Annotated in this window: 53 protein-coding genes and 1 riboswitch (1 of these 54 running past the window's edge); of the genes, 46 read left to right on the top strand and 7 right to left on the bottom strand. The window is 67.4% G+C overall.

What is annotated here, in order from left to right; genetic code table 11:
- Both ACWDPV_RS17825 and clpX read left to right on the top strand, forming a co-directional pair.
- On the top strand, positions 1-532 hold the 3' portion of the coding sequence (locus tag ACWDPV_RS17825; protein ID WP_449744048.1) for an ATP-dependent Clp protease proteolytic subunit. 158 nt of this gene lie to the left of the window's left edge; 532 of the gene's 690 nt are visible here — the last part of the coding sequence; the start codon falls outside the window, past its left edge; the stop codon is at positions 530-532.
- 245 nt (positions 533-777) lie between these two features.
- The gene (clpX, locus tag ACWDPV_RS17820; protein WP_449744047.1) at positions 778-2058 is read left to right on the top strand and encodes an ATP-dependent Clp protease ATP-binding subunit ClpX; all 1281 of its coding nucleotides are present in this window, start codon (positions 778-780) and stop codon (positions 2056-2058) included.
- Positions 2059-2138: 80 nt separating this feature from the next.
- Here the strand turns inward: clpX and ACWDPV_RS17815 are convergent, their stop codons facing one another.
- Entirely contained in the window at positions 2139-4454 is a 2316-nt protein-coding gene (locus ACWDPV_RS17815; RefSeq protein ID WP_449744046.1) for an FdhF/YdeP family oxidoreductase, read from the bottom strand.
- 49 nt (positions 4455-4503) lie between these two features.
- Between ACWDPV_RS17815 and mobA the strand changes: the two genes are divergently transcribed.
- The 11 genes from mobA to proB all read left to right on the top strand — a co-directional run bounded on the left by mobA (position 4504) and on the right by proB (position 18451).
- Positions 4504-5124, top strand: coding sequence for a molybdenum cofactor guanylyltransferase (gene mobA / locus ACWDPV_RS17810; protein WP_449744045.1), 621 nt, complete (start codon positions 4504-4506; stop codon positions 5122-5124).
- 28 nt (positions 5125-5152) lie between these two features.
- Positions 5153-7798 (top strand): valine--tRNA ligase, encoded by a 2646-nt coding sequence (locus ACWDPV_RS17805; RefSeq protein ID WP_449744044.1) that lies wholly within the window; start codon positions 5153-5155, stop codon positions 7796-7798.
- Between the two features lie 56 nt (positions 7799-7854).
- Positions 7855-9399: a bifunctional tetrahydrofolate synthase/dihydrofolate synthase gene (gene folC / locus ACWDPV_RS17800; RefSeq protein WP_449744125.1), complete on the top strand. Its 1545-nt coding sequence runs from the start codon at positions 7855-7857 to the stop codon at positions 9397-9399.
- Between the two features lie 68 nt (positions 9400-9467).
- On the top strand, positions 9468-9809 hold the full coding sequence (locus ACWDPV_RS17795; protein ID WP_449744124.1) for a DUF4233 domain-containing protein: 342 nt from the start codon (positions 9468-9470) through the stop codon (positions 9807-9809).
- A 180-nt stretch (positions 9810-9989) separates the two neighbouring features.
- Positions 9990-10460 (top strand): hypothetical protein, encoded by a 471-nt coding sequence (locus ACWDPV_RS17790; protein ID WP_449744043.1) that lies wholly within the window; start codon positions 9990-9992, stop codon positions 10458-10460.
- 48 nt (positions 10461-10508) lie between these two features.
- The gene (gene ndk, locus ACWDPV_RS17785; protein WP_348803362.1) at positions 10509-10925 is read left to right on the top strand and encodes a nucleoside-diphosphate kinase; all 417 of its coding nucleotides are present in this window, start codon (positions 10509-10511) and stop codon (positions 10923-10925) included.
- 412 nt (positions 10926-11337) lie between these two features.
- Positions 11338-14748, top strand: a complete 3411-nt coding sequence (locus ACWDPV_RS17780; protein WP_449744042.1) for a translation initiation factor IF-2 N-terminal domain-containing protein — start codon at positions 11338-11340, stop codon at positions 14746-14748.
- Between the two features lie 315 nt (positions 14749-15063).
- Positions 15064-15375 (top strand): 50S ribosomal protein L21, encoded by a 312-nt coding sequence (gene rplU / locus ACWDPV_RS17775; protein WP_348803364.1) that lies wholly within the window; start codon positions 15064-15066, stop codon positions 15373-15375.
- Between the two features lie 17 nt (positions 15376-15392).
- Positions 15393-15656: a 50S ribosomal protein L27 gene (gene rpmA / locus ACWDPV_RS17770; RefSeq protein ID WP_208790864.1), complete on the top strand. Its 264-nt coding sequence runs from the start codon at positions 15393-15395 to the stop codon at positions 15654-15656.
- 162 nt (positions 15657-15818) lie between these two features.
- Positions 15819-17279, top strand: a complete 1461-nt coding sequence (gene obgE / locus ACWDPV_RS17765) for a GTPase ObgE (protein ID WP_449744041.1) — start codon at positions 15819-15821, stop codon at positions 17277-17279.
- A gap of 56 nt (positions 17280-17335) precedes the next feature.
- A complete protein-coding gene (proB, locus tag ACWDPV_RS17760; protein ID WP_449744040.1) occupies positions 17336-18451 on the top strand; it encodes a glutamate 5-kinase in 1116 nt (371 codons plus the stop codon).
- Positions 18452-18464: 13 nt separating this feature from the next.
- Here proB and ACWDPV_RS17755 read toward each other — a convergent pair whose 3' ends face one another.
- The 4 genes from ACWDPV_RS17755 to ectA all read right to left on the bottom strand — a co-directional run bounded on the left by ACWDPV_RS17755 (position 18465) and on the right by ectA (position 21917).
- Entirely contained in the window at positions 18465-19370 is a 906-nt protein-coding gene (locus ACWDPV_RS17755; RefSeq protein WP_348803368.1) for a Sir2 family NAD-dependent protein deacetylase, read from the bottom strand.
- Between the two features lie 45 nt (positions 19371-19415).
- Complete coding sequence (locus ACWDPV_RS17750) at positions 19416-19850, bottom strand: ectoine synthase (protein WP_348803369.1); 435 nt, start codon at positions 19848-19850, stop codon at positions 19416-19418.
- Complete coding sequence (gene ectB / locus ACWDPV_RS17745) at positions 19847-21118, bottom strand: diaminobutyrate--2-oxoglutarate transaminase (RefSeq protein ID WP_348803371.1); 1272 nt, start codon at positions 21116-21118, stop codon at positions 19847-19849. The genes ACWDPV_RS17750 and ectB overlap by 4 nt, the downstream gene beginning before the upstream one ends.
- 271 nt (positions 21119-21389) lie before the next feature.
- Positions 21390-21917, bottom strand: coding sequence for a diaminobutyrate acetyltransferase (ectA, locus tag ACWDPV_RS17740; RefSeq protein WP_449744039.1), 528 nt, complete (start codon positions 21915-21917; stop codon positions 21390-21392).
- Positions 21918-22115: 198 nt separating this feature from the next.
- Here ectA and rsmD point away from each other — a divergent pair, with 198 nt between their 5' ends.
- The 6 genes from rsmD to ACWDPV_RS17710 all read left to right on the top strand — a co-directional run bounded on the left by rsmD (position 22116) and on the right by ACWDPV_RS17710 (position 27345).
- A complete protein-coding gene (gene rsmD / locus ACWDPV_RS17735) occupies positions 22116-22685 on the top strand; it encodes a 16S rRNA (guanine(966)-N(2))-methyltransferase RsmD (RefSeq protein ID WP_348803374.1) in 570 nt (189 codons plus the stop codon).
- An 11-nt stretch (positions 22686-22696) separates the two neighbouring features.
- On the top strand, positions 22697-23185 hold the full coding sequence (gene coaD, locus ACWDPV_RS17730) for a pantetheine-phosphate adenylyltransferase (protein ID WP_348803375.1): 489 nt from the start codon (positions 22697-22699) through the stop codon (positions 23183-23185).
- Positions 23186-23289: 104 nt separating this feature from the next.
- Positions 23290-23398: riboswitch (SAM riboswitch) on the top strand.
- Between the two features lie 46 nt (positions 23399-23444).
- Entirely contained in the window at positions 23445-24503 is a 1059-nt protein-coding gene (locus ACWDPV_RS17725) for an amino acid ABC transporter permease (RefSeq protein ID WP_348803376.1), read from the top strand.
- The gene (locus tag ACWDPV_RS17720) at positions 24500-25321 is read left to right on the top strand and encodes an amino acid ABC transporter ATP-binding protein (RefSeq protein WP_348803377.1); all 822 of its coding nucleotides are present in this window, start codon (positions 24500-24502) and stop codon (positions 25319-25321) included. The genes ACWDPV_RS17725 and ACWDPV_RS17720 overlap by 4 nt, the downstream gene beginning before the upstream one ends.
- A 136-nt stretch (positions 25322-25457) precedes the next feature.
- Entirely contained in the window at positions 25458-26465 is a 1008-nt protein-coding gene (locus tag ACWDPV_RS17715; protein ID WP_348803378.1) for an ABC transporter substrate-binding protein, read from the top strand.
- 160 nt (positions 26466-26625) lie between these two features.
- Positions 26626-27345, top strand: a complete 720-nt coding sequence (locus ACWDPV_RS17710; protein ID WP_348803901.1) for a GNAT family N-acetyltransferase — start codon at positions 26626-26628, stop codon at positions 27343-27345.
- A gap of 90 nt (positions 27346-27435) precedes the next feature.
- Here the strand turns inward: ACWDPV_RS17710 and ACWDPV_RS17705 are convergent, their stop codons facing one another.
- Positions 27436-29697: a DUF222 domain-containing protein gene (locus tag ACWDPV_RS17705; RefSeq protein ID WP_449744038.1), complete on the bottom strand. Its 2262-nt coding sequence runs from the start codon at positions 29695-29697 to the stop codon at positions 27436-27438.
- Between the two features lie 575 nt (positions 29698-30272).
- On the opposite strand from ACWDPV_RS17705, the gene ACWDPV_RS17700 reads away from it, so the two are divergent.
- The 13 genes from ACWDPV_RS17700 (at position 30273) to ACWDPV_RS17640 (ending at position 46992) form a co-directional block, all read left to right on the top strand.
- A complete protein-coding gene (locus ACWDPV_RS17700) occupies positions 30273-31088 on the top strand; it encodes a DivIVA domain-containing protein (protein WP_348803381.1) in 816 nt (271 codons plus the stop codon).
- Between the two features lie 72 nt (positions 31089-31160).
- Entirely contained in the window at positions 31161-31811 is a 651-nt protein-coding gene (locus ACWDPV_RS17695; protein ID WP_449744037.1) for a YceD family protein, read from the top strand.
- The gene (gene rnc, locus ACWDPV_RS17690) at positions 31808-32539 is read left to right on the top strand and encodes a ribonuclease III (RefSeq protein ID WP_348808176.1); all 732 of its coding nucleotides are present in this window, start codon (positions 31808-31810) and stop codon (positions 32537-32539) included. The genes ACWDPV_RS17695 and rnc overlap by 4 nt, the downstream gene beginning before the upstream one ends.
- A gap of 15 nt (positions 32540-32554) precedes the next feature.
- Positions 32555-33430: a bifunctional DNA-formamidopyrimidine glycosylase/DNA-(apurinic or apyrimidinic site) lyase gene (mutM, locus tag ACWDPV_RS17685; protein ID WP_348803383.1), complete on the top strand. Its 876-nt coding sequence runs from the start codon at positions 32555-32557 to the stop codon at positions 33428-33430.
- A 116-nt stretch (positions 33431-33546) separates the two neighbouring features.
- Positions 33547-34023, top strand: a complete 477-nt coding sequence (locus tag ACWDPV_RS17680) for an OsmC family protein (protein WP_348803384.1) — start codon at positions 33547-33549, stop codon at positions 34021-34023.
- A gap of 7 nt (positions 34024-34030) precedes the next feature.
- The gene (locus ACWDPV_RS17675; RefSeq protein WP_348803385.1) at positions 34031-34327 is read left to right on the top strand and encodes an acylphosphatase; all 297 of its coding nucleotides are present in this window, start codon (positions 34031-34033) and stop codon (positions 34325-34327) included.
- Positions 34328-34441: 114 nt separating this feature from the next.
- On the top strand, positions 34442-38092 hold the full coding sequence (gene smc, locus ACWDPV_RS17670; RefSeq protein ID WP_449744036.1) for a chromosome segregation protein SMC: 3651 nt from the start codon (positions 34442-34444) through the stop codon (positions 38090-38092).
- Between the two features lie 21 nt (positions 38093-38113).
- Complete coding sequence (ftsY, locus tag ACWDPV_RS17665) at positions 38114-39685, top strand: signal recognition particle-docking protein FtsY (protein ID WP_449744035.1); 1572 nt, start codon at positions 38114-38116, stop codon at positions 39683-39685.
- A gap of 213 nt (positions 39686-39898) precedes the next feature.
- Positions 39899-41245 (top strand): ammonium transporter, encoded by a 1347-nt coding sequence (locus ACWDPV_RS17660; RefSeq protein WP_348803390.1) that lies wholly within the window; start codon positions 39899-39901, stop codon positions 41243-41245.
- A 60-nt stretch (positions 41246-41305) separates the two neighbouring features.
- Positions 41306-41644, top strand: a complete 339-nt coding sequence (locus ACWDPV_RS17655; protein WP_348803391.1) for a P-II family nitrogen regulator — start codon at positions 41306-41308, stop codon at positions 41642-41644.
- A 9-nt stretch (positions 41645-41653) separates the two neighbouring features.
- Positions 41654-44239 (top strand): [protein-PII] uridylyltransferase, encoded by a 2586-nt coding sequence (locus ACWDPV_RS17650; RefSeq protein WP_449744034.1) that lies wholly within the window; start codon positions 41654-41656, stop codon positions 44237-44239.
- Positions 44240-44324: 85 nt separating this feature from the next.
- Entirely contained in the window at positions 44325-45890 is a 1566-nt protein-coding gene (gene ffh, locus ACWDPV_RS17645) for a signal recognition particle protein (RefSeq protein WP_348803394.1), read from the top strand.
- Between the two features lie 4 nt (positions 45891-45894).
- A complete protein-coding gene (locus ACWDPV_RS17640) occupies positions 45895-46992 on the top strand; it encodes an amidohydrolase family protein (protein ID WP_348803395.1) in 1098 nt (365 codons plus the stop codon).
- A gap of 326 nt (positions 46993-47318) precedes the next feature.
- On the opposite strand, the gene ACWDPV_RS17635 is transcribed toward ACWDPV_RS17640, so the two are convergent.
- Positions 47319-47978 carry a GAP family protein gene (locus ACWDPV_RS17635; RefSeq protein WP_348803396.1) on the bottom strand — a complete coding sequence of 220 codons (660 nt, stop codon included), beginning with the start codon at positions 47976-47978 and terminating at the stop codon, positions 47319-47321.
- A gap of 351 nt (positions 47979-48329) precedes the next feature.
- Here ACWDPV_RS17635 and rpsP point away from each other — a divergent pair, with 351 nt between their 5' ends.
- The 14 genes from rpsP to dprA all read left to right on the top strand — a co-directional run.
- Positions 48330-48800: a 30S ribosomal protein S16 gene (rpsP, locus tag ACWDPV_RS17630; protein ID WP_449744033.1), complete on the top strand. Its 471-nt coding sequence runs from the start codon at positions 48330-48332 to the stop codon at positions 48798-48800.
- Positions 48797-49039, top strand: coding sequence for an RNA-binding protein (locus tag ACWDPV_RS17625; RefSeq protein ID WP_348803399.1), 243 nt, complete (start codon positions 48797-48799; stop codon positions 49037-49039). The genes rpsP and ACWDPV_RS17625 overlap by 4 nt, the downstream gene beginning before the upstream one ends.
- Positions 49040-49050: 11 nt before the next feature.
- The gene (rimM, locus tag ACWDPV_RS17620; protein ID WP_449744032.1) at positions 49051-49599 is read left to right on the top strand and encodes a ribosome maturation factor RimM; all 549 of its coding nucleotides are present in this window, start codon (positions 49051-49053) and stop codon (positions 49597-49599) included.
- An 11-nt stretch (positions 49600-49610) separates the two neighbouring features.
- The gene (gene trmD, locus ACWDPV_RS17615; RefSeq protein WP_449744123.1) at positions 49611-50306 is read left to right on the top strand and encodes a tRNA (guanosine(37)-N1)-methyltransferase TrmD; all 696 of its coding nucleotides are present in this window, start codon (positions 49611-49613) and stop codon (positions 50304-50306) included.
- 191 nt (positions 50307-50497) lie between these two features.
- The gene (locus ACWDPV_RS17610; protein WP_449744031.1) at positions 50498-50878 is read left to right on the top strand and encodes a YbaB/EbfC family nucleoid-associated protein; all 381 of its coding nucleotides are present in this window, start codon (positions 50498-50500) and stop codon (positions 50876-50878) included.
- Positions 50875-51207: a WXG100 family type VII secretion target gene (locus ACWDPV_RS17605; RefSeq protein WP_449744030.1), complete on the top strand. Its 333-nt coding sequence runs from the start codon at positions 50875-50877 to the stop codon at positions 51205-51207. The genes ACWDPV_RS17610 and ACWDPV_RS17605 overlap by 4 nt, the downstream gene beginning before the upstream one ends.
- Positions 51204-52229, top strand: coding sequence for a hypothetical protein (locus tag ACWDPV_RS17600; RefSeq protein ID WP_449744029.1), 1026 nt, complete (start codon positions 51204-51206; stop codon positions 52227-52229). Before ACWDPV_RS17605 ends, ACWDPV_RS17600 begins: the two co-directional genes overlap by 4 nt.
- 219 nt (positions 52230-52448) lie before the next feature.
- A complete protein-coding gene (gene rplS, locus ACWDPV_RS17595) occupies positions 52449-52790 on the top strand; it encodes a 50S ribosomal protein L19 (RefSeq protein WP_348803404.1) in 342 nt (113 codons plus the stop codon).
- Between the two features lie 18 nt (positions 52791-52808).
- Entirely contained in the window at positions 52809-53666 is an 858-nt protein-coding gene (gene lepB / locus ACWDPV_RS17590) for a signal peptidase I (RefSeq protein ID WP_449744028.1), read from the top strand.
- Positions 53667-53704: 38 nt separating this feature from the next.
- Positions 53705-54403, top strand: a complete 699-nt coding sequence (locus ACWDPV_RS17585) for a ribonuclease HII (protein WP_449744027.1) — start codon at positions 53705-53707, stop codon at positions 54401-54403.
- A complete protein-coding gene (locus tag ACWDPV_RS17580; protein ID WP_348803407.1) occupies positions 54400-54711 on the top strand; it encodes a DUF2469 domain-containing protein in 312 nt (103 codons plus the stop codon). The genes ACWDPV_RS17585 and ACWDPV_RS17580 overlap by 4 nt, the downstream gene beginning before the upstream one ends.
- A 204-nt stretch (positions 54712-54915) precedes the next feature.
- Positions 54916-55329: a YraN family protein gene (locus tag ACWDPV_RS17575; protein ID WP_449744026.1), complete on the top strand. Its 414-nt coding sequence runs from the start codon at positions 54916-54918 to the stop codon at positions 55327-55329.
- Complete coding sequence (locus ACWDPV_RS17570; protein ID WP_449744025.1) at positions 55310-56881, top strand: YifB family Mg chelatase-like AAA ATPase; 1572 nt, start codon at positions 55310-55312, stop codon at positions 56879-56881. Before ACWDPV_RS17575 ends, ACWDPV_RS17570 begins: the two co-directional genes overlap by 20 nt.
- Positions 56878-57671: DNA-processing protein DprA (gene dprA, locus ACWDPV_RS17565; RefSeq protein ID WP_449744024.1), on the top strand; the 794-nt coding region annotated here is incomplete at its 3' end. The genes ACWDPV_RS17570 and dprA, both read left to right, overlap by 4 nt.

The raw sequence follows: 57671 nt of genomic DNA, 5'->3' as shown, positions 1-57671 counted from the left end.
CGAGGAGCGCATCGTCTTCGTCGGTACGCCGATCGACCAGACCGTCGCCAATGACGTGATGGCGCAGCTGCTGGTGCTCGAGTCGCAGGATCCCGACCGCGACATCACCATGTACATCAACTCGCCGGGCGGCAGCGTGCCCGACATGCTGGCCATCTACGACACCATGCAGTACGTCCACTGCGACATCGTCACCGTCTGCCTCGGTGAGGCGGCATCGGCCGCGGCGATCCTGCTGGCCGGTGGCACCCCCGGCAAACGTGCCGCGCTGCCCAACGCGACGATCCTCATCCACCAGCCCCGCACCGGCGGCGCCTACCAGGGACAGGTCTCCGACCTGGAGATCCAGGCCGCCGAGATCGAGCGGATCCGCAACCGGCTCGACGAGATCCTGGCGGGCCACACCGGACAGGATCCGGCGAAGATCCGCAAGGACACCGACCGCGACAACATCCTCACCGCCGCTGCCGCCAAGGAGTACGGCATCGTGGACGAGGTGTTCGAATACCGCAAGAAGTCGCTGAAGAAGTGAGGGTGAGCGGTGGTCGCGGCACCGCGACCACCGGCTCTTTCCGGCAATCTGCGCGACATTTGGCCCAAGCGGTCGAAGTCACGCGCGACCGCGGGTACCGTCGGGTGAACGAGCCTTTCGTGACGCCCGTCGAGCCTGCCCGCGGGCAGCTCACGACCGACCGCACCGCCGGTGGCGTCGTCGCCGATCCGGTGGCGATCCACGCAGGTGGTGCGGACACATCGAGGAAGTAGGTACAGCACAAGATGGCACGTATCGGAGATGGTGGCGATCTGCTGAAGTGCTCCTTCTGCGGAAAGAGTCAGAAGCAGGTCAAGAAGCTCATCGCCGGTCCCGGTGTGTACATCTGCGACGAGTGCATCGATCTCTGCAACGAGATCATCGAAGAGGAACTCGCCGAGAACGGTGACGTGAAGCTCGACGAGCTGCCCAAGCCCGCCGAGATCAAGGACTTCCTGGAGAACTACGTCATCGGCCAGGACACCGCCAAGCGGACCCTCGCGGTGGCAGTCTACAACCACTACAAGCGGATCCAGGCGGGCGAGAAGAAGGAAGCGCGCGGCGGTGAGAGCGTCGAGCTGATGAAGTCGAACATCCTGATGCTCGGCCCCACCGGCTGCGGAAAGACCTATCTCGCGCAGACCCTCGCGAAGATGCTCAACGTGCCGTTCGCCATCGCCGACGCGACCGCCCTGACCGAGGCCGGCTACGTCGGCGAGGACGTCGAGAACATCCTCCTGAAGCTCATCCAGGCCGCCGACTACGACGTCAAGCGTGCCGAGACCGGCATCATCTACATCGACGAGGTCGACAAGATCGCCCGCAAGAGCGAGAACCCGTCGATCACCCGCGACGTGTCCGGTGAGGGTGTGCAGCAGGCGCTGCTGAAGATCCTCGAGGGGACCCAGGCGTCGGTGCCCCCGCAGGGTGGCCGTAAGCATCCGCATCAGGAATTCATCCAGATCGACACCACCAACGTGCTGTTCATCGTGGCGGGTGCCTTCGCCGGCCTGGAGAAGGTGATCTCCGAACGAATCGGTAAGCGCGGCATCGGTTTCGGCAATGAGGTGGCCTCCAAGAACGAGGTGGACACCACCGATCACTTCGCCGAGGTCATGCCGGAGGATCTGATCAAGTTCGGTTTGATCCCGGAGTTCATCGGCCGTCTGCCGATCATCGCCTCGGTGACCAACCTGGACAAGGAATCACTCGTATCCATCCTGTCGGAGCCGAAGAACGCGCTGGTCAAGCAGTACACCAGGCTCTTCGAGATGGACAACGTGGAACTCGAGTTCACCACCGATGCGCTCGAGGCGATCGCCGATCAGGCGATCCATCGTGGCACCGGCGCCCGTGGGCTCCGCGCCATCATGGAGGAGGTGCTGCTGCCGGTGATGTATGACATCCCGAGCCGCGACGATGTGGAGAAGGTCGTCGTCACGGGCGAGACCGTGAACGACAACGTGCTCCCGACGATCGTCCCGCGTAGCGACAACGACGACGAGCGGCGCGACAAGAGCGCCTGACACGCACCCCACGCACGGACACGACGAGGGCCGCTCCACGATCAGATCGTGGAGCGGCCCTCGTCGTTGTGCTGCCCGAATCAGTCCGGGCTGTTCGCGGCGCGCTCGAGCCGGATGACGACGGCCTTGGACACCGGAGTGTTGGATTCCTCGGCCACCAGGTGGAGGGGGACGAGGGGATTGGTCTCCGGGTAGTAGCCGGCGGCATTGCCGCGCGGGGTGTCGTAGGCGACGACCTCGAAGTCGGTGACGCGTCGTTCCTCCGGCCCGTCGGGCCCGGCGAACTCCGACACGATGTCGACGTGATCACCCGCGGTCAGGCCGTGTGCGGCGATGTCGTCGGGATGGACCATGATCACCCGGCGATTGCCCTTGATGCCGCGGTAACGATCGTCGTGGCCGTACACCGTGGTGTTGTACTGGTCGTGGCTGCGCAGCGTCTGCAGGATCAGCCGTCCGTCGGGGACCGGCACCCACCGCAGGGGATGGGCGGCGAGGTTGGCCCGACCGGTGCTGGTGGCGAACTCCCGCGAATCCCTCGGTGGGTGCGGGAGCACGAATCCATCCTTGGCGCGCACGCGGGTGTTGAAGTCGGTGAAGCCGGGGATGACCCGGGAGATGTGGTCGCGGATGACGTCGTGGTCGCGGGCCATGGCGGTCCAGTCGACGGGGTGATCCGGGCCGAAGGTCGTCGTCGCCAGATCGCAGACGATGGCGACCTCGCTGTGCAACAGCGGTGATGACGGTGTCAGCGATCCGCGGGACAGGTGTACCACCGACATCGAGTCCTCGACCGATACCTGTTGTGCCACACCGTCGACGATGTCTTTGTCAGTGCGGCCCAGGCTGGGCAGGATCAGTGCGGCGGTGCCGTTCGCGAGGTGGGACTCGTTGAGTTTGGTACTCACCTGCACGGTCAGTCGGCAGCGACCCAGCGCCTCCTCGGTGATCCGGGTGTCGGGGGCGGCGGCGACGAAGTTGCCGCCCATCGCCATGAACACCCGCACCTCGTCGCGGTGCATGGCGTCGATGGCCGCGACGGTGTCGTATCCGTGCGTCCGGGGACTGGCGATGCCGAACTCCGCGTCGAGTGCGGCCAGGAATGTCTCCGGCATCTTCTCGTAGATGCCCATCGTGCGATCGCCCTGCACATTGGAGTGGCCGCGCACCGGGCAGACGCCGGCGCCGGGCTTGCCGATCATCCCGCGCAACAGCAGCATGTTGACGCCCTCGGCGATGGTCGCCACACCGTGGCGTTGCTGGGTGAGGCCCATCGCCCAGCACAGCACCACTCGCTGTGACCGCGCGACCCGGGTTGCCAGGTCGCGGATCGTGGCATGGTCGAGTCCGGTGGCGGCGAGGATCTCGTCGGTGTCGACTGCGCCGAGCAGATCGAGATAGGGCTGCACCCCCGCACACCTGTCGCGCAGGAAGTCATGGTCGAAGACCGTTCCGGGACTTTCGTTTTCGTCGTCGAGCAGCATTCGGCAGATGCCGCGGAACAGCGCCATGTCACCGCCGATGCGGATCTGCAGGAAATCGTCGGCCAGCCGCACGCCGTCGCCGACGACACCGCTGGGACGCTGCGGATCCTTGAACCGCATCAGTCCGGCCTCCGGCAGCGGATTGATCGCGACGATGCGCGCACCGCCGCGCTTGGCCTTCTCGAGCGTGGAGAGCATGCGCGGGTGATTGGTGCCCGGGTTCTGTCCCGCGACGATGATCAGGTCGGCGGTCTCGAGATCGGGGACCGACACAGAACCCTTGCCGATGCCGATCGCCTCGGTCAGCGCGGTGCCGGACGACTCGTGGCACATGTTGGAGCAGTCGGGCATGTTGTTGGTGCCGAGGCTGCGGGCGAACAACTGATAGACGAAGGCGGCCTCGTTGCTGGTGCGTCCGGAGGTGTAGAAGACGGCCTGATCGGGGTGATCCATCGCGCGCAGTTCGTCGGCGATGATGTGATTGGCCTGGTCCCAGCTCACCGGTCGGTAGTGGGTGTCGCCCGGCGCGAGGTACATCGGGTGGGTCAGCCGGCCCTGCTGGGACAGCCAGTACCCCGAGCGGGTGCGCAGGTCGTCGATCGGATGCGCCGCGAAGAACTCCGGGGTCACCACCCGGCGGGTCGCCTCCTCGGCCACCGCCTTGGCGCCGTTCTCGCAGAACTCGGCGTGCTTACGGTGCCCGGGGGTTTCCGGCCAGGCGCACCCGGGGCAATCGAAACCGTTGCGCTGGTTCAGTTTTGCCAGGGTCCGTGCGGTCCGCACGGTGCCCATCTGCTCGATACCGCGACGCAGTGCCACCGCCACCGCGGGCACGCCCGCCGCATAGGTCTTGATGTGACCGACGTGGACGTCGGCGGGTTCGTCGACCGGCGTCGTTTCCCGATGGTTCATCTGCTCATCTTCGCGTATTTGTGACCCGATATCGATCACACTGTGTGTCATGACGAACACCACACAGCAATCCCGACTCGCCGCCATCGTGCTCGCCGGGGGGCGATCGCGGCGGATGGGAACGGACAAGGCCGCGTTGGACTGGGACGGCGAACCGATGCTGGCGCGCATCGTGCGGATCTCCTCGGAGCGCTGCGAGCCGGTCTTCGTGGTCGCGGCGCAGTCGTCGTCGGCCTATCGGCTGTTGCACGGCACCGGCGGCCCGGAGGCCACCTGGGTCACCGACGAGGCGCCCGAGGCCGGTCCGGTGGGTGGCCTGGCCGTCGGCTTGGCCGCCGCCGCGCAGGCCGGCGCCGATCTGGCCTTCGTCTGCGCCACGGACATGCCACTGATCTCGGCCCGACTGATCGACGAGCTGTCCGGAGCGGTCGTCGACTCCGCCGACGCGGTGATCGCCCACGACACCGAACGTGATCACCCGATGGCCGGGGTGTATCGCACCTCGGCGGTGTCGAGGATCGCCGAGCTGGTGGCGACCGGAGAGAAACGGATGACCGCCGTGCTCGACGCGCTGGCGACACGTCGGGTGACTGTGTCCGATCCGGACTGGCTGACCAACGTGAATGCCCCCGAGGACCTGCACCGGCTGCGCGCGGCCTCCGGGATCTAGCGCCGGAGGCGTTCCCTAAGATTGTGGGGTGAGCACACCCGAATCCTCCCGCGAGCTGCCGAAGTCCTGGGACCCCGCCGAACACGAGGCGAAGCTGTATCAGGGGTGGGTCGACGCCGGCTACTTCACCGCCGACGCGGCAAGTGAGAAGCCCGCATTCTCGATCGTCATCCCGCCGCCCAACGTCAACGGTTCCCTGCACATGGGGCATGCCTACGAGCATGTCCTGATGGATGCGCTGTCGAGGTGGCGGCGCATGCAGGGCTATGAGGTCCTCTGGCTGCCCGGCATGGATCATGCGGCGATCGCGATGCAGACGATGGTCGAACGCAAGCTGGCCGACGAGGGACTCACCCGCGACGACCTGGGGCGCGAGAAGTTCATCGAACGGGTGTGGGCCGAGAAGGTGGAGATCGGCGGCAACATCGGCGAACAGATGCGCCGCCTCGGTGACGGCGTCGACTGGAGCCGCGAACGCTTCACCATGGACGAGGGCCTCTCGCGGGCGGTGGCCACCGTCTTCAAGAAGATGTACGACGACGGGCTGATCTATCAGGCCGAACGCCTGGTCAACTGGTCGCCGGTGCTGCAGACCGCGGTCAGCGACATCGAGGTCAACTACGCCGACGTCGAGGGCGAACTCGTCAGCTTCCGTTACGGTTCGCTCGACGACGCGCAGCCGCACATCGTGGTCGCGACCACCCGACTGGAGACGATGCTCGGTGACACCGCGATCGCGGTGCACCCCGACGACGAGCGCTACGCCCACCTGGTGGGCACCGAACTCGAGCATCCTTTCGTCGACCGCAGGATCCCGATCGTGGCCGACGACTACGTCGACCCTGAGTTCGGTTCCGGCGCGGTCAAGATCACCCCGGCGCACGACCCGAACGACTTCGCGCTCGGGCAGCGTCACAACCTGGCGATGCCCACGATCATGGACACCCAGGCCCGGATCTCGGGCACCGGAACACCGTTCGACGGGATGGACCGCTTTGAAGCGCGTGTGCGGATCCGGGAGGCGCTGGCCGAGCAGGGACGCATCGTCAAGGAGGTGCGGCCGTATCTGCACAGCGTCGGTCATTCCGAACGCACCGGCGAACCGATCGAGCCGCGCCTGTCGATGCAGTGGTGGGTCGATGTGTCCTCGCTGGCCAAGGCCGCCGGCGACGCGGTGCGCGACGGGTCGACCGTCATCCACCCGACGACCATGGAACCGCGGTGGTTCGCCTGGGTCGACGACATGCACGACTGGTGCATCTCGCGGCAGCTGTGGTGGGGTCACCGCATCCCGATCTGGTACGGACCCGACGGCGAGGTGGTGTGCGTGGGTCCCGACGAGACGCCGCCGGCCGGCTACACCCAGGAGACCGACGTCCTCGACACGTGGTTCTCCTCCGGGCTGTGGCCGTTCTCCACGATGGGCTGGCCCGATCAGACCGCCGACCTCGAGAAGTTCTATCCCACATCGGTTCTCGTCACCGGTTACGACATCCTGTTCTTCTGGGTGGCGCGGATGATGATGTTCGGCACCTACGTCGGCAAGGACCTCGGGCCAGGCAACGAGGTTCCCTTCCACAACCTCTTCCTGCACGGATTGGTGCGCGACGAGCACGGCCGGAAGATGAGCAAGTCCAAGGGCAACGGCATCGATCCGCTGGACTGGGTGGAACGCTTCGGCGCCGACGCGCTGCGGTTCACCCTGGCGCGCGGGGCGAATCCGGGCAGCGACATCTCGGTCGGCGAGGACCACGCGTCGTCGTCGCGCAACTTCGCGACCAAGCTGTTCAACGCCACCAAGTTCGCCCTGATGAACGGTGCCACCCTCGGCGAGGTCCCGGCGCCGGAGCAGCTGGCCGTCGCCGATCGCTGGATCCTCACCCGGCTCGACGAGGTGCTCGCACAGGTGCAGGCCGGCCTCGAGTCCTTCGAGTTCTCCAAGGCGTGTGAGGCGCTGTATCACTTCGCCTGGGACGAGTTCTGCGACTGGTATCTCGAACTCGCCAAGGTCCAGTTCGCCGAGGGCGATGAGAGTCGTTCGCAGACAACACGTCTGGTGCTCGGTGCGGTGCTCGACCCACTGTTGCGGGCGCTGAGCCCGGTGATGCCGTTCGTCACCGAGGTGCTGTGGACGGCGTTGACGGGAGGCGAGTCGGTGGTGATCGCGCCGTGGCCGCTGCCGTCGGAACGCCCGGCAGATGCCGCGGCCGCGAGCAGCGTCGAGGATCTGCAGAAGCTGATCACCGAGGTGCGCCGATTCCGCAGCGATCAGGGACTCAAACCCGGTCAGAAGGTGCCGGTGCGTTTCGATCGTCTTGCCGAGTCGGGTCTGGAGCCGTTGACGCCCGCCATCGCCTCGCTGGCGCGACTGGAGGATCCGTCCGACGCGTTCACCGCGACCGCGACGCTGGAGGTGCGCCTGTCGGCCGCCACCGTCGGCGTGCAGATCGACACGTCCGGAACCGTCGACGTGGCCGCCGAACGCAAACGCATCACCAAGGATCTCGCGGCGGCGGAGAAGGAACTGGCGCAGACCACGGCGAAACTGGGCAACGAGCAGTTCCTGTCGAAGGCGCCCGAGCCGGTCGTCTCCAAGATCAAGGCGCGGCAGGAGATCGCCACCGAAGAGGTGGAACGGTTGACCGCCAAACTCGCCTCGCTGGGAGGATCGTGAGCGACCGCAGGGACGACGCCGTCGACGATGACGGTCAGGAGATGGGGGCCGACGAGATGGAGGCCGACGAACCCATCTTCACCGCCGAGGATCTCGCCGGTTTCGAGGATCCGGGTGCGATCGAACCGGACCGGATGGATCTGGCCTCGCTGCTGACCGACGACGCCGAGAGCTCCGACGTCGACGATCCCGACGCGCCGATCTTCCGGGTCGACAGCGCCTCGGATCTCGCCGAACTCGCCGACCTGGAGGCCGAACTCGACACGCGATGGCCGGAGACGAAGATCGATCCGTCCCTCGCCCGGATCTCGACGCTGATGGATCTGCTGGGTTCGCCGCAGCACGCCTACCCGGCGATTCATGTGGCCGGAACCAACGGCAAGACGTCGGTGACCCGGATGATCGACGCGCTGCTGATCGCGCTGCACCGGCGCACCGGCCGCATCACCAGCCCGCATCTGCAGCGGGTCACCGAACGTATCGCCGTTGACGGGCAACCGATCTCGGCGCGCGCCTACATCGACACCTACCGTGATCTCGAGCCCTACATCACGATGGTCGACGATTCGTCGACGGCCGCCGACGGCCCGCGGATGAGCAAGTTCGAGGTGCTCACCGCGATCGCCTACGCCTACTTCGCCGAGGCGCCCATCGACGTGGCGGTGGTCGAGACCGGGATGGGTGGCCGCTGGGATGCGACCAACGTCGTCGACGCGACCGTAGCCGTCATCACGCCCATCGCCATGGATCATGCCGATTACCTCGGCGACACCCTGGCCGCGATCGCGGGGGAGAAGGCCGGAATCATCAAGCGCGGCAAGGACGAGCTGGTTCAGGTCGATCCGGTGACGGTGATCGCGCCGCAGCAACCCGAGGTGATCGACGTCCTGCTGCGCGAGACCGTCGAGAAGGGAACCATTGTCGCCCGCCAGAATTCGGAGTTCGCCGTCCTCGAATCGGTGACCGCCGTTGGCGGCCAACAGCTCCGGATACAGGGCCTCGGGGGCGTGTACGACGAGGTGTTCCTGCCGCTGCACGGTGAACATCAGGCGGCCAACGCGGCGCTCGCGCTCGCGGCGGTGGAGGCGTTCTTCGGGGCCGGGCCCGATCGTCAACTCGACATCGACGCCGTGCGAGCGGGATTCGCGTCGGTGACCTGCCCCGGCCGCCTCGAACGGGTGCGCAGCGCGCCGAGTGTGTTTGTCGACGCCGCCCACAATCCGCACGGGGCACAGGCTTTGGCGCGGGCGCTGACCGACCAGTTCGATTTCCGCCGCCTCGTCGGCGTGATCGGCGTCCTCGGTGACAAGGACGCCGAGGGTCTCCTCGGTGCGCTCGAGCCGATCCTCGATCAGGTGGTGGTGACCAACAACGGTTCGCCCCGCGCCCTCGACGCCGAGGACCTCGCCGAGATCGCCCGCGAGGTGTTCGGTGAGGACCGCGTGGTGGTGGAGCCGTTCCTGCCCGACGCGGTGGCCGCGGCCATCGGCCTCGCCGAGGAATCCGAGGGCCAGCCGGTCTCCGGCGCGGGCGTCATCATCACCGGGTCGGTGGTCACCGCCGGTGCCGGGCGAACCCTCTTCGGGAAGGAACCCTCGTGAATCAGGCCGACGAACACCCGGGTTTCACCGCCCCGGCCACCGACCCGTGGCGCGGTCTGCGTGGCGTGATGGCCGGAACGTTGATCCTCGAGGTCATCGTCATGGCGCTGACGTTCCCGGTGGTCGCAAAGATCGGACCGGGACTGTCCTGGTTCTCCGGCGTCTACCTCGGCGTCGTCACGCTGCTGCTGATCCTCGCCGCCGGCATCCAGAAGCGTCCCCGTGCCCTCGACATCGATCTCGGTCTGCAGGTGCCGGTGATCCTCGGCGGCATCTTCCACTGGTCGATCGCCGTCGTCGGGGTCATCTTCCTGTTCGTGTGGATCTATATCCGCTACGTACGCAACGACGTCGCCCGCCGGATGCGCGAGGGTCGTCTCGCCGGGCAGGAGCCGATCGGCAACGCATGAGGTGTGTACGCACCGCGACCGGATCGTGACCTGTCCGTGGCTCCCCGGGAACGCGACGGTGCCACAATGGCGGCCAGTGTGTCCGGGGACAACTGCGCGTCTGCCGCATGTCCGTGGCACATCGATTCCGATGCCGACACGAGTCGGTATCGCATCTGACGTCAACCCGTGAGGAGCCGCGTGACCGTCGATCGACCCAGCACCCTGCCCACCAGCCGTTTTTCGACACGATTCCGCGCGGCGGCGCTGGCCGTCGGGGTTGGTGCGGCACTGGCATCGGCGCTGTCGGCGGGAATCGCGCACGCGGAGCCCGCCGCACCCACCGAGACGACGCCGGGTGTTTCGGTCCTCGAGATTCCGCAGGCCGGTCCGCCGATGTCGGTGCCGGCTGGATCGTTCGGGTACACCGCCACCCACTCGGTGACCAAGCAACTGTCGACGATGAGCATCCCGGAGGCGATCCTCGCCCTGCCGGTGCCCGCCGACTACCGCCCGGCCAACGCCGCGTTGGCGGCGCGCCTCGATGTGGCGATGAAGGCGGCGCTGGCCGACCCGCGGGGCTGCCTGCAGATCATCGTCGACCCGCAACCCGACAGCGGGAATTTGTTCGACTACGGGGTGTATCCGATTTCCGGCGAGTACTGCCCCTGATCGAGTACTGCTCCTGATCAGAACGGTCCCGATGGATACAGTGTCGGAGTGACTGAACGGACACTGGTACTGATCAAGCCCGATGGCGTCGCCCGATCGCTGGTCGGCGACGTCATCGCCCGCATCGAGCGCAAGGGCCTGACCCTGATCGCCCTCGAGTTGACCCAGGTCAGCGACGAGGTGGCGCGTAAGCATTACGCCGAACACGAAGGCAAACCCTTTTTCCCGTCGTTGCTGGAATTCATCACCTCGGGACCGCTGGTGGCCGCCGTCGTCGAGGGGCCCCGCGCCGTGGCCGCGTGGCGGCAGATCGCCGGTGGCACCGACCCGGTGGAAAAGGCCGTTCCGGGAACAATCCGCGGCGACTTTGCGCTGACCACACAGAACAACCTCGTTCACGGATCGGATTCCATCGAATCCGCGGAACGTGAGATCGCGATCTGGTTCCCCGACCTCGACTCCTGAGGCGTTCGGCGACAGCCGACGACACCGGGCCGACGCGCATTGCGGCACACGTGTGCCGGCGTCGGCCCGTCGTGTGGGATACTTGGGAAGTTATCGCGGACACACTTTGCCCGCGTTGACGCCGATGACGAACGGAAAACGGGTCGGACCAGCACGAAACATCTTGTGCCCGCCCACCCGCCCTCCCCATCGAGGTGGTTCACCAGCGGTGATCCATTCACAGGCCACAGCCCATTCGATGGCGTGGAGGGTGGACCGGAGCTCATCACCCAGCAAGAGCGTCTTGCGGAGCCGGATTCCGGCACCGACGGGACGCGCAGACCACACAACACCGGCCGAAGGCCGGGACACAGGATGAGGCCCTCGCGTGGCCGCGTCGATACGACGCGCCCGGGGGCTCGAGGAGACACGAGTGACCGACAACGGGTCACCGGCTGACGCGAACGCTGCGTCGGATCCGGTGGAAGAATTTCCCAGCAAACTCCGTGTGCACGCGCTGGCGCGCGTACTCGGCGTGACAAGCCGCCAGGTCTTGGCCCACCTGGCAGAACTGGGCTCGCACACGCGCAGCCCACAATCGAGTATCGAACGCGACATGGCCGAGGCCGTCGCCCAGCGGGTGCGCGATCCCGAGGCCGCCGACGGCGCGCCGGAGCCGACTGACAGCACTCAGTCCGACGCTGACAGCGCTCCCGACACCGTTGACGGCGCTCAGTCCGACGCTGACAGCGCTCCCGAGCCCATCGAGAGCGCCCCCGAGCCCATTGACAGCGCCCCCGACACCGTTGACAGCGCCCCCGACACCGTTGACAGCGCTCAGTCCGACGTTGACAGCGCTCCCGACACCGTTGACAGCGCTCAGTCCGACACCGAGAGTGCTGCCGAGCCCGCCGCGATGACGCTGTTCTCGGCGGCCGACGCCGCCAGCCATGAGCCGGTCGTGGTGACCGAGGTGGCCGACGGCCCGCTGTTCCTGCAGCCGAGTGCTCCTGAGGCCACCGGCTCGGGTGGTTCGGGCCGTCGTCGGACCGCGATCGCGCCAACCGAGAGCTCGTCGAAGACCGACACTTCACCGGTGACCGACAGCTCACCGAAGACCGAATCGTCGGCCGATCAGGCCGATACCGATGCCGACTCATCGACCGAGGACTCCGACGATGCCGGCTCAGGGGAGTCGGGTCGTAACCGTCGGCGTCGTCGCGGACGTCGGGGTCGCGGTCGCGGTCGTGGCGACCAGGGCGAACGGTCTGACTCGGGTGACGACTCGGCGAATTCGGAGGATTCCGACGACACCTCGGTCGCGGCGGCGTCCGACGACGACGCGGCCGAGGACAGCGCCGATGCCGCATCCGGCGGCGGCAAGAAGTCCAAGAAGGGCGAGAAGAAGGGCAAGAAGTCCGACGCCAAGAAGGACGAGGCCGCGAAGGACGGGGCCACGAAATCCGCTGCCAAGAAGGACTCGGACGCCAAGAAAGACTCGGACACCGACGCCACCGGGACCGCCGAGGACACCGAGTTCGACGAGGGCGCGGAATCCGATGACGATGATGCCGATGCGTCGGTGCCCACCTCGAAGCGCCGGCGTCGGCGCCGGCGTCGCAAGGGCGGCGTCGAGCCGGATGAGGCGTCGCCGGACGATCCGCCGAACACCGTCGTGCACGAGCGGGAGCCGCGCAGCAAGCGGGTCCGCGACGAGGTGCAGGGCATCTCCGGATCGACACGGCTCGAGGCGAAGCGTCAGCGTCGCCGCGACGGACGTGACGCGGGCCGTCGCCGCCCGCCGATCCTGAGCGAATCGGAGTTCCTCGCCCGGCGCGAATCGGTCGAACGGGTGATGGTGGTGCGTGAGCGCAGCGCCAACAGCGCGCTCACCGGATCCGATCACTCGGACCACTCGGTGATCGAGGACTACACCCAGGTCGCGGTGCTCGAGGACGGCGTCCTCGTCGAACACTTCGTCACCACGGAGACGTCGTCGTCGATGGTCGGCAACATCTACCTCGGCCGCGTGCAGAACGTGTTGCCCGGGATGGAGGCGGCATTCGTCGACATCGGTCGTGGTCGCAACGGTGTGCTCTACGCCGGTGAGGTGAACTGGGATGCCGCCGGACTCGACGGCGGTTCCCGCAAGATCGAACAGGCATTGAAGCCCGGCGACAACGTCGTCGTGCAGGTCAGCAAGGATCCGGTGGGTCACAAGGGAGCCCGGCTGACCACGCAGATCTCCCTCGCCGGTCGCTACCTGGTGTACGTGCCGGGCGGATCGTCGACCGGCATCAGCCGCAAACTGCCCGACGTCGAACGCAAACGCCTCAAGCAGGTCCTGGCCAAGTTGGTGCCCGACGACGCCGGCGTGATCATCCGTACCGCCTCGGAGGGTGTCAGTGCCGAGGACCTCGGCACCGACATCGAGCGGCTGGAATCCAAGTGGAAGTCCATCGACGCCTCGGTGGCCGACGCGAAGAAGGGCAATGGCTCGGCCGGCCCCCGGGCACTGTACGAAGAGCCCGATCTGCTGGTGCGGGTGGTCCGCGACCTGTTCAACGAGGACTTCCGCAAGCTGGTGATCGAGGGCAACAAGGCCTGGAGTCTGGTCGAGGGCTACGTGCAGACCGTCGCGCCGGATCTGCTCGATCGGGTCGAACGGTTCGAACGGACGCACGCCGACGCCCCGGATTCCTTCACCGTGCACCGCATCGACGAGCAACTCGCCAAGGCACTCGACCGTAAGGTGTGGTTGCCGTCGGGCGGCACGCTGATCATCGAGCACACCGAGGCGATGACCGTCATCGACGTCAACACCGGCAAGTTCACCGGCTCCGGCGGCAACCTCGAAGAGACCGTCACCCGCAACAATCTGGAGGCCGCCGAGGAGATCGTGCGGCAGATGCGCCTGCGTGACATCGGCGGCATGATCATCGTCGACTTCATCGACATGGTCCTCGAATCCAACCGCGACCTCGTGCTGCGACGACTCACCGAGTCGCTGGCACGGGACCGCACCCGTCACCAGGTATCCGAGGTGACGTCGCTGGGCCTGGTTCAGATGACCCGCAAGCGGCTGGGAACCGGTCTGCTGGAAGCGTTTTCGACCACCTGCACGTCGTGCGGCGGTCGCGGTGTGATCGTGCATTCGTCGCCGGTCGAGGTGAAGACCGAGGACACCGGACGAGGCGATGCGTCCGGGTCCAAGCGGTCACGCCGCGGCAAGCGCAAGAACGACCAGCCCGCCGAGGCCCCCGCGAAGCCCGCGCACAACCCGGCCGAACACCCGATGTTCCGCGCCATGGCGGCACACGCGCACGACGACGACGTCGAGCCGGTGTCGGTTGAGCAGAACGCTGATGACGGTGGTGCTGATGACGGTGGCGCTGATGACGATCGCACCGCCGCCGCCGAGGGAACCAACGCCGACACCGGCCGGTCGCACAACGACGCGGTCGAGGTCGACGGCGCCGGTTCCGACGGCACTGGTTCCGACGACGCTGGTTCCGACGACGCTGGGGCCGACAACGTGGGAGGGGCATCCGCCGACACCCCGGAGGCTCAGGCAGCCGAGGTGCACCCCAACGGTGCGAACGGTGCCGGATCGGGAAACCAGGCACCTTCCGGGCAGCGACGCTCGCGGCGCCGGGCCGCGCGACGTGCGGCATCGCCGACGACGACGGAGGCACCGACGGTGATCCGCGCCGAGGCCACCGCAGCGCCGCTGACGACGTTCGGTCCGATCTCCACCTCGCCCACCGAGGCGGTCGTCGCGGTACGCCGACGCCCCCGTCGACGGGCCGCCGGACGCCCGGCCGGTCCGCCGGTGGAGGACTGACGCCGAGCACGGGACACGGGGCCGGAGGTCGGGGTCGTCCACGCTCGTCGGAGCGAGTTTGACCTGACGTGACCGGCTCCCGTAACCTTGATTGGTCGCCTCTGGCGAAGGGTTCCAGCTGTGCGCGGTATCCATCCGGATGCACCGCGAACGGTGATCGGAGATCCTTCCCGGCAGGCCCTTCGGAGCGATCTGAGCGAATCCCCACCGCTGTGCGGGGTCTCGCACGGCCCGCACCGGACGCACACACCCACACACTCCGTGGCACGCGAACGCCTGACACGGCCCGAGATGATGAACAAGAGGACAGCTTCGATGGCAACGTACGCGATCGTCAAGACCGGCGGTAAGCAGTACAAGGTCGCTGAGGGCGACATTGTGAAGGTCGAGAAGATCGACAGCGAGCCGGGCAGCACCGTCAGCCTGCCGGTGGCACTGGTCGTCGACGGTTCGACGCTGACCACCGACGCCGACAAGCTCGCCAAGATCTCCGTCACCGGCGAGGTCGTCGAGCACGTCAAGGGCCCGAAGATCCGTATCCACAAGTTCAAGAACAAGACCGGCTACCACAAGCGCCAGGGACACCGTCAGAAGCTGACGGTCCTCAAGGTCACCGGTATCAAGTAAGCCAGGAGGACGAGACAATGGCACATAAGAAGGGCGCGTCCAGCTCGCGCAACGGTCGTGATTCCAACGCCCAGCGCCTCGGCGTGAAGCGCTTCGGTGGTCAGCAGGTCAGCGCGGGCGAGATCCTGATCCGCCAGCGCGGCACCAAGTTCCACCCCGGCGTCAACGTCGGACGCGGTGGCGATGACACCCTGTTCGCCCTCGCGGCGGGTGCGGTCGAGTTCGGCACCAAGCGCGGCCGCAAGACCGTGAACATCGTTCCGGAAACCGCTCAGGCCTGACCGAGCGGTTCACCAGAACCACCAGAGCTCTTTTCGACAGGGCGGGCAGGGGCATACGCACCCGGCCCGCTCTGTTGTCGTTTGTGGGTTGTGCCGATGGCATGGCTGTTTGTTTGAGACGTCCGTCCCGGTAGGGGAGTTCGTCAACGGAAGGAAGTCCTCATGTCGCGGTTCGTCGACCGGGTGACCATTCACGTCGCCGCCGGCAACGGCGGACACGGTTGTTCGTCGGTGCATCGGGAGAAGTTCAAGCCCCTGGGCGGACCGGACGGCGGCAACGGCGGCAACGGGGGATCGGTGCGCCTCGTGGTCGATCCGCAGGTGCACACGCTCCTGGATTTCCATTTCCGCCCGCATGCCAAGGCGAGCAACGGACGGCCCGGCATGGGTGACAACCGGGACGGCGCGACCGGCGAGGACCTGGTGCTGGCGGTCCCCGACGGGACCGTGGTGCTCAACGGCAACGGGACGATCCTGGCCGATCTGGTCGGGGAGGGAACGACGTTCGAGGCCGCTCAGGGTGGCCGGGGTGGCCTGGGCAACGCGTCGTTGGCCTCGAAGGCCCGCAAGGCACCGGGTTTCGCGTTGCTCGGTGAAGAAGGACAGCATCGCGACCTCGTCCTCGAACTGAAGTCGGTCGCCGACGTCGGACTCGTCGGCTTCCCGTCGGCGGGTAAATCGTCTCTGGTGTCGGTGCTGTCGGCCGCCAAGCCGAAGATCGCGGACTATCCGTTCACCACGCTGGCGCCGAATCTCGGTGTGGTGCAGTCGGCCGGCGACGTGTTCACCATCGCCGACGTCCCGGGCCTCATTCCCGGGGCGTCCACCGGACGCGGACTGGGCCTGGAGTTCCTGCGTCATCTCGAGCGGTGCGCGGTGCTGGCCCACGTCGTCGATTGCGCGACGCTGGAACCCGGCCGTGATCCGGTCTCCGACATCGATGCCCTCGAGGCGGAGTTGGCGGCCTACCGTCCTGCCCTCGACGCCGACCACGGACTCGGTGATCTCGCCGAACGCCCGCGCGTGGTGATCCTCAACAAGATCGACGTCCCGGATGCCGCGGAACTGGCGGATCTGGTGGAACCCGAACTGGTGCAACGTGGTTGGCCGGTGTTCCGGATCTCCGCGGTGACCCATCAGGGACTGCGGGAACTGACCAATGCCCTGGCGCGGATGGTTGCGGACTACCGCGAAGCCCATCCGAAGCCCGTGGCCCGGCGAACGGTCATCCGGCCCAAGGCTATCGACGAGGCGCAGTTCAGTGTCGAGCCGGATCCGTCCGTCCCCGGCGGCTTCATCGTGCGGGGTACCCGACCCGAGCGTTGGATCGCGCAGACCCAGTTCGACAACGACGAGGCCGTCGGTTATCTCGCCGACCGACTCAACCGCCTCGGCGTCGAGGACGAATTGACCCGTCTGGGGGCCGAACCCGGTGCCTCGGTGACGATCGGCGACATGACCTTCGACTGGGAGCCGTCCACCCCGATGGGCGAGGACGTCCCGATCACCGGTCGTGGTACCGACGTGCGACTCGACCGTTCCGAGCGGATCGGCGCCGCCGAACGCAAGCAGGCCCGACGCCTGCGGCGCGGACTCGTCGACGATGACGACAGCGACGAATGAACGGCGACGAATGAACGGCGACGAACGAGCGGCGAGAGTGCAATGAGCGATCAGGCATGAGCGATGTCCGTGACACGATCACCCATGCGCGCAGCATCGTCGTCAAGATCGGCTCGTCGGCGCTGACCGACCTCGGCACCGGACTCGACACGGCGCGTCTGGATCGACTCGCCGACGCTCTCGAAGCGCGGATGCGGTCGGGTTCGGACGTGATCGTGGTGTCCTCGGGTGCCATCGGTGCCGGTATCGCCCCGCTGGGCCTGAAGAAGCGGCCGACCGATCTGGCCACCAAGCAGGCCGCGGCCAGCGTCGGCCAGCTGGTTCTCGCGCACGCCTGGGGCACGTCGTTTCACCGGTACGGGCGTACCGTCGGACAGGTCCTGCTGACCGCGTCCGACATCTCCAATCGCGCCCACCACGCGAATGCCCAACGCACACTGGACCGGCTGCGTTCGCTGGGGGCGGTGGCGATCGTCAACGAGAACGACACGGTGGCGACCAACGAGATCCGCTTCGGCGACAACGACCGCCTCGCCGCGCTGGTGGCCCACCTCGCCGGTGCCGACGCCCTCGTCCTGCTGTCCGATGTCGACGGCCTCTACGACGGTGACCCGCGCAAGGTCGGCCCGAACGGCCATGTCGCACAATTCATCTCCGAGGTCAACGGGCCCGACGATCTCGACGGGGTGATCGCCGGTTCGGGCGGGGCGCTGGGCACCGGTGGGATGGCATCCAAGCTCGCGGCGGCGCGATTGGCCGCCGATGGTGGCGTCCCGGTGCTGCTGGCCGCCGCGGCCGATGCCGCCCAGGCGTTGAGTTCGGCATCGGTGGGTACCGTCTTCGCGCCGCGTCCCGAACGTCTCTCGGCGCGGCGATTCTGGGTGCGGCACGCCGCCGATGCGCACGGTCAGATCGTCATCGACGACGGTGCGGTGGCCGCGGTGTCCCATCGTCGCCGGTCGTTGCTGGCCGCCGGAGTGGTCGGGGTGCGGGGCGGCTTCTCCGACGGGGACGTCGTCGAACTCGTCGGCACGTCGGGGCGGGTGTGTGCGCGTGGCGTGTCGTCGTATGACGCCGACGACGTCGCGGCCATGGTGGGCCGCTCCACCTCGGAACTGCCGGTGGAGTTGTCCCGGCCGGTCGTGCACGCCGACGATCTGGTGACCGTCTGACGTTCGGTCCGGGTCAGGGTGCGTCGAGATCGGCCGCCGCGGAGTCGGCGGCGAGTGCGGGCAGGACAACGCCGCAGTAGTGGTCGATCTTGAGGTCGGCGATGTCGTCGGCGCGGGTGGCGCCCCGGTTCACCACGATCAGCAACTTACCGGTGCGTCGCGCATACCGGGCGAAGCGCAGACCGCTCATCACGGTGAGCGAAGAACCCACGACCAACAGGGCGTCACTGTCATCGACGAGTGAGAATGACTGTGCCACAGCACTCTTCGTCGCATTCTCACCGAAGTACACGATATCGGGTTTGAGGATTCCGCCGCAGCGCGGGCAGTCGGCGACGACGAAATCGCCGGTGTGCTCGACGGTCATGTCGGCGTCGGGGGCCACCTCGATGGCGCCACGACCCAGAACCCGGTCGGCGAAACCGGGATTCAGCGATTCCAGACGTTCGGCGAGCCGGTGCCGCGAGGTGATGGCGCCGCAGCGCAGGCAACGTACCCGGCCGTAACAGCCGTGCAGTTCGATGACGCGCCGCGTGCCGGCCTTGGTGTGCAGCATGTCGACGTTCTGGGTGATGATCCCGGTCAGCCGGCCCGCGGCCTGCAGATCGGTGAGCGCCCGGTGGGCCGCATTGGGACGCGCGGCGTCCATGTGGCGCCAGCCGAGATGGTTTCGGGCCCAGTAGTGTTGCCGGAACTGCGGCGACGATCGGAACATCTGCGCGGTCATCGGCGTGCGGACCGGGGCGCCGGGACTGCGATAGTCGGGAATCCCGGAATCGGTCGAGATGCCGGCCCCGGTGAGCGCGCAGATCCGCGCACCGTCGGTCAACGCACGAAGCCGCTCGATCCGGATGTCGATATCCGGATCGAGCGGCGTCTGTTCGGCCGGGGTCCAGCCGATCTGTAGGCGGGTGCGCACGTGATCCAGGGTATCGGCGCGCACGCGTCGAGGTGGCCGGGCGGCTCAGGCCTCGACCGGCTCCGCGTGCCGACCCTCGGGTTGTTCGGGCACTGTGACCAGGGGATACACCCCGTTCTCGTCGTGCACCTCGGTGCCCACCACGGGCGGATTGAACACGCACAGCATCCGCATCTGCGTGTCGGCGGTGACGGTGTGCCGCTCGTGCCCGTTGAGCAGATACATCGTGCCGGGGGCGAGCGGGTAGGTCTGCCCCGTCTCGCGGTCGAGGAGCGTGCCGGTGCCCTCCACCAGCCACACCGCCTCGATGTGGTTGGCGTAGTGGAACTCGTTGACGCTGCCGGCGTTGATGGTGGTCTCGTGGAAGGAGAAACCGACCCCGTCTCCGCCGAGCACGATGCGCTTGGACACCCAATTGCCCTTGGGGTCGGCGACATCTCGGTCGGTTCCGGTGATCTCGTCAGTGGTACGGACGATCATGCGAGTACCTCCTCGGTGGCATCGGCGAGGATTCCCAGACCGCGGTCGAGATCCTCGGGCGAAATGGTCAGGGGCGGGAGCAGTTTGACGACCTCGTCGGACGGTCCGGAGGTCTCGGTGAGCAGTCCGGCGCCGAAGGCGGTGGCGCACACCTTGCCGGCGTTGGCGGGCTCGTCGAAGACGAGTCCTCGAACCATACCCCGGCCGCGGGTCGACACGCCCTCGTGCCGGGTCGCGAGGGTGGTGAGCACCTCGTCGATCTGGCGGCCCTTGATGTGCACGTCACGCGACAGCGCGTCGTCGGACCAGTAGTGCTCGATGGCCCGCGTTGCGGTGATGAAGGCCGGGTTGTTGCCGCGGAAGGTGCCGTTGTGTTCGCCGGGTGACCACACGTCGAGGTCACGGCGGATCAGGGTGAGTGCCAACGGTAGGCCGTATCCACTGATCGACTTCGACAACGTGACGATGTCCGGGGTGATCCCGGCCTCCTCGAACGAGAAGAACTCGCCGGTGCGGCCGCAGCCCATCTGCACGTCGTCGACGATGAGCAGGATGTCGCGGCGGGCACACAGGTCTGCCAGGGCGCGCAGCCACTCCGCACGGGCGACGTTGACGCCACCCTCACCCTGCACGGTCTCGACGATGACGGCGGCCGGCAGGTTGAGGCCGCTGCCGGAGTCGTCGAGGACCCGCTCGAACCAGCTGAAGTCCTCGACGGCGCCGCCGAGGTAGTTGTCGAACGGCATCGGGGTGGCGTGCACCAGCGGAATGCCCGCACCGGCCCGCTTCATCGAGTTGCCGGTCACCGACAGGGAACCCAGCGTCATGCCGTGGAAGGCGTTGGTGAAACTGACGATCGACTCACGGCCGGTGACCTTGCGGGCCAGCTTGAGGGCGGCTTCGACGGCGTTGGTCCCGGTGGGGCCGGGGAACTGGACCTTGTAGTCGAGACCGCGCGGGGTCAGGATCTTGTCGGCGAACGTCTCCAGGAACCGGCCCTTGGCCGCGGTGGCCATGTCGAGTCCGTGGGTGATGCCGTCCTCGTTGATGTAGTCGAGGAGTGCGGACTTGAGGACCGGATTGTTGTGACCGTAATTCAGCGATCCGGCGCCGGCGAAGAAATCCAGATAGCGATCGCCGTCGGTGTTGGTGAGCCACGATCCGCGGGCCCGGCCGAATACCGTCGGCCAATTGCGGCAATAGCTGCGGACCTCGGATTCGTGCTGGGTGAAGACCGAATCGTCAATAGTTGTATCGAACATACTCATGAACAAACCTCCGATAGGTGAAATCGTGGGCATTGACGCCATGTCACATCCGACGCCGTGCTGTTTCGTACGCAGTGTCATATCCCGTGGAATGCTCACGCGCGCCGGCACAACAGTGGCGGGCGCGGCGGAACGGCCACCCGCACTCGGGCGTCGACGGGAGCCGGAACAGGGCGGCATGCGTGGTCGGGCCACAGGCGCGGTCGGCGACGACATGCCGGCGAGACGCGCAGCCGGAACACGGTGTCGGAACACACTGTTCCGCGGTGCCTCAGGGTTCGGGGACCTCGGGTTCGAGGAGGTAGAGATCCTCGGGCTCGTGGGCGTCGGGGAAGTCCGTCGCGGCGAAGAGATCCCGCCGGTCGAACCGAAGGCCGCGGGCCGCTGCCACGGACGCGAAAAGCCGTTGGGAGGCAACGTTATCCGGGCTGATGGTGGTGTGCATCGCGACGACGCCACGTTCTGCGGTGCGATCGAAGAGGCGATTTAGCATCGCGGCGGCGATACCGTGGCCGCGATGGTCGTCGTCGACGGCGACCTGCCACACCATCAGGGTCGACGGGTCCGACGGTCGGCGGTAGCCGGTGACGAATCCGACTGCGCGGCCGTCGACTTCGGCAACGATGGACGTCTCGGCGAAATCGGAGCACCACAGTACGTAGGCGTAACTCGAGTTGACGTCGAGGACGCGGGAATCGCGGGCGATTTCCCAGAGCCGGGTTCCGTCGGTCACCGTCGGAATGCGGTAGTCGAGAGTGAGTGTGTTGGATGGGGCCGTTCTTATGTGGGACGGGCTCATGACGGATCCGACGTTAACAATGTGTGTCGTCGGATTCACCCACCGACGGAAATCGGTCACGGAATGACCCACCAATTCCCAGTTCAGCGGGCACATGTGAGGCCAGTCACATCGGGGGATCTGCAGGGCGGCAGAGCGGGGTCGCACGGGCGCGCTGGGCTCCCCTTCGTCGGCGCGGCCCTGGGGCACAATGGCGGGGTGACCCGCATCATTGCCGGCCGGTTCGGTGGACGCCGACTCAAGGTCCCCGACGACGGCACCCGACCGACCTCGGACCGGGTGCGAGAAGCACTGTTCAGCATGCTCGCCGCCCGCATCGACCTCGACGGCGCCCACGTCCTCGATCTGTACGCCGGATCGGGTGCCCTCGGCATCGAGGCCCTGTCGAGGGGTGCAGCGACGGCGACCTTCGTCGATGCACGCCGCAAGGCGAGCGGTGTCATCACGGCGAACGTCGCGGCGCTGGGCCTCGCCCCCGATGCGCAGGTCGTCACCTCGTCGGTGTCGACCTTCCTGGCCGGCTCGCCCTCACAGCCGTTCGATCTCGTCTTCAGCGACCCGCCGTATGCCATCGACCCGGCTGAGATCGAGGACGACCTCGCGCGACTCGGTGAGCGGTGGGTGTCCGCCGATGCATTGATCATTCTCGAACGTGCCCGGCGGACGTCGGTGAGCTGGCCGGAGGACCTCGAGGTGATCCTGACGAAGATGTACGGGGACACCGCCGTCGACGTGGGCATGCGACGGTGGGCCGCAGGGGACGGGTAGGTTCAACGGTCATGACCAGTGCGGTGATCCCCGGCTCCTTCGATCCCTTCACACGTGGGCACCGTTATGTGGTGGAGCGCGCCGCGAGGTGTTTCGACGAACTCGTCGTCACCGTCGTGGTGAATCCGAACAAACGGGGACTGTTCACCGTCGACGAGCGCCTCGAACTCATCGCCGAGGACTGTGCCGATCTGCCCAATGTGCGGGTGGACCGGTGGACCGGCTTGCTGGTGGACTACCTGCGGGAGAACTCGATCCATTCGATCGTGAAGGGTCTGCGGTCGGCGGTCGACTTCGATTACGAACTGCCGATGGCCCAGATGAACCGCGACCTGGCCGACGTCGAGACGATCTTTCTGCTGACCGATCCGCGCTACGCGCATGTGTCGAGTTCGTTGGTGAAAGAGGTCGCGAAACTGGGCGGTGACGTCTCGCCGTTCCTGTCGGCCCATATCCATCAGCGTCTCCTCGCCGAGATCGCGGGCGAGCGGCGGGTCTGATCGGCCGCTCGTTCGGCACGAGATCTTCACCTCTGCACAGAGAAAAACTCTCGCGGGTGCAAACCCGACATCGAAACATCCTCGCGCAGTAGCGTTCTGACCACGGTGATGAGCGTCAGCGTCAAGCCCTGGCTTGCTGGCCGGCAACCCTCGCGTCGCGGTGGGGTGCTCCAGGTGACAACCGGATCGGTATCGGACCGATAAGCGCGATGGCCACCGTGTGGCCGGAAGAGGTTGTATTGATGTTGCTGGATGTGTCATGCCGTTCGACGTCGTTGTCGACGAGACCACAGGGTTCGGCGGGCCGGAGATGACGGCATCTCGGGGCCGCGATGCGGGCTCGGTGGCGCTGACGGAATCGCCGCAGGCCCGCGATGATCACCCGACCGTGCCGGTCGATGTACCCGCGCCGCCGTCGCGTGATCCGGTGATACCGCTGCGTCATCCGGGGCGGTGGATGCTCACGGCAGTGGTCGCCGTGATCGCCGCGCAGATCGTCCACGGGCTGATCACCAACCCGTTCTTCCAGTGGGATCGCTTCGCGTACTGGTTCTTTCGTCCGGTCGTGATCGAGGGACTCTGGGTAACCCTCGAGGTGGCGGCCTACAGTGCGGTTCTCGGGTTGCTCGGGGGTATCGTCCTGGCCCTCATGCGCCTGTCGCGGAGTCCCGTTCTGGCAGCGGTCAGTTGGATCTACGTGTGGGTGTTCCGATCCATTCCGCTGATCGTGCTGCTGCTGATCTTGTACAACTTCGGTGCGCTGTATGAGTCGCTGAGTCTGGGAATTCCGTTCGGGCCCGGGTTCTTTCACTTCTCCGAGGCCGATCTGGCGACTCCGCTGATCATCGCGATCGTCGGGATCAGCCTGCACGAATCGGCCTTCGCCGCCGAGATCGTGCGGGGCGGAGTGCTGTCGGTGGACGCCGGCCAGCACGACGCTGCCGCGGCACTGGGATTGCCGCGCCACTATCACTTTCTCCGCATCACCCTTCCTCAGGCGTTGCGCACCATCGTCCCGTCCTATGTGAACCTCCTGATCGGTCTGATCAAGGCGACGTCGCTGGTCTATTACGTGTCGCTGCTGGATCTGTTCGGGGTCGTCTCCACCCAGAGTTCCACTTACTCCGGCGACGTGGTGCCGCTGCTCCTCGTCGCGACAGTCTGGTACATCGTCCTGACCAGCATCGTGTCGGTCGCACAGTTCTATGTCGAGCGATACTTCGCGCGTGGTGCGGTTCGGACCCTACCGCCGACACCGCTGCAGCGACTGCGGATGACCGCGGCGACACTCAGCCGGCAATCGAGGTGGACATCATGAACGCGGCATCGGGAGTCGGCATCGACGCCGCGGACCTGGCTGGCGTCACCGGCGCCGGTGCTCGGGTCGAGGTGCGCAACGCCCATCGCTGGTACGGAAACCTCCATGTTCTGAAGGGAATCGATCTCACGGTCGAACCCGGTCGGGTCGCGGCGATCCTCGGCCCGTCCGGGTCGGGAAAGTCCACCTTGCTGCGTACGATCAATCATCTCGACCGCCTCGACGCCGGACATGTGAGCATCGGGGGAGAGTTGATCGGCGTGCGCCGCGTCGGGGGTGGGCGTCTCAAGGAGCTGCCGGAGCGGGTCATCCTGCGTCAGCGACGTGACGTCGGCTTCGTCTTCCAGAACTTCAACCTCTTCGCCAATCTCACCGCCCTGGACAACGTTGCTGCGGCGCCCACGGCGAGCGGAGTGTTGTCGCGTGCCGCAGCGGTGGCGCGGGCCCGTGACCTCCTCGACCGAGTCGGGTTGTCCGACAAGGCCGATGCCTATCCGCGGCAACTGTCCGGCGGTCAGCAGCAACGTGTGGCGATTGCGCGTGCTCTTGCGCTCGAGCCGCGAGTGTTGCTGTTCGACGAGCCGACCTCGGCACTCGACCCCGAACTGGTCGGCGACGTGCTCTCGGTGATCGCTGATCTCGCGGCCACTGGTACCACGATGCTCATCGTGACCCATGAGATCGGCTTCGCGCGTCAGGTCGCCGACTCGGTGATCTTCATCGATCACGGCGAGATCATCGAACAGGGCACGCCGGACCAGGTCCTCGATCATCCGTCGCACCCACGGACACAGGACTTCCTGCGCCGCGTCCTCTGACGCACGCCCGGTAACACCATCCGGCGCACGTGGCCGGAGACGATTCATCGCCGCTCGGGAGTCCGTCGGCCAGGCCGGCGTTCCGGCACCGCAGTCACTCGGTTCCCGCCCACACCCACCCACTGAAGGAGTAGTCATGTCTCGACATCGATCGTTCGTCCGGCGCGTCGCCGCCCTCGCTGTCGGCGGGGTGATCGCCGCGACCGCACTCAGCGCGTGCGCGGGGGCATCCGCCGACGACACCGCCACACCCGGCTCGGTGGTGGTCGGTGCCGTCTCGAACGGAGCCGCCAAAGAAGTCACTCTGTCTGTGCCGCAGGTGGATTCGATTCGCGGTCAGCTTCCTCAGGAGGTCCGTGACTCGGGTGAATTGTCCATCGGGATCGGCGCACTCCCGTCGGGATACCCGCCGTTGGCCTTTGTCGGGTCCGACCAACACACGTTGACCGGTGCCGAGCCGGATCTGGGCCGGCTGGTGGCATCGGTGTTCGGACTGAAACCGGTGATCGAGAACTCGACCTGGGAGAACCTCTTCGTCGGAATCGACAGTGGGCGAGTCGATGTCGGATTCTCCAACATCACCGTGACCGAGGAACGCAAGGACAAGTACGATTTCGCGTCGTACCGTCGCGACCAGCTGGCATTCGAAGTGCCGGCGTCGAGTTCGTGGAACTTCGACGGCGACTATCACACGCTGGCGGGAAAGACGGTCGCGGTGAATTCGGGAACGAATCAGGAGCGCATCCTGTTGGCGTGGCGTGATGCTTTGGCTTCGGAGGGGAAGACGCTGACCGTCGTCCACTTCCCGGATTCGAACGCCACCAATCTCGCCCTGGCGTCCGGCAAGATCGACACGTATCTCGGGCCCAATCCCTCGATCTCTTACCACGTCCGGCAGACCGCGAACACTCCCAAGGCCACCCGCATCGCGGGCACCTACTCCGGTGCCGGTGCGAGCCTGCAGGGCATGATCGCCGCCACGACCAAGAAGGGGTCCGGGCTCGCCGCTCCGATCGCGGCGGCGATCAATCACTTGATCGAGACCGGTGTATACGCGAAATGGATTGCCGCATGGAATCTCTCGGCCGAGGCAGTGCCTGCCTCCCAGATCAACCCGCCCGGACTACCCCGCTCGGACTCCTGATCACCTCGGTGCACGACTCATCGGAGAGTGAACTGCCGCGCGGAGTAACAGCCGTGCGGGGGCAACAATGGAGTTGACTGCGGCGGCGACCAACTATGACCAACGGAGCCGTGAGAGGTGGGGGCGAAAGGAGTCGGGTGAGGTGACCACACACAAGGACATGACAACAGACCGGGCAGCGGATGTTTCGGCCGTCGGCAGTGCCGATGTCGGGGTGCTCGATCACGCCGTGCGTTCGGCTCTGACCGGCCCCCATGCGCACTTCGCGGAGCGCCGCGGACGGGTGCTCCGCTACCCCCGCGATGTGTCGGTGTTCGGCGATTTCCCCGAGGACCCGACTCCGCAGGATTGGGCCGACGCGGCCGAACTCTATGGGCCGGGCGCGGATCTGCCGGTGTCCGGCGATCTGCCCTCGCCCCCGCCCGGGTGGGCGGTGTCGATGAATATCCCGGGTGTGCAGATGGTCGGCACGAACGTGTGGGGCGCGGCAGACGCCGAGGCGGTGGTGTTGACGCGCGCCGACGTGCCGGAGATGCTGGCGTTGGTTGGGCGCACGCGTCCGGGGCCCTTTCTGACGCGGACCATCGAGCTGGGTACCTACCTCGGAATCCGGCGTGGGGGAGAGCTGGTCGCCATGGCCGGGGAACGTCTCCATCCGGTGGGGTGGACGGAGATCAGTGCCGTCTGTACCGATGAGGCGTTCCGGGGGCAGGGGTTGGGGACGCGGCTGGTCCTCGCGGTCGCCGCGGGTATCCGTGCCCGGGGCGAAATCCCATTCCTGCACACCGCGGCTGCCAATGTCACTGCGATCCGCCTGTACGAGGAACTCGGCTTCGTTCTTCGGCGCACGTTGACGTTCGGAGGCATTCGCATCCCCTGATGGTGATCGACGCCAAGCGCTGAGCCCGTAAGTGGGGCTTGCTATGTCGAGGGAGGCGACTCACTTCGGGCCCGTGGGCGCGGGGTGGGTTCAGGAGGTGTCGAGCCGGTAGTGGAGCCGGGCGGCCAGGACTCGTTCGATTCGGCTGTTGCGTGGGTTCATGCCGATGGCGGCGAGTTCCTCGAGCTGACGTTCCCGGTCGGCATCGCTGGTACGGATGCCGCCATCACGGATGCGGCGCTCGCGTGCTTGTTCTTCGGTGGTCTTGTCGCGGAGGCTGATGCGGGTGCGCGAGGCATGTTCGAGCCCGGCAGCGGTGGCAGGGTCGTCGGGATCGTCGGTGATCGGAACACCGTCCCCGTCGAAGATGACCAGGTCGATGTCCCCGATGTCGGTGACACCAGGTCTGTCGGGGTGCTCGTCGCCTGCGGCGTCGGGCCCGTCCCGCTGGTCGGGTGGTTGAGGCTCGACCGGATCGGATTGGGCTGGGCCTGAATTGTATTCGTCGACGTCTGGTTTTGGCTGATCGCAGATGTTGGCATCGTGATCGTCATCCTGATCGACGCTGTCTGCGATATCGATGCTGTCGTCGATGCTCGAGGAGTCGGCGGCCGGAGCCTGATGATCCTTCGAAACACCACGATCGGAAGACGTTTCGGTCTCGACGGTCGGTGCCGCGTCCTTGTGGTCGTGGCCAGCGTCAGAATCTGCCGGTTCGTCGATGTGGGTATCGACCGACTCGGCCTCACCCTGCGCGTCAGCTTCAGCGTCGGCGACTTCGACATCAACCGCTTCGGCATCGACAGTGTCGGCGTCGACCACGTCGGCGTCACCCAGCTCGGTGTCTGCGGGTTCGGTTGCGCCGGCATCACAATCGGTGACGGTGTCGCCGTGGATCTGGTCGCGGATCTGGTCGAGTTTCTCCTCGTAGAGGGCGGTGATGTCGGGATGATCGTTGACGATCTTCGGGTTTGCCGGCATCCCGGGTTCGGCGTTGAGTTGCCACCAGCAACGTCCGGCGAGGGGGCCGTCTTCGCAGATGCCGGTGGTGTACTGCCCGGGGTTGGGGCCGACCATCCGGTTGTGCGGCCCGCATGCCGGCGCAAGGTCGGTGATGTCGGTTTTCCCGCCGTTGGCCCAGTCCTGTTTGGCGTGGTGCATTTCCGAACGCGACGCGGGTTGTCCGCAGCCGGGGAACGAGCACACTTCACCGCCGGTGCGGGAGAACGACGCGATCCGCTGCTCGGTGGATGCCAGGCGTCGGGACCGCCCGAGATACAGGGGCAGGTCGATGGCGTCGGAGAACACCGCCAGGAACTGCTGCACATCGGTGGGGTCGGTGACCTCACCCAACGCGGTCAGCAAATCCGGAATAGGAATGGTGGAACCTGAAGCGGTGGTGGCATATCCGGCGCCGGCCAGCAGATCCGTCACGGACGCTTTCGCGATCAACGCCACGGGCAGGCCTCGATGAGTTTTGCCGAGGACGCCTTCTTTCATCGCCGACACCAACAACATGTGCATCGCATCAAGATTGCGTTGCGCCTGGCTGCGGTCGTCACGCTTGACCGCGGCCGCGAGGACGTCGGGGTCGGCGTCACCAATAGCACCGGTCGGCGATTCCGGATCGCTGAGACTGTTCATTCCGGGCTTGGCCCAGGCGTCGAGCATGGTGTCCCACAGGGCACGGGTGATCGGGGGCAGGTGCCCGTTGAGTTTCGCCATCCCATCGACCCGGTTCTGGTTGATCCACAGGTTGCGGCGCTGTTGGCGTTCTTTCTCCTCCACCAACTGTCCGTCGGGGTCGAGGTGCGCCAGGATCCGGGCGCCCATTTTGGTGATGTCCGACGGAATATGTTCGGTGGCTTTCTCACCCAAAGTGGCTTCGGCGGCGACCTTCTTGTCGTGCGGGACCGCGCCCGGGATCTTGTCCAGGGCTTCCAACGCCGCGGACAGGTGGGTGTGACCGATCAAGCCCTGCTCGTACGCCTTGGAGAGGGTGGGGTATTTCGGTTCCTCGGGTTGCCCGGTCAGCCCGTGGAATCGGGCGGTGGCCTTCATATGCGCGATGCGCATGGTGGGTTGCGCGATCCGCAGATCGTAGTTCAGGAAATTCGACAGGCTGACTTTGCCGACTTTGCGGTGCACACCACGATCAGAGATTTCCAGGATCGCGCGGTCGCCTTGGAAGTGAGTACGCATGGCGATCTGCTCGGACAGTTTCGCCGCCTCCACCACCTCGAGGTCGGAGCAGGCGGTCATCGGAGTCTTCGCCAGCTCGTCCAGGATTTCGGAGAGTTGGTGCATCAGCTGCAGTGGTCGTGACATGGGAGTGTCGGTTGTGTCTGTCATGCTGATGTCACCTCCCCCGAGAAGGCCGTTGTGGCGTATGTGTTCTATTATAGCCGATCTCAACGACAATCGCAATTGTTTTCTATCCACAGGATGTGGATGCGTGAATGTGGTTGGGGTGGTGGAGTTTTTAGAGTCGGCTTGCGAGGTCTCGACACGGGCTCCGCTAGCGCTCCGCCCGGCTCGACCGGCGGGCTAGCGGCTCGACTTGCGGGACAAAGATGTTCGGCCGGTGGGATGAGGGGCTCGACCTGCGGGATGCGGGCTCGACCTCGACCTCGACCTCGACGAGCTCGGCCCGGCGGACAAGCTCGGCTCGGCGGACACGGACGTCGTTTCGACAGAGCTCAACGCGGCTGCCGGCGCTCCGCCCGGCGAATGCGGGTCTCGGCTGGCTGCCGGGTGCGGTGACCTGGCTCGGCGGCGGTATCGCGCGCGGTCCCCGGATGGCGGGTCGATGTGCCATCCCGACACGCCGACCCCATTCACCTCCTGAGTCACAACCATCTCATTCGGCACAATGGCCACAGACGTTTCACCAAGAGACCAATGGCAGATGCCGGATTGGGGTGGCTGTGTACCGGGTATTCGAAGCACTCGACGAACTCATGGCAATTGTCGAGGAGGCGCGGAGCGTGCCGATGACGGCGGGTTGCGTGGTGCCGCGAGGCGATGTCCTCGAACTCCTCGACGACATCAAGGACTCGATCCCCGGTGAGCTCGATGACGCGCAGGACGTGCTCGACAACCGGGACTCGATGCTCAACGAGGCCCGCTCGCACGCCGACACCGTCATCACCGGCGCCGACTCGGAATCCGAGGCCGTGCTCGCACACGCCCGTGCCGAGGCCGACCGCGTCCTGTCGGAGGCCAAGGCCCAGGCCGATCGCATGGTCGACGAGGCGAGCAACCACGGCAAGTCCCTGGTCGACGAGGCCACCGAAGAGGCGCGTCGGATGTCGGCCAGCGCATCCCGCGAGTTCGAGGCCGTCACCGGCCGGGCCCGCGCCGAAGCGCAGCGCACCATAGATTCCGCGAACAACATCTACGACAAGTCGGTCGCCGACGGCATCGCCGAACAGCAGCGTCTGGTCTCCGAGGCCGAGGTGGTGGCCGCGGCCAAGTCCGAAGCCGAGCGGATCATCGACGCCGCGCACGCCGAGGTCGACCGCCTGCGTGGCGACTGCGACGTCTACGTCGACGAGAAGCTCGCGCAGTTCGAAGAGGTCCTCACCAACACCCTGCGTTCGGTCAACCGTGGCCGTCACCAGCTGCGCACCGGTGCGGGCATGCACGACTACGTCGAATACCCCCGCAGCGTCGATCAGGACGTCGCGCGGGGCCGGGCCCGCGCCGAGGCCGACGAGGATGTGTCACCCCTCGCGGTCTGACCGGCCGGCGTCCATGCCGACACGGGTCAGTGGTCATTCGAGGAATTTCTGACCCGAGCGTATGGTTTTTGTGTGGCCGACAACGCAGTGACGCCGGATGCATCCACTCCCGGCGCCGATTCACACGGAGTAGTTCGGGATCCTTTCGTCCTCGACATCCGTTCCCTGGGACGCCGCCCCGGCACCATGACCGAGGTGCATCGCACCGTCGCGACTCCCGAACGCATTGGCGTCGAGATGATCGCCATCCCGACGGGCTCGGACGTCGACCTCGATCTGCGCCTGGAATCGGTGAGTGAGGGCGTCCTGGTGACCGGGACCGTCGCCGGTGAGACCGAGGGGCAGTGCTCGCGCTGTCTGGAACCGCTCGACGGCACCGTGACGGTGTTCCTCACCGAACTGTTCGCCTACCCCGACAGCGAGACCGAACAGACCACCGATGCCGACGAGGTGCACCGGATCGTCGACGACCGCATCGATCTCGAACAGTCGATCATCGACGCCGTCGCCCTGGAACTGCCGATGTCGCCGCTGTGCCGCGACGACTGCCAGGGACTGTGCAGCGTCTGCGGAATACGGCTCGCCGTCGCCGAACCCGATCACGGACACGAGGTGATCGATCCGCGGTGGGCGGGACTGGCCGACAAGTTCGGCTCCCTGGGTGAACCATCCGACGAAGAGGGCAAGGGTGACGCCGATGCCGAGGTGCGGGGCGAGAAGTGACCGACGGTAAGCGACGGGGTAATCAACCGCCCTCGTTCGATCCGCTGCTGAGTGCGCTCGGCGTCGAGATCTCCGATGAGATGCTGACGTTGGCGCTGACCCACCGCTCCTACGCCTACGAACACGGCGGCCTACCCACCAACGAGCGCCTGGAGTTCCTCGGGGATTCGGTGCTCGGCGTGGTGATCACCGAATGTCTCTACAAACGATTCCCCGAACGCCCCGAGGGCGAGCTGGCCAAGATCCGTGCCAGTGTCGTCAACATGCATGCGCTCGCCGACGTCGCGCGGGGGCTCGGACCCGACGGGCTCGGACATTTCCTGTTCCTGGGTCGAGGTGAGGAATTGACCGGTGGCCGCGACAAGGACTCGATCCTCGCCGACGGCCTCGAATCCCTCTTCGGCGCCGTGTATCTCGAGCACGGCCTGGCGATCTCGCAGAACGTCGTCATGGGGTTGTTCGACGAGATCATCGATCGCGCAGGCGATCTCGGTGCCGGATTGGACTGGAAGACGTCGCTGCAGGAACTGACCGCCGAACGAGGCTATGGCCCCCCGCAGTATCAGATCACCTCGACCGGACCCGACCACAACAAGGAGTTCACCGCCGTTGCGGTGGTGGCCGGCGAGAACATCGGCGAGGGTACCGGCCGCACCAAGAAGGAGGCCGAGCAGAAGGCCGCGGCACTCGCCTGGCAGGCGTTGTCGGACCGGGCCGGCGCCTCGTGAGTCCCGCACCCACAGATGCCTGAACTCCCCGAGGTCGAGACGGTTCGCCTCGGTCTTGCCGATCACGTTGTGGGACAGCGGATCACCGATGTCGACGTGATGCACGAACGGGCCGTCCGGCGGCATGCCGGCGGCGCGCCCGACCTTCGCTCACGTCTGCGCGGCAAGACGGTCACCGCGGCACGGCGTCGCGGCAAGTACCTCTGGCTCGACGTCGCCGACGCCGACGATGACGCCGCGCTGGTGGTGCACCTGGGGATGAGTGGCCAGATGCTCATCGCTCGTGAGGGCGCGCCCGATCACACCCATCTGCGGATTCGGGCCCGGCTCGCCGACGGCAACGAACTGCGATTCGTCGATCAGCGCACCTTCGGTGGGTGGCACGTCGATGATCACGTCCCCGATCCGTTCGGCGGCGCCGGGCAGGTGCCCGCCTCGATCGCCCACATCGCACCCGATCCCTTCGAGACCGCCTTCGACCGCGAGGCCGTCGTCGCGGCGATGCGTGCCAAACACACCGAGATCAAGCGGGCTCTGCTCGATCAGTCCCTGATATCCGGGGTGGGCAACATCTACGCCGACGAAGCGCTGTGGCGAGCCCGGCTGCACGGCACCCGACTGACCGACACCCTCGCCCCGAAACGGCTACGGGAACTCCTCGATGCGGCGACGGCGGTGATGTCGGAGGCACTCGACGTGGGTGGGACGTCGTTCGACACCCTCTACGTCAACGTCAACGGTCAATCCGGTTACTTCGAGCGATCGCTGAACGCCTACGGGCGAGAAGGGCAGCCGTGCCGACGATGCGGCCGAACGATGCGCCGCGAACACTTCATGAACCGCAGTTCGTTCTCCTGCCCGCAATGCCAGCGACGGCCGCGCGAGGCGTAGACAGTTATCGAGCGGGAAGCCACGGAAACGCCACGGTGTTGAGCAAACACGGTGTTGAGCCACACGATGATGAGCACACACGACACGACAGATGCCACGAAGGAGCCGTCACCACGATGACCGTTGAGCAGGAGAACGCGCAGGCCGGGTCGAGCACCGCCGACACCGCCGGAGGGGCGCAGCCGCACACCGAACTGTGGGTGCAACGCACCGGCACGCGTCGCTACACCGGGCACAGTTCACGTGGCGCGCAGGTGCTCGTCGGTTCCGAGGATGTCGAGGGCGTCTTCACCCCCGGTGAGTTGCTGAAGATCGCGCTCGCCGCATGCACCGGCATGTCCTCGGATCGCCCGCTGTCGCGGCGCCTCGGCGATGACTACGACGCCACCATCCGTGTCGGCGGCGCCGCCGACCGCGAGAACGAGGTGTACCCGAAGCTCTCCGAGGTTCTCGAGGTGGACCTCTCGGAGCTGGAACCCGAAGCGGCACAACGGCTTCTCGTCGTCGTCGAGCGTGCGATCGACGCCGTCTGCACCGTCGGACGCACCCTGCGGGCGGGCACCGACGTCGACCTGCGGATCGACACGGAATGAGCGTGTCATGACCGACGCGTCCGATGCCGCAACCACCGTCCGCCTGACCGCGTTCGTCCACGGGCACGTGCAGGGCGTCGGATTCCGGTGGTGGACCCGTTCCCGTGCCCTGGAGCTGGGCCTCGTCGGCTACGCCGCGAACCAGCCCGACGGCCGGGTCCTGGTGGTTGCCGAGGGGCCACGCTCGTCGGTGTCCGCGCTGGTGGAAGCGTTGCGCTCGGACCGGACCCCCGGGCGGGTTGATCTGGTGGTGGATCGACTGGATCCGCCGCGCGGGGATCTGACGGGGTTCGTCGAGAAGTAGGGCCACCTCGACGATGCCGTCCGTGGGTGTGGACGCGGGGTCGATTGTGGACAAGTGCTGCGCCGTCGCGGTGTCGGCCGCCCGACGATCTCCAGGTGGGTAGGCTGTACCGTCGTGCACCTCAAGTCGCTCACCCTCAAGGGCTTCAAGTCCTTCGCGTCGGCGACGACCCTGCGTTTCGAGCCCGGGATCACCTGCGTCGTCGGCCCCAACGGCTCGGGCAAATCGAACGTCGTCGACGCCCTGACCTGGGTGATGGGGGAGCAGGGCGCCAAGGCGCTGCGCGGCGGGAAGATGGAGGATGTCATCTTCGCCGGCACCTCGGGCCGCCCGCCCCTCGGCCGCGCCGAGGTGACCCTGACCATCGACAACTCCGACGGCGCCCTGCCGATCGAATACTCCGAGGTGTCCATCACCCGGCGGATGTTCCGCGACGGTGCCGGCGAATACGAGATCAACGGCAGTACGTGTCGCCTGATGGATGTACAGGAGTTGCTGTCGGATTCGGGTATCGGCCGGGAGATGCACGTCATCGTCGGACAGGGGCGTCTCGCGACGATCCTCGAATCCCGGCCCGAGGACCGTCGCGCCTTCATCGAGGAGGCCGCCGGCGTCCTCAAACATCGAAAACGCAAAGAGAAGGCCGTCCGCAAACTGCAGGGCATGCAGGCCAACCTGGACCGGCTCTCCGACCTGACGGCCGAACTGCGCCGGCAGCTCAAACCGCTCGGTCGGCAGGCCGAGGTCGCCCGCCGCGCCCAGACCATCCAGGCCGACCTGCGTGATGCGCGACTGCGCCTGGCCGCCGACGACCTCGTCAGCCGGCGCGAAGAGATGGCCGAACACACCGCCGTCGAGGACCAGATCCGCGGCGAACAGGACGAGGTGTCGGCCGAACTCGACACCGTCAGCGCCGACGTCGCCGATCACGAGGAGCACCTCGCCCAGGTCGTGCCCGCCGCCGAAGCCGCCGGTCAGGCGTGGTTCACGTTGTCGGCGCTGGCCGAGCGGGTGGGCGCGACCGGCCGGGTGGCCGCCGAACGCAGCCGCTACCTCGACGAGCCGGCGGCCGAGACGGGCGGACCCGACCCCGACGACCTCGAACGTCAGGCCGATGAGGCCGCCGAGACCGAGGCCGAGATGACCTACGCGGTCGAGAGCGCCGCGGAAGTCCTCGAGGGAGCGGCCGACGACCTGGCCGATGCCGAACGTGCCGCCGGTGCCGCCGAGGCCGCCCACCTGGCCGCGGTCCGCGCCGTCGCCGATCGTCGCGAGGGCCTGGCCCGCCTGGAGGGTCAGGTCGGGAGTCTGCGCACCAAGGCCGAATCGGTCGACGCCGAGATCGACCGCATGACCACCTCGATCGCCGAGGCCACCGAGCGTGCCCAGCGGGCCCAGACCCAGCAGGACGCCGTGGCCGAGTCGTTGGGTGAACTCGAGGCATCCGAACAGGGTCTCGACGAGCATCACGAGCGATGTGTCTCAGCGCTCAACCTGTCCAATGAACGGGTCGCCACCCTGCAGACCGAGGAGCGGGCGACCGAACAGCGCATCGCGTCGCTGACCGCGCGGATCGAGGCCCTCTCGGTGGGACTGGAACGTGGCGACGGCGGTGCGTGGCTGCTCGAGCACGCCACCGACGGTCTGCTGGGACCGATGTCGGGGCTGATCACGGTCACCTCCGGATGGGAAACGGCCATCGCCGCAGCCCTCGGCTCGGCTGCCGATGCCATCGCGACGGTCGACTCGCTGGCGGCGCTTCGAGCCCTCGACGCGCTCAAGGGCGGCGACGGGGGACGGGCGTCGCTGATCGTCGGCGGTCTCGCCGAAGCCGCGGCGCCCCGCACCGACTCTCTTCCCGACGGGGTGGTGTGGGCGGCGTCCGTGGTGACCTGCGACGACGCGATCCGGGGCGCGGTCGATCACCTGCTCGCCGACACCGTCGTGGTGGACACGACCGCCCGGGGCGTCGATGTGGCGACGGCGCTCGGCGTGCGCGCGGTCAGCCGCGAGGGTGATCGCATCACCCGCGCGTCGCTGGAGGGTGGTTCCTCGCATCGCCCGTCGACCTTGGAGGTGACCTCGGCGATCGACGCCGCCACCGCCCAGTTGGCGACGGCCCGACGCCGCGTCGAGGAGATCGGTGCCGCCCTGCAGGGTGCGCTCACCGAACAACAGCAGCGTCGGGAGGCGGCCGAGGAAGCCCTGGCCGCGTTGCACGAGTCCGACAGCGCGGTCGGCGGCGCGTATGAGCACCTGGCGCGATTGGGGCAGGAGATCCGCGCCGCGGAGGCCGACGCCGATCGCCTCACCCGGCAACGCACCTTCGTCGAGACCGGTCGTGCCGAAACCCTGACCTCCCTGCACGAACTCGAACAGCGTCTGGCCCTGGCCCGCGACGAGGGTTCCGACGAACCCGCCGACATCGAGTCGCCTGACCGTTCGGCGGCCGCCGAGGCGGTCGCGGTGGCCCGCGCCGCCGAGATGGAGGCGCGTCTGGGGCTGCGCACCGCCGAGGAACGGTTGGCCTCGGTGCGGGGGCGCGCGGAATCGCTGCGTCGCGCGGCCGCGCGGGAACGCGACGCCCGTGAACGGGCCCGACGGCAGAACGAGGCGCGCCGTCAGGCGGCCACCGTCGCCGCGGCCGTTGCCGCCGCGGCCGCCGAGGTTTCCACCCGACTCGTGGGTGCCGTCGCCGACGCCCAGGCCGGTCGCGACGAACTCGAACAGGTCCGGGCCACCCGAACGGTGGCGCTGGATGAGCTCAAGAGCCGTGCGAATCTGCTGTCGCAGCGACTGAGCACCCTCAAGGACGCGGTACATCGTGACGAGGTCGCCCGCGCCCAGGCATCGCTGCGCATCGAACAGCTCGAAGAACAGGTGATGGAGTCGTTCGCGATGACACCGGACGATCTCGTTGCCGAATACGGCCCCGACGTGCCGATGCCGCCGTCGGCGTTGGAGATGAGTGAGTACGAGGCTGCCAAGGCCCGTGGTGATCAGGTGGTGGCCCCGGCCCCGATGCCGTACGACCGTGCCACCCAGGAGTCGCGGGCGAAGAAGGCGCAGAAGGATCTGAACACCCTCGGCAAGGTGAATCCGCTTGCGCTGGAAGAGTTTGCGGCGCTGGAGGAGCGTTACAACTTTCTCTCCGCCCAACTCGAGGACGTCAAGGCCGCCCGCAAGGACCTGCTGTCGGTGGTCGAGGAGGTCGACGCCCGCATCCTGCAGGTCTTCACCGACGCCTACGCCGACGTCGAACGCGAGTTCGCGCAGGTCTTCTCGACACTGTTCCCCGGCGGCGAGGGCCGTCTGGTGCTGACCGAACCCGGCGACATGCTGACCACCGGTGTCGAGGTGGAGGCGCGACCGCCCGGTAAGAAGGTCAAGCGGCTCTCGCTGCTGTCCGGTGGTGAGAAGTCGTTGACCGCCGTCGCGATGCTGGTGGCGATCTTCCGTGCCCGGCCGTCGCCGTTCTACGTCATGGACGAGGTCGAGGCCGCCCTCGACGACACCAATCTGCGACGACTGATCAGTCTGTTCGAACAGTTGCGGGAGCGGTCGCAGCTGATCGTCATCACCCACCAGAAACCGACCATGCAGGTCGCCGACGCGCTGTACGGCGTGAGCATGCGCGGTGACGGGATCACCACGGTGATCTCGCAGCGGCTGCGCGGGGTGGAGATCCCCGTCGCCGCCGCGTCCGATCCGGCCGCGTCCGACCCGGCGACCGGGTCGGATCAGCAGGACCCAACGAGCGTGTAGAGAACAGGACAGGACCCCTCAGTGGACACCCAACTCATCATCGGCATCGTCGTCATCGCCGTCGTCGTGATCCTCGCGCTGATCGTCGCGGGAATCGTCCTCGCCCGGCGGCGACGGATCTCGTTGAGCGACAAGCCCGATACGCAGGTCATCGACGGCAGCAAGCCCCAGGTGGACAGATCCGGCGGCTACCAGGCCGGGTCCGGGTTCAGTTTCAGTCAGGGTGGGACGACGACCGTGGCGCCCCCGCCCGAGCCGGTGCGCCCGCTGGTGGAACGCACCGAGACCGACGGTCAGCCCGGCGTCGGCGACGACGCCTCGGTCCCACGCGACTCCGGGCAGCGCAAGATCACCGACATCACGCTGCCCGACACCGACACCGACACGGTCACCGATACCGACACCGTTGACAGCGCTCCGGAGGTCACTGACAGCGCTCCCGACACCGTTGACAGCGCTCCGGAGGTCACTGACAGCGCTCCCGAGGTCACTGACAGCGCTCCGGAAGTCACTGACAGCGCTCCCGAGGTCACTGACAGCGCTCCGGAGGTCGTTGACAGCGCTCCGGAAGTCACCGACGCCGCTCCCGAGGTCACCGACAGCGCTCCGGCACCCGAGATCACCGCTCCCACGGATGCCTCCACGGCCGAAGTGGCGCCCCCGCGGGAGGAGATCGCGCCGACCGCCGGTCGCCTCGGCCGCCTGCGCGGGCGACTGTCGCGGTCGCAGGGCGCCATCGGCAAGAGCATGCTCGGCCTGCTCGGCGCGGGTGACCTCGACGAGGATTCCTGGGAGGAGATCGAGGACACGCTGGTGATGGCCGACCTCGGTACCGCGTCGACCACCGCCGTCGTCGAACGACTGCGGACCGAGTTGGCGACCAATCCGGTCCGCACCTCCGACGATGCACGGGCACTGCTGCGACGTGTCCTCGTCGAGCAGCTTCATCCCGAGATGGATCGTTCGGTCCGGGCGCTGCCGCATGCCGGTAGTCCCGCCGTGGTGCTGGTGGTCGGCGTCAACGGCACCGGAAAGACCACCACCACCGGCAAGCTGTCGCGGGTTCTGGTCGCCGACGGCCGGCGCGTGTTGCTCGGTGCGGCGGACACCTTCCGTGCCGCGGCCGCCGATCAGCTGCAGACCTGGGGGGAGCGGGTCGGCGCCGACATCGTTCGTGGCAAGGAGCAGGCGGATCCGGCCTCGGTGGCCTTCGACGCGGTGGCCAAGGGCATCGACACCGGTGTGGACGTGGTGATGATCGACACCGCCGGGCGCCTGCATACCAAGACCGGCCTGATGGACGAGTTGGGCAAGGTCAAGCGGGTCGTCGAGAAGAAGGCCCCGGTCGACGAGGTTCTCCTCGTTCTCGACGCCACTGTCGGCCAGAACGGGCTCACCCAGGCCCGGGTGTTCGCGGAGGTCGTCGACATCACCGGCGTCGTGTTGACCAAGCTCGACGGTACGGCCAAGGGCGGCATCGTCTTTCACGTGCAGGAAGAACTGGGTGTTCCGGTCAAACTGGTCGGGCTCGGTGAGGGGGCCGACGATCTCGCCCCCTTCGAGCCGGAGGCGTTCGTCGACGCGTTGCTGTGACGACACGCAGACACTGATGTGGGAATCGGTGGAATTGCCTGTGGGATTTCATGCGGCGCCGTGCATATGTGACCAGGGATGTTACCTGCGCGAAATGTAAACCGGCCACCGGTTCACATATCGGAAACGTCAGAGCACCACGGCTGAAACCGAGTGCCGACAGTCTCTTTGGAGGCGCCGAGCGGTCGGCGCACTCTAGGGAGGTTTCTCACAGTGGTTTCTGCACTGCCAGAAAGCGTTTTCGGAGAGTTCGACACCGGTGATACGGCATGGGTCATCACGGCCGCCGGCCTGGTGCTGCTGATGACTCCCGGTCTTGCTTTCTTCTATGGGGGTTTGTCTCGGGGCAAATCCGTCCTGAACATGATGATGATGTCGTTCGGCGCACTCGCCACGGTCAGCGTCATCTACGTTCTGTGGGGTTTCTCGATGTCGTTCAGCGACGGCATCACCGGGGAGAGTGACATCGCAGGCATTTTCGCGAATCCGTTCGCATTGTTCGGCTCCGATCAGTTGATGAACACGATCGGGGAGGGCGACACCGAAAAGGTCGTCACCGCAGGGTTGTCCATTCCGGCGGTCGTCTTCCTCGGCTTCCAGCTCACCTTCGCCGTGATCACCGTCGCGCTGATCTCGGGCGCGGTCGCCGAGCGCGTGAAGTTCTCGACCTGGTTGGCGTTCTCGGTGCTGTGGGCCACCATCGTCTACTTCCCGCTGTCGCACATGGTGTGGGGTGGCCTGGTCGGCGGCGGCGGCATCATGGGTGGCGGCGAGGACGGCTTCGCTGCGTGGATGTTCGGTACCACCGACGGTGAGGCCAACGTCGCGCCCATCGACTTCGCCGGTGGCACCGTGGTTCACATCAACGCCGGTATGGCCGGCCTGGTGCTCGCGCTGATCGTCGGCGCCCGCGTCGGCTTCGGCAAGACCGCCTACCGTCCGCACAACATCCCGTTCGTCATGCTCGGTGCCGCTCTGCTGTGGTTCGGCTGGTTCGGCTTCAACGTCGGTTCCGAACTCGCCGCGGACCTGACCGCCGGCAAGGTGTGGCTCAACACGACCGCCGCCACCGCTGCGGCGATCATCGGCTGGCTCGCGGTGGAATTGATCCGCGACAAGCACGCCACCAGCGTCGGCGCGGCCTCGGGAATCGTTGCCGGTCTCGTCGCGATCACCCCCGCGTGTGGCAATCTCACCCCGGTCGGGTCGCTGATCCTCGGCGTGATCGCCGGTATCCTCGCGGCGCTGGCCATCGGACTGAAGAACAAGTTCGGTTACGACGACTCCCTCGACGTCGTCGGCGTTCACCTCGTCGCCGGCCTCTGGGGCACCGTCGGTATCGGATTCCTGGCGCAGGACACCGGCCTGTTCTGGGGTGGCGATTACAAGCAGCTCGTCGTGCAGGTCGTCATCGCCCTGTTCGCGCTCGCCTTCACCGGCGTTCTGACCACCATCATCGCCCTGATTCTCAAGCCGCTCGGCTGGCGTGTCGCCTCCGACGAGGAGAAGAGCGGAATCGACGAGGCAGAACACGCGGAGACAGCGTATGAGTTGGCGTGAATCCGGCACCGTTGACCACTACGCTGAATCACAGCTGAATCCTTTGGAGAGGGATAATTCATGAAGCTGATCACCGCGATCGTGAAGCCGTTCACGCTCGAAGACGTCAAAGCAGGTCTCGAGCAGGCCGGCATCCTGGGCATGACCGTCAGTGAGGTCCAGGGTTACGGACGCCAGAAGGGCCACACCGAGGTCTACCGTGGCGCCGAGTATTCCGTCGATTTCGTTCCCAAGGTGCGTGTGGAGGTCGTCGTCGACGACGCCGCCGTGGACAAGGTCGTCGACGTCATCGTCGAGGCCGCCCGCACCGGCAAGATCGGTGACGGCAAGGTATGGGTGTCGCCGGTGGAGTCGGTCGTGCGCGTCCGCACCGGTGAGCGTGGCTCCGACGCCCTATAACGAGGGTCGATGCCCTTCGTGAGCACAGGTCACGGCCCCGCATCCGACGACGAGTCGGGCGCGGGGCCGCGTCCTTCCCAGACACCGGTCGCGGCAACAGATCTCGCGGCCACCCGGCGGCAACTGACCGAGGCCACCGGACCCAACCGACTCGACGCTGCCGGACTCCGGCAGGTGCTCGTCGATCTGCACGAGTTCTGGCTGACCAGCAAGGGTGCCGAACTCGGCATCCGGCCCGGCAGCGGCTTGTCGATCGTCGCCGTCGGCGGACTCGGCCGGGGCGAACTCCTGCCGTTCTCCGACCTCGACCTCATCCTGCTCTACGAGGACCAATCACCGGAGCGGGTGTCCGAGGTCGCCGACGGACTCTGGTATCCGCTGTGGGACGCCAACATCCCACTCGATCACAGTGTCCGGACGGTTCCGCAGGCCCTGCAGGTCGCCTCCGACGACGTGACCGCGGCACTCGGCCTGCTCGAGGCCCGACACATCGCCGGCGACGAGGACCTCTCGGCGCTGCTGATCGGTGGTGTGCGCCAACAGTGGCGATCGGAGATCCGTACCCGATTCGGTGCGGTCGTCGAACACGCGCGGGATCGTTGGCGCCGCAGCGGCGACATCGCCCACCGCGCCGAACCCGATCTCAAGAACGGCCGTGGCGGCCTGCGAGACGTGCAGCTGTTGGGCGCACTGTCGATCGCCCAGCTCACCGACGGCATGGCCAACCTGCGGCCCGACTCGCCGGGCGCCGGCCCCCAGGTGGCCTATCAGCGACTCCTGGACATCCGTACCGAATTGCATCGGATCGCCGGGCGGCCCCGGGAGCAGGTCCGCGCCCAGGACGCCGACGAGATCGGCGCCGCGTTACTCATCGGCGACCGTTTCGATCTCGCGCGCGTCATCAGCGACGCCGCACGCACCATCAGCTACTCCACCGATGTGGGGCTGCGTACCGCCGGTAACGCGCTGCCCCGACGCGGCCTGGCCAAGTTGCGGCGGTCACCGATCCGCCGACCGCTCGACGAGGGGGTCGTCGAGCACAATGGCGAGATCGTGTTGGCGCGCAATGCACTTCCGAGCAAGGACCCGGGTCTGATCCTGCGGGTGGCGGCCTCGTCGGCGCGCACCGGACTGCCGATCAGCGCCTCGACACTGTCGCGGCTGGCCGACTACGCCCCGGAACTGCGCGAACCCTGGCCCGCCGAGGCCCTCAGCGACCTACTGGTCCTGCTCGGCTCGGGCCCGCACATGGTGGCGCCCATCGAGGCCCTGGATCGCACCGGACTGTGGGGGCGTCTGCTCCCCGAATGGGGTGCGGTCCGTGACCTCCCGCCGCGCGACGCCGTGCACACCTGGACGGTGGATCGCCACCTGGTGGAGACCGCGGTCAACGCGAGCCGGATGACCACACGTGTCACCCGGCCCGATCTGCTGCTGCTCGGCGCACTGGTCCACGATCTCGGCAAGGGCCGCGGCGCCGACCACAGCATCGTCGGCGCCGACCTCGCCATTCAGGTCGGCACGCGGATCGGATTGTGGCCGCAGGACGTGACGATCCTGTCGGAGATGGTGCGGTATCACCTGCTCCTGCCGACCGTCGCGACCAGGCGGGATCTCGACGACCCGGCGACCGCGCAGGAGGTGGTCGACAAACTCGGCCGCAGCCGGGTGCTGCTCGAGTTGCTCGCCGCGCTGGCCGAGGCGGACTCGCTGGCCACCGGCCCGGGCGTGTGGGGGGACTGGAAGGCCTCCCTCATCGGTGACCTGGTGCGGCGGGCCACCCGACTGCTCGACGGTGACGAACTGCCCACGCCGGAGCCGCTCACCGACGAGATGATCGCGGTCGCCGAGAGCGGAGAGTATGCCGTGAAGGTCTCGCCGACCGAAGGGCCACATACCTTCTCGGTGATCATGGTGGCCCCCGATCGGCCCGGTCTGCTGTCGAAGATGGCGGGTGTGCTGGCGCTCAACGGACTTCGGTCGCATTCGGCGACCGTGCAGAGCCACGCCGGTCGCGCGGTCAACGCTTTCGTGGTGGTGCCGGCGTTCGGTGATCCGCCGGAGGCAGGTCTGTTGCGTCAGCAGCTGATCGCGGCGGTCGAGGGCAAGATCAAGGTGCTCGACCGGCTCGACAAACGGGAGCGCGAATCCCCGACACCGACGATCGGGACCGTCGCCGGCTCGCCGGGTGCGGCCACCACCGAGACCGACGACGACATGCCGACGGTGGCCGCCGTCAACGCGGTGCCCGCGCTGTTCGCGGTGGCGCCCTCACGAGTGCTCTGGGCCGAGGTCGGCAACGCGGGCGAGGTGCTGATGGAACTGCGCACCGACGACCGTCTGGGACTGCTCAGCCGGGTCAGCTCCGTGATCGAGGCGTCGGGCGTCACCGTGCGCTGGGCCAAGGTCGCCACCCTCGGCAACACCGTCGTCGACACGTTCTGCCTGACGCTGCCCACCGACACCGACGAGACGCGCGCCGCGTTGGAGGAGGCGGTTCTGGCGGTGTGTCCGGTCATCCGGCCGAGTTCGGACGACGACGACGCGGCCCCGCCGACCGCCGGGTCGTCGCGATCCGGGGTTCCCATCAGCTGACCGCTCGGCCTCACCCGAGCCCCGACACGGGCGGGGCGACGTGGTCGAGCGGTCACCTCGAGCGCGGTCATGGAAAGATGGGGGAATGTTCGACTCCCTCTCCGATCGGTTGACCGGTGCGCTGAAGGACCTGCGTGGCAAGGGCCGCCTCTCCGACGCCGACATCGACCGCACCTGTCGTGAAATCCGGCTCGCACTGCTCGAGGCCGACGTCTCGCTGCCCGTGGTCCGTGCCTTCATCGCTCGGATCAAGGAACGTGCCAAGGGCGCGGAGGTGTCCGGTGCGCTCAACCCGGCCCAGCAGGTCGTCAAGATCGTCAACGAGGAACTCGTCGCGATCCTCGGCGGCGAGACCCGGCGGGTGCAGTTCGCGAAGACCCCGCCGACCGTCATCATGCTGGCCGGTCTGCAAGGTGCCGGTAAGACGACCCTGGCCGGAAAGCTCGGTGCGTGGCTGATCAAGCAGGGGCACACCCCGTTGCTGGTGGCATGTGACCTGCAACGCCCGGGTGCGGTGTCCCAGCTGCAGATCGTCGGCGAGCGTGCCGGCGTGCCGGTCTTCGCGCCGCATCCGGGTACCTCGATCACCGGCGAGTCGTCGCCAACCGGGGTGAACGCATTGGGTGTCACCGCCGGTGACCCGGTGTCGGTGGCCAAGGCCGGTGTGGACGAGGCGCGTGCACGCCACCACGATGTCGTCATCATCGACACCGCGGGCCGGCTCGGCATCGACACCGAACTGATGAAGCAGGCGTCCGACATCCGCGACGCCACCCAGCCCGACGAGGTGCTCTTCGTCGTCGACGCCATGATCGGTCAGGACGCGGTCTCCACGGCCGAGGCGTTCGCCGACGGTGTCGGATTCACCGGCGTGGTGCTCACCAAACTCGACGGCGACGCCCGCGGCGGTGCGGCGCTGTCGGTGCGTGAGGTGACCGGCCGACCGATCATGTTCGCCTCCTCGGGTGAGAAACTCGAGGACTTCGACGTCTTCCACCCCGACCGGATGGCCAGTCGCATCCTCGGCATGGGCGATGTGCTCTCCCTGATCGAACAGGCCGAACAGCACTGGGATGCCCAGCAGGCCGAGGAGGCCGCGGCCAAGATCACCCAGGGGGAGCTGACCCTCGAGGACTTCCTCGAGCAGATGCAGATGATCCGGAAGATGGGGCCGATCGGCAACATCCTCGGCATGCTGCCCGGCGCCAACCAGATGAAGGACGCCCTCAGCCAGGTCGACGACAAGCAACTCGACCGGGTGCAGGCGATCATCCGTGGCATGACCCCCGCCGAGCGGGAGAATCCGAAGATCATCAACGCCTCCCGCCGACTGCGCATCGCCAACGGTTCGGGTGTGACGGTCAGCGAGGTCAACCAACTCGTCGACCGGTTCTTCGAGGCCCGCAAGATGATGGCCCAGATGTCCGGCCGGATGATGGGCCCGGGCCGAAAGACCAACCGTAAGAAGGGCAAAGGCAAGAAGGGCAAGAGCCGCGGACGCGGACCGACCCCGCCGAAGGTACGCGGCGGCTTCCCGGGCATGCCCGGCGGCTTCCCGGACCTGTCCAACATGCCGGCCGGACTCGATCAACTCCCGCCGGGCCTCGAGGGCATCGACGTCTCGCAGTTCCAGCAGCCGAAGAAGAAGTGAGCCGATGACCGTCGGCGGTGGATCCGGTACCGCACCCGCACAGCACTACCGGGGTCGGGATCCGCTGACCGACGAGCCACTCGAATTCTGGGTGGTCGACGGCACGATCACCTCTGAGCCGGTGGCCGCGGCCGACACCGTCGTCGCCGACGGCTGGATCGTGCCGGGACTCGTCGACGCGCACAACCATGTCGGGATCGCACCCGGACTCGGTGTGACCATCGAGCAGGCCCGCGACTTCGCCCGTCAGGACGCCCTCGCCGGCACCCTGCTGATCCGCGAGGTCGGATCCCCGCTGGACACCCACCCACTCGACGACGATCCGGCGGGGCCGCGATTCATCCGTTCCGGCAAGCACATCGCCCGGCCGAAGCGGTATCTGCGTGACTACGGTGTCGATCTCGACGATCCGGACGAACTGGCCGACGAGGTGGCGCGGCAGGCGAAGGCCGGCGACGGATGGGTGAAGATCGTCGGGGACTGGATCGACCGGGAGGTCGGGGATCTCGCGCCCCTGTGGACCCGGCGCCAGCTCGACGCGGCGGTGACCGCGGCGCACGACAACGGTGCCCGCATCACCGCGCATGTCTTCGGCACCGACGCGCTCGGCGACCTCATCGACGCCGGCGTCGACTGCATCGAGCACGGTACCGGCCTGACCTCCGAGCACATCGATGCACTCGTCGAGCGCTCGATCGCCTTGGTGCCCACACTGATCCAGGTCGACAACTTCCTCCAGATCGCCTCCGGCGCTGACAGGTTCCCTACCTATGCGGCGACGATGCGCAAGCTGTACGCGCACGCCGAGGACACCTTCGCCGCGGCACGCGAAGCCGGAGTGACGATCTTCGCGGGCACCGACGCGGGTGGATTCGTCGAACACGGACGCATCGTCGACGAGGTCGAACGGCTCGCCGGCGTCGGTCTCGGCGCCCGGGGAGCTCTCGCCGCCGCCACCACCGAACCGCGGCGCTGGCTCGGTGCCGGAATTCTCGACGACGGTGACCGCGCCGACTTCCTGGTGTTTCAGGAGAACCCGGTGGAGAACCTAAACATCCTGCGTCATCCGGCGGCCATCGTCTGCGCGGGCACGCACCTCTGATCACGCCGCCGCGATCGCGACAGCATGCTGGTCGCCGAGCGGGAGGCCGTCGAGTGAGGGGTCGGGTTATTCCGCGCTATACACCTCACGGGCCGATTTTGTGAGCCAAATCACCCATTGACCGTTGGTCGATATCCTTACTGTTCGGTAGGGTCACAGTCACATCGCGAGGTTGACCACTTCGTGATCAGTTCACAAGTCTTCTCGTCGCCCGCATCGCGGTGCGATCGGCGGGATGTTCACCGGGGTGAGGTGCGGGCATGTGGGTGTCCTTCGCGGGGTGGACAGCCACATGCCCGATCCCGTTTCCGGGTTCGGATCACCCGTCAGAGCAGTCGCAGGATGCCGATCGCGATCAACAGTGCCGAGACCAGGTAGGCGGCACCGCGGGCGACGAGTGTGTGGTGTCGCCGAGCAGTGACGAACAGCCGTCCGGCCCACGATCGCGGCCGGACCCGGACCAGTCCGAGCGCCATCGCGGCCAGCACCGGGATGCTGAGGGCGACCGTCGCGTAGGCCAGCAGCGCGGTGTAGCGCTCGCCGGTCGGTAGACCGCTCGACGACAGCACCGCGAGCCCGGCGTAGAACGGCACCGAGGTGGCCGACTGCACCACGCCGAGACCCACACCGGCCAGCACGGTCAACGGCGACGCCGTACGCACCGGCGTGAGGATGCGGTCGACGATCGGGGGTGGCCCGTCGTCGCCCTGGCGCAGCGTCCACAACGCGGTGACGACACCGGTGAGGATCAACAGCGCGCCGAATGCCGGAGAGTCGACGACCCGCTCGACGATGGTGCCCAACCCGTCGAAGGCGAGCAGGACGATCAGGGCCAGGCCGATGACGCCCAGCCAGTTGCCGATGAGCAGCAGAATGGTGATGGAGCGATACCGGCCGCGTGCGGTCATCATCGCGAGCGCGACCAGGACGCCGATCAACAACACGTTGACCGCATCGACGAGGGCGTAGGCCAGGGCGTTGAGCATGGGGTGCGGTGCTCTCCTCGCTGACTGTGTCGACTGCTGGTGTGGGTCGACCGCTGCCGTGGGTCGACTGCTGATGTGTGAGAGGGTGTCGGCCCGGCGTCAGGTCGCCGCACTCGCCCCCGGTGGTCACCCCCGACCGCCCGGACGAGCGTACCGGGTCGATCGGAGGCGGCGATGCGCGCTGGTCGATCGGCCGTGATTTGGGCCGGTGGGCGCCTCTCTGGCAGAATCGAACGCTGGTTCGTCGGACACGGTCACGTACCGGCCGACGGTCACACCCGATCGCAAAACCGGGCCTCGCATTCCGGCGGGGTCGCTGAATTGCGCAGTGGCCAACGAAAGAAGAAGAACATGGCTGTCAAGATCAAGCTCACACGGCTCGGCAAGATCCGCAACCCGCAGTACCGCATCGTCGTCGCCGATTCCCGCACCCGCCGCAACGGCCGGGTGATCGAGACCATCGGCAAGTACCACCCCAAGGAAGAGCCGAGCCTCATCGAGGTCGACTCCGAGCGCGCGCAGTACTGGCTCGGCGTGGGCGCCCAGCCGACCGAGCCCGTCGCCGCGATCCTCAAGGTCACCGGCGACTGGCAGAAGTTCAAGGGCCTGCCCGGCGCCGAGGGAACCCTGAAGACCGCCGCCGAGAAGCCCTCCAAGCTGGACCTGTTCAACGCGGCCCTGGCCGCCGCGGACAGCGAGCCGGTCACCGAGGCCACCACCCCGAAGAAGAAGGCCGCCAAGAAGGACGACGCCCCGGCCGCATCCGCAGACGAGGCCGCCACCGATGAGGCGGCCGCCGAGGGTGACAAGGCCCAGGCGTGAGCGCTGTCGTCGCCGACGCCGTCGAGCATCTCGTTCGCGGGATCGTCTCCAACCCCGATGACGTGCGCGTCGAACTGATCACCGGTCGTCGTGGGCGCCTCGTCGAGGTGCACGTGAATCCGGAGGACCTCGGCAAGGTGATCGGCCGCAACGGCCGCACCGCCACCGCACTGCGCACCCTCGTGAGCGGTATCGGCGGCCGCGGCATGCGTGTCGACATCGTCGACACCGACCGCTGAGCGTCACATCCATGGAGCTCGTGGTGGGCCGTGTGATCAAGTCGCACGGCATTCGCGGCGAGGTCGTCGTCGACGTCCGTACCGATGAACCGGAACAACGGTTCGCGACGGGCGCGACTCTGGTCGGTCGTCTGCCACGAGGTGGCGGCGAACGGGATTTCACTGTGACAGCCGCCCGGGAACATTCCGGGCGGCTGTTGCTGTCGCTGGCCGAGGTCGGCACGCGGGCCGACGCCGACGAACTGCGGGGGACGTTGTTCCTCATCGACAGTTCGCAGGTCGATTCCGGTGACGATCCCGACGCCTTCTACGACCATGAACTCGAGGGTCTGCCGGTGACGACCCTCGAGGGAGTGGTGGTCGGTGTGCTGTCCTCGGTGCTGCATCTGCCCGCCAACGACGTGCTGGCGGTGCGTGCCCCGGACGGACGGGAGATCCTCATCCCGTTCGTACGCGAGATCGTCCCGGTGGTCGGGCGCGACGGTGTCGTCGTCGACCCGCCGATCGGTCTACTCGACGACGCCGATGCGGACACGGGCACTCCTGACGGCGCATCGTGACCGATCCCCACATGCGTGTCGACGTCGTCACCATCTTTCCCGAGTACCTCGAGCCGGTGCGAGTGGCCTTGCTGGGCAAGGCAATCGACCGTGGCGTCATCGAGGTCGGGATACACGACCTGCGGTCCTGGACCCACGACGTGCACCGCAGCGTCGACGATTCCCCGTACGGCGGCGGTCCGGGCATGGTGATGAAACCCGACGTCTGGGGTCCCGCACTGGACGAGGTGTGCCCGGACGAGGCGTTGCTCATCGTTCCCACACCGGCCGGGGTGCCCTTCACGCAGGCCACGGCCGTTCGCTGGAGCGCGGAAGAGCACCTCGTGTTCGCATGCGGCCGGTACGAGGGCATCGACCAGCGGGTCTTCGACGACGCCGCGCGGCGGGTGCGCGTCGAGGAGGTCTCACTCGGTGATTTCGTCCTCATCGGGGGTGAGGTGGCGGCGATCGCGATGATCGAGGCCGCCGTGCGGTTGATCCCCGGGGTCCTCGGCAATCCTCGTTCCCACCAAGAGGATTCGTTCTCCGACGGACTTCTGGAGGGACCGAGCTATACCCGCCCGGAGACGTGGCGGGGGCTGCCCGTGCCGCCGGTGTTGCTCTCCGGCGATCACGCCAAGGTCGCGCAGTTCCGCCACGAGCAGTCGTTGCAGCGTACGCGCGAGCGTCGCCCCGACCTCCTCACCGAACCGGGCGGCGGCGACTGACGGCGGCGACTGACGGCGGCGACTGACGCGGCGACTGACGCGGCGAACGACCCGTCCCCGCACCGACGGGTCGCCACTGTGGATGCATTCGCGGTGGGAGCACTGTGTTCGGGCTACGCTCGTTCGACCCGCGTCCGACGACCTCACGCGGGTACTGACGACCTCACACGTGGGTACTAGGGGGAACGACGGTGGATGAGCGGTCCGATGCACACGACACGCGTGATCCGGGCGGGCCGCGTGACTCCCACTGGTCGGCGATGCTCGAGACATTGGACCGCCAGCGCACCGACCTCGCCCGCGCCGCCGAACAACTCGCGACGCTGACCGCCCGCGCGGTCAGCACGGACCGGCTGATCGAGGTCACCGTCGACGCGCGTGGCCTGCTCGTCGATCTGCACATCGCACCGGCGGCCCTGCGCCGCCACCGTGCGCCCGTGTTGTCCGGGCTCATCACCGACCTGGTCGCCGCGGCCGACGAGCAGCTGCGCAGCCGGCGTGCACACCTCCTCGCGGCGGTGGCCGGAACGGCGCCCGGATACACCGACGTGTCCGCCGGAGACCGCACATGAGCGGGTCCGAGGGCGTCGCGGTCGACCCGGAGGCGGGCCACACGCTCGTCGGCGAGGTGACCGAACTCGCCGACGAGGTCACCGCCGTCGGGGCGGACCTCGGTCGCATCATCGACGAACTCACCGAAGCGCTCGGACACGATGTCGGTGCGACCGCGTTCGCCGCCGCCTTCGTCCCCGGTGTCACCGCGCTGCACGATGCCCTCGGCCGGATCGCCGATGCCCTGACCACCCACGCCGCACAGATCGCCCACGGCGTCCTCGGCGTCGAGGCCGCCGAGGACACCGCCGCCCGTGGCGTGCGACGAAGCGTGGACCGGACCGCATGAGCGGGCCGGAAAGCCTGCGGCGCATCGCCGAGGAACTCGCACCCGATCGGTGGCCGGCCACCGACGTCATCGCCATCGGTGAGCTCGCGCAGCGACTCGCCGGGCTCGCGGCGCGACTGGGTGCGGTTGCGAACACCGTTGAGACCGTCCACCGCGATCACCGGATCGGTTCGGGCGCCTTCGACCAGGCAGCCCTCGACACCGCCGCCCTGCTCGCCGGCGACGCGACCCGGACCGCCGGCGGGCTCGCCGTCTCGGCAACGACCCTGGCCGCCTTCGCCGACCTCACCACCATGACGCGGCAGAAGATGGCGGTCGTGGCGACGATCGCCGATCGCGATCGGCTACTCGGGATGATCGGCTCCGCGGTCGGCGACGACACGCCGGCCGTCCGGGCGGCCAGTGCCGGACGAGCGGCGATGACGGCTGCCGGCGACGACTACGCGGACGAGGCCGCGGCACACGGAGCCGACGCGACCACCGGCGCGACCACCGACGATCCGCAACATACCGCCGCCGCGACGAGCGGGATGATGCCGATGGCTGGGCTCGGGGCCATGGGTGTGGGTGCGGTGGGTGTGGGTGCGGTGGGCGCCACGGCCGCTGCCGGGAGAAACCGGCGGGAGCCGGGTACCGACGACGACGAACCGCCCGAGCTCACCCGTGCTGAGCACGAGGATCTCGTGCGCTACGCCCGGACTCTGGCCGCCGACCTCGACGGTCGGGCCGGGGGCTGGGTTCAGGTGGCCGTCGGCATCGGGCACGATCGGGCCCAGGGACGCGCGAGGGTCGTCGGGACCAGCGATCCGGTGCCCTATCTGCGCGTCGGGATGCGGGTCCGCACCACCGACGAGCTGGCCGGTGACGGGCGGGCACCGGAGATCGCGGTGATCGACCACCTCCGCGCCCGCGGATACGAGCCGATCGCGGTGGCCTCACCGTCGACGCCGTCGGCGGCGGCGCGGGCCGTCCTGGCGACGGCCGGGGTGACCTCGATCATCATCGACCCCACCCGGACGTGACGACGTCACCTCTGGTCAGATCGCGATTTCGTCGGACGCGGGTCGGTCTGGCACAATAGTCGGGTTGCCTGACGACGGCCCCCGGTCGGGGTCGCGAGCAGGCGCGCACATGACTCGGAGCACGAACCGGCCGAACCCATACACCGACCCGGGTGATCCGGGTGGGGGAGGGCCGCCAGGTTCCTCTGTTCGCAGCTAGCACCCTAAGGACCAACCATCATGAACACCCTGGACATCCTCGACCAGCAGTCCCTGCGCGACGACATCCCCGCATTCGGACCCGGCGACACCCTCGACGTGCACGTCAAGGTCATCGAGGGCAGCAAGGAGCGCGTCCAGGTCTTCAAGGGCGTCGTGATCCGTCGCCAGGGTGGTGGCGTCCGCGAGACCTTCACCGTCCGCAAGGTCTCCTTCGGCGTCGGCGTGGAGCGTACCTTCCCGGTGCACAGCCCCAACATCGCCAAGATCGACGTTCTGACCCGCGGTGATGTGCGTCGCGCCAAGCTCTACTACCTGCGCGATCTGCGCGGTAAGGCCGCCAAGATCAAGGAAAAGCGCTGACGCGTCTACCCTGGCGACGTGGCTGACACTGACCGCCGAGGCGATGAGGCCGGCGAGGACCGGGTCCCGCGCGACGACGATTCCGTCGACGCCGACTCCGCGTCCCGCCCCTGGCGCACCAAGAGCGACAAGCCGGAGAAGAAGGGCTCCCTGCTGCGGGAGACGATCATCATCGTCGCCTGCGTCCTGCTGATCAGCTGGATTCTGCAGACCTTCATCGGTCGGCAATACGTCATTCCGTCCGAGTCGATGGAGCCGACACTGATCGGCTGCACCGGTTGCTCGAACGACCGGATCTTCGTCGACAAACTGTCCTATACCTTCGGTGATCCCGCGCCCGGCGACGTCGTGGTGTTCAGGGTCCCCGAGTCGTGGGGCGAGGACGGATGGGTGTCACCCCGATCCTCGAATACGGTGATCCGTGGACTGCAGGACGGCCTCTCGTGGTTCGGATTCGCGCCGCCCGACGAGAATGACTACGTCAAACGCATCATCGCCACCGGCGGTCAGACCATCGAATGCCACAACGCCGACGGCGTCGGTGTGAAGGTCAACGGCAAGGTTCTCAAAGAGCCGTACGTCGACATGGCCTTGCAGGAGCAGAACCTCGCCGACGGCACCGCGACCCCGACCGCCATCGGCGAGGACGGCAAGCTCAACAGTTGCCTCGGCAAGGACTTCGGCCCGATCGTGGTGCCCGAGAACAGCGTGTTCGTGATGGGCGACAACCGAACCCGTTCCTCGGATTCGCGCTACCACATCACCGAGACCAGCGACGGCACCGTCCCCGTCGACGACATCCGCGGCAAGACGCAGTTCATCATCTTCCCGTTCTCCCGGATGGGTGGGGTGGACTCCGTCAACCCCCAGCAGTGATCCCACAGCAGTGACCGCGAGTCGATAGCAGATCCACGATGAGTCGCTGGCCACCCCGTCTGCCGATCCGCCGCGCGGCGGGCCTGCGCACCTTCGAGTTCGCCCTGCATCGCAGTGGTCTCGGCCCGGTCGCCGGAGTCGACGAGGCCGGGCGCGGCGCGTGCGCCGGGCCGCTGGTGGTGGCCGCGTGCGTGTTGCGACCCACCCAGCTCGTGTCGTTGGCCGAACTCGACGACTCCAAGAAACTCACCGAGTCAACGCGCGAGAAGCTCTATCGCTCGGTGACGCGATACGCCGACGCCTGGTCGGTGGTGATCATCGACGCCGCCGAGATCGATCGGATCGGCATCCACGTCGCGAACATCGAGGGAATGCGTCGCGCCGTGGCCGGTCTGGATGTGACTCCGGGCTACGTCCTGTCCGACGGGTTCGCGGTTCCCGGACTGACCGCCCCGTCGCTGCCGGTGATCGGCGGTGACGGCGCCGCCGCCTGCATCGCCGCGGCCAGCATCCTGGCGAAGGTGACGCGCGACCGCATCATGGTGGCGTTGGACTCCGAACTGCCGGGGTACGCCTTCTCGATCCACAAGGGCTACAGCACGGCACTGCACATGAGCTGCCTGGACGAACTCGGACCCTCGTCCCAGCATCGGATGTCGTATCGCAACGTCGCCGCCCGCAGCCGTGACATTCCTGCCGCATCCGCCGACACGTCGCGCGATAGGCTTACAGGATGAGTGCTGAGGATCTCGAGAAGTACGAAACCGAGATGGAGTTGTCCCTGTACCGCGAGTACAAGGACATCGTCGGTCAGTTCACGTACGTCGTCGAGACCGAGCGCCGCTTCTATCTCGCCAACTCGGTGGAGGTCGTGCCGCGTAACCCCGAGGGTGAGATCTATTTCGAGCTGCGGATGAGCGATGCGTGGGTGTGGGACATGTACCGCCCGGCTCGTTTCGTCAAGCAGGTCCGGGTGCTGACCTTCAAGGACGTCAACATCGAGGAACTGGAGAAGTCCGAACTGCGGCTGCCCGACGAACCGTGATCTGACATCGCCTCGATAGCGACGAAAGTCGGTGTAGGGGTATCGCTTTCACCGTCTGATGGTCCGCCGGAGGTGCACCTGCCCCGGCTGAACCACGGGTCTCATCCCAGCGGTGATCCCCAGAAGCGCCGTCGTCCACAGGTATCGGGCGTCCCGGCAGACATCTGGGCGGTCTGCTCGGCGTGGTGAGTGATGCTGTCGGACATGACAGCACAATCGGTGGGACCCGGGCCCAACCGCCGGCCCAATCGCCGGGCCGGGGTGGGGAGCTTGGGTGAAGACCTCGCGGCCGACTACGTCAGGGGTCTCGGCTGGAGCATTCTGGATCGCAACTGGCGCAACAGGTATGGCGAACTCGACCTGATCGCCGCCGACGGACGCCGACTGGTGGTCGTCGAGGTCAAGACCCGCGCGTCGCGGATCTTCAACGATCCCGTGGCGGCGGTGACCCGCGACAAACTGATGCGGATGCGACGGCTGACGCGCATGTGGCTGACGCAGCAGGATCGGCACTGGGAGCAGATCCGATTCGACATCATCTCCATTCAACTCGACCCGGCACATCCGATGTCGGCCGACGGCGCGCGGGTGCGGCACCATGTCAACATCGTGGAGTGAGGACGAATCGCGCCGTGAGGATGAGGAGTCCTCACGGATGCTCGGATGCACGAACTCGGTGGGACTCAACGCCTTCGAGGCATCTCCGGTCGAGGTGCAGGCCAATGTCGGGCACGGCCTGCCCGGCGTGACGATCTCCGGCAGCGTGGATTCGTCGCTGCGCGAGGCCAAGGAACGCATCCGTTCGGCGATCAACAACTCGGGATTCTCGTTCCCCGACATGAAGGTGACGATCAGCCTGTCGCCGGCCGAGATGCCCAAACGGGGTTCCACCTACGACCTCGCGATGGCGGTCGCGGTGCTCGCCGCGATCAAACGGGCGCCGACGGCCAGGCTCGGCCGCACCGTGCTGGTGGGTGAACTCGCGCTCGACGGCAGCCTCCGGCCGGTGCGGGGCGTGCTGCCCGCGGTCATCGAGGCGCGCGCGGCGGGCATGGCCGCGGTGGTGGTGCCGATGGCCAACATCGCCGAGGCGACCCTGGTCTCGGGCATCGAGGTGGGTGGCGCGCACAACCTCGCCGAGGTCGTGCGATGGCTCGCCGGCAACCATGTGCTCGACACCGTCGACGACTCGACGACGCGGCAATCGCCGTCGCGGATACCGGCGGACATGGCCGATGTGGCGGGTCAGGCGCAGGCCCGGCACGCTCTCGAGATCGCCGCCGCCGGAGGGCATCACGTCCTGATGACCGGTCCGCCCGGGATCGGCAAGACGATGCTGGCGCGCCGGCTGCCGGGGATTCTGCCGCCACTGTCGACCGACGAGTCCCTGCAGGTCACCGCGATTCATTCCATCGCGGGCGCTTTGTCGCCCGGGTCGCCGCTGGTCGTCGAACCACCGTTCATCGACCCCCATCACAGCATCTCGCTCACAGCGATGCTCGGCGGTGGAACCGGCATGGCCCGCCCGGGTGTCGTCTCGCTGGCGCATCGGGGAGTGCTGTTCCTCGACGAGTGTGCGGAGATGGGCACCAAGGTCCTCGATTCGCTCCGTCAACCGCTCGAGGAGGGCGAGGTGCGGGTGACCCGCCGCGACGGGGTCGCGGTGTATCCGGCGCGATTCCAGCTGGTGCTGGCCGCCAACCCCTGTCCGTGTGCCCCGGTCCGTGATGTCGAGTGCGTCTGCAGTTCGGTGACGCGGCGTCGCTACCTGGGCAAGTTGTCCGGACCGTTGATGGATCGGGTCGACATCCGGGTGCGTATGGATCCCCCGGGAAATGCGGCGCTGACCACCGACACCGGGGAGTCGAGTGCCGACATCCGGGCGCGCGTCGCGGCCGCCCGGGAAGCGGCGGCCCAGCGGTGGAGTGGGCGTGGCTTTCGCACCAACACCGAGGTTCCGGGACCACTGCTGCGACGCGAGTTCCGTCTCCCGCCGGCGGCGACGCGGCCCCTCGAACTGGCGATGCGCGACGGCCGGCTCACCGCACGTGGTGCCGACCGCGCGTTGCGGGTCGCCTGGACACTCGCCGACCTGTCCGGGCAGACCGTGCCCGCAGAAAGCGAAGTGGCACAGGCCCTTCACTACCGTGACCGAGGAATCCATCGATGACGCGCAATGATTCCGAACGTGCCGCGTGGGCCTATCTGGTGGCGGTGGCCGAGCCGCCGTGTCGCGCGGTGGGTGCACTGGTGGCCGACGTCGGGGCCGAGGCGGCGGCCGAGGCCATCCGCACCCGAATGGTTCCCACGGCACACCGGGCGGTGCTCAAGCCGACCGCATCACGGGCGGCGGCCGTCCACCCGGAGCAGGCGTTGGCGGCCGCCGACGCCGTGGGGGCGCGGCTGGTGACCCCGGACGACGACGAGTGGCCGGGATTCTCTCTGCTCGCATTGGATCAGGCGGACACGGCATCCGCCGGGGGAATGCCGTTGGCGCTGTGGGTACGCGGTCCTCGGCGACTGGACGACTTCGCCGAGCAATCCATCTCCGTGGTGGGGTCCCGCGCGGCGTCGGACTACGGCACCCACGTCACCGGCACCCTGACCGAGCAGTTGGTGTCCCGTGGGTGGGGCATCGTCTCGGGTGCGGCCTACGGTGTCGACGTCGCCGCTCATCGTGCGGCGCTCGCGTGTGACGGCGCGACGATGGCCGTGATGGCGTGTGGCATCGACCGGGACTATCCGGCCGCACATTCGCGGCTGCTGGCTGCGATCGCCGAGAGCGGGCTGATCGTGTCGGAGTACACGCCCGGGACGACGGCCGCCCGGCACCGGTTCCTGGCGCGCAATCGTCTGGTCGCGGCCCTGTCGGCGGCGGTGCTGGTGGTCGAGGCGGGTGCGCGGTCCGGGGCGGTGAGCACCGCGGCGTGGGCCTGCAAGCTCGGACGTCCACTGGGCGC

This window comes from Gordonia sp. NPDC003504 (assembly GCF_053587995.1).
Note: the sequence above shows the minus strand (reverse complement) of the source record. Positions and strands in the feature narration are given on the sequence as shown.

Excerpts from the sequence above, each read along its gene's own strand:
- ACWDPV_RS17715 (WP_348803378.1), top strand. The coding sequence starts at position 25,458 with ATGTCTCGACATCGATCGTTCGTCCGGCGCGTCGCCGCCCTCGCTGTC.
- ACWDPV_RS17640 (WP_348803395.1), top strand. The coding sequence starts at position 45,895 with ATGACCGTCGGCGGTGGATCCGGTACCGCACCCGCACAGCACTACCGG.
- trmD (WP_449744123.1), top strand. The coding sequence starts at position 49,611 with ATGCGTGTCGACGTCGTCACCATCTTTCCCGAGTACCTCGAGCCGGTG.
- rplS (WP_348803404.1), top strand. The coding sequence starts at position 52,449 with ATGAACACCCTGGACATCCTCGACCAGCAGTCCCTGCGCGACGACATC.
- coaD (WP_348803375.1), top strand. The coding sequence starts at position 22,697 with ATGACCAGTGCGGTGATCCCCGGCTCCTTCGATCCCTTCACACGTGGG.
- ACWDPV_RS17585 (WP_449744027.1), top strand. The coding sequence starts at position 53,705 with ATGAGTCGCTGGCCACCCCGTCTGCCGATCCGCCGCGCGGCGGGCCTG.
- ACWDPV_RS17750 (WP_348803369.1), bottom strand. The coding sequence starts at position 19,850 with ATGATCGTCCGTACCACTGACGAGATCACCGGAACCGACCGAGATGTC.
- ACWDPV_RS17655 (WP_348803391.1), top strand. The coding sequence starts at position 41,306 with ATGAAGCTGATCACCGCGATCGTGAAGCCGTTCACGCTCGAAGACGTC.
- ACWDPV_RS17675 (WP_348803385.1), top strand. The coding sequence starts at position 34,031 with ATGACCGACGCGTCCGATGCCGCAACCACCGTCCGCCTGACCGCGTTC.
- ACWDPV_RS17605 (WP_449744030.1), top strand. The coding sequence starts at position 50,875 with ATGAGCGGGTCCGAGGGCGTCGCGGTCGACCCGGAGGCGGGCCACACG.
- ACWDPV_RS17725 (WP_348803376.1), top strand. The coding sequence starts at position 23,445 with ATGCCGTTCGACGTCGTTGTCGACGAGACCACAGGGTTCGGCGGGCCG.
- clpX (WP_449744047.1), top strand. The coding sequence starts at position 778 with ATGGCACGTATCGGAGATGGTGGCGATCTGCTGAAGTGCTCCTTCTGC.
- ACWDPV_RS17600 (WP_449744029.1), top strand. The coding sequence starts at position 51,204 with ATGAGCGGGCCGGAAAGCCTGCGGCGCATCGCCGAGGAACTCGCACCC.
- rimM (WP_449744032.1), top strand. The coding sequence starts at position 49,051 with ATGGAGCTCGTGGTGGGCCGTGTGATCAAGTCGCACGGCATTCGCGGC.
- ACWDPV_RS17580 (WP_348803407.1), top strand. The coding sequence starts at position 54,400 with ATGAGTGCTGAGGATCTCGAGAAGTACGAAACCGAGATGGAGTTGTCC.
- ACWDPV_RS17720 (WP_348803377.1), top strand. The coding sequence starts at position 24,500 with ATGAACGCGGCATCGGGAGTCGGCATCGACGCCGCGGACCTGGCTGGC.
- mutM (WP_348803383.1), top strand. The coding sequence starts at position 32,555 with ATGCCTGAACTCCCCGAGGTCGAGACGGTTCGCCTCGGTCTTGCCGAT.
- ectA (WP_449744039.1), bottom strand. The coding sequence starts at position 21,917 with ATGAGCCCGTCCCACATAAGAACGGCCCCATCCAACACACTCACTCTC.
- ACWDPV_RS17815 (WP_449744046.1), bottom strand. The coding sequence starts at position 4,454 with ATGAACCATCGGGAAACGACGCCGGTCGACGAACCCGCCGACGTCCAC.
- ffh (WP_348803394.1), top strand. The coding sequence starts at position 44,325 with ATGTTCGACTCCCTCTCCGATCGGTTGACCGGTGCGCTGAAGGACCTG.
- ACWDPV_RS17650 (WP_449744034.1), top strand. The coding sequence starts at position 41,654 with ATGCCCTTCGTGAGCACAGGTCACGGCCCCGCATCCGACGACGAGTCG.
- rpmA (WP_208790864.1), top strand. The coding sequence starts at position 15,393 with ATGGCACATAAGAAGGGCGCGTCCAGCTCGCGCAACGGTCGTGATTCC.
- ACWDPV_RS17680 (WP_348803384.1), top strand. The coding sequence starts at position 33,547 with ATGACCGTTGAGCAGGAGAACGCGCAGGCCGGGTCGAGCACCGCCGAC.
- ectB (WP_348803371.1), bottom strand. The coding sequence starts at position 21,118 with ATGAGTATGTTCGATACAACTATTGACGATTCGGTCTTCACCCAGCAC.
- ACWDPV_RS17635 (WP_348803396.1), bottom strand. The coding sequence starts at position 47,978 with ATGCTCAACGCCCTGGCCTACGCCCTCGTCGATGCGGTCAACGTGTTG.
- obgE (WP_449744041.1), top strand. The coding sequence starts at position 15,819 with ATGTCGCGGTTCGTCGACCGGGTGACCATTCACGTCGCCGCCGGCAAC.
- ACWDPV_RS17710 (WP_348803901.1), top strand. The coding sequence starts at position 26,626 with ATGACAACAGACCGGGCAGCGGATGTTTCGGCCGTCGGCAGTGCCGAT.
- ACWDPV_RS17570 (WP_449744025.1), top strand. The coding sequence starts at position 55,310 with ATGTCAACATCGTGGAGTGAGGACGAATCGCGCCGTGAGGATGAGGAG.
- folC (WP_449744125.1), top strand. The coding sequence starts at position 7,855 with ATGGAGGCCGACGAACCCATCTTCACCGCCGAGGATCTCGCCGGTTTC.
- mobA (WP_449744045.1), top strand. The coding sequence starts at position 4,504 with ATGACGAACACCACACAGCAATCCCGACTCGCCGCCATCGTGCTCGCC.
- proB (WP_449744040.1), top strand. The coding sequence starts at position 17,336 with ATGAGCGATGTCCGTGACACGATCACCCATGCGCGCAGCATCGTCGTC.
- ACWDPV_RS17795 (WP_449744124.1), top strand. The coding sequence starts at position 9,468 with ATGGCCGGAACGTTGATCCTCGAGGTCATCGTCATGGCGCTGACGTTC.
- rplU (WP_348803364.1), top strand. The coding sequence starts at position 15,064 with ATGGCAACGTACGCGATCGTCAAGACCGGCGGTAAGCAGTACAAGGTC.
- rpsP (WP_449744033.1), top strand. The coding sequence starts at position 48,330 with ATGGCTGTCAAGATCAAGCTCACACGGCTCGGCAAGATCCGCAACCCG.
- ACWDPV_RS17705 (WP_449744038.1), bottom strand. The coding sequence starts at position 29,697 with ATGACAGACACAACCGACACTCCCATGTCACGACCACTGCAGCTGATG.
- ACWDPV_RS17575 (WP_449744026.1), top strand. The coding sequence starts at position 54,916 with ATGACAGCACAATCGGTGGGACCCGGGCCCAACCGCCGGCCCAATCGC.